Raw genomic sequence first — 56,880 nt, 5'->3', positions numbered from 1 at the left:
GCATATATGGGATGGGGAGGATCTACATTAGATCCAGCTGCACAATTAGAAATTTATGCAGGTGATGGACCAAATAACTATGCAAAATGGTTTAATAAAGACTTCGATAATTTAATTAATCAAGCAAAATTAGAACAAGATGAAAATAAACGCTTTGATTTATTACATCAAGCAGAGGATATTATGTTTACAGAATATCCTTTAATCCCACTTGTATTCCCAACAGATTCTTATTTACAAAAATCATCTGTATCTGGATTAGAATACTACGTAGGATCTCAACCGAGTTTACGATACGCTAAAAAATAAAATAAAGAAGTAGGCAACCGCCTACTTCTTTATTTTATTTCTCTTTTATATTCTTTTTTCGTTCCATCAGAGAAGACAACTTCTAAATCAAACTTCTGGTAGTCTTTATCAAGTTTGAACACATTTACTACTTGATCGATTACTTCTTGGTCAGGCGTATCTTTATCAAATTTTAATTCTTGTAGAAGTGGGCTTAATTTTGTAATAGCCTCGTCTCCTGTTAATTTTACATCTGCTTTATGATCTTCGAGTTTTGCTTCCATTTTCTTATCAGCTGCTACATTTTTATAATCAGCCTCGTAGTCTTTCTTTGTATCTTGGTAGTCTGCCTTTAAATCAAATTCATTAAAGTTTAGTTTTAAATCAGCAGGAGCTTCATTCTTTGCCTCTTCTGTAGTCTTCTTATTAGAAGTCGTGTCTTCTTTTGCAGGAGCTTTACATCCTGTTAATACAGGTACTAGCATAAGCGCTAATAAAGCTGATAATAAAATTCTCATTATAATTTCCTCCTTATGTAAATTCATTCTATACAAGTTTTTCCCAAAATCATGTAATTATGTATGTGTTGCAAATAAATTATTAACTTGTAGCCACAAAGTTTAATCCGCAATTTAAATCAAAACTGATCGGTATGTATATGGTAAATTAAGGTTGTGAGGAGGTACTAAAATGCATGAAGAATATAAAGAGATGATAAAAAAAGCAATTGAATATATAGAGAATTACTTACATGAGGAGCTTACAACAGAAAGCGTGGCATCTCAAAGTGCGGTATCGATGTATCATTTTCATCGTATTTTTCAAAGGTATATTGGGATGAGTGTAACGGATTATATTCGAAAGAGAAGATTAACTCATGCTGCGCAAGCTTTAGTGTCAACGGAGAGGGCTGTCATTGATATTGCAATGCAATACGGCTTTTCCTCACAAGAGGCATTTACGAGAGCGTTTAAAAGAATGTTTCAATTGCCACCGAAAAAATATCGAAAGTACTTCCAGTCATTTTATATAGAAAGAGAGGGTGTTTCAATGCAAAAAGGTATACCGAAAGGATGGATTTTAAGTGGAAGTCATCCTGCTGAATATGAGATGGGTTTAGATTATGAAGTTGCCCATCAAGGAAAAGTATCTGCATACATAAAGGCAAAAGAGAATGTTACGCACGGCGGATTTTCAACATTAATGCAAATGTTTCGAGCGGATAAATATGTAGGTAAAAGATTACGTTTAACAGCATTTGTTAAGAGTGAAAACGTAAGAGATTGGGCAGGATTGTGGATGCGAGTAGACGGAAAAGATATAGAACCACTCGCTATGGATAATATGCAAAATCGCCCAATTAAAAATACGAATAACTGGCAATCGTACTCGGTTGTATTGGATATAAAAGAAGGGGCGCTTGGTATTGCATTTGGTATTTTATTATCAGGAGAAGGTTGTGTGTGGCTAGATAGTATTCGATTTGATGAAGTGGATGAAAAAGTTCCTTCAACAGATTTGGCTGAAAATTTTTATGAAACACTACTAGAAGAGCCAGTAAATCTGCAATTTGAAGAGATAGGGAAGTAAGGAGAAAAGATATGCTCAAATATGCAAAACTAATAAGTATTAGTTTAGTAGTATCGTCTTGTATTATGGGAATTAATTATTTCATTAGCTATCTGTGGTCAGGACATATACCTTCTTTGACGTGGAGAACATATTTGATGTTTGTGTTTATATTTATGATGAGTTTTGGTTCCGTACAAAAAGGGGGAGAAGAGGATTATTGACAATAGTCTTCTTCTCCTTCCTTTCATTAATACAAATGTTCATAACTGTTGTCGGAAATGCAGGTATGATTCTTAATATAATTTCACTATCGCTACAACTTGTAAGTTCGGGTGTCATTGTACCACATGAGATGCTCTCTAAAACATATCAAACAATCGGAGAATTATTTCCCGCAACCTATGCAGCAAATGGTTATTATACAATAATATTTGGAGGAGTTAGTTTGGAGAAAAATATTATTTCATTATTAGTCATTATATTAGTTACACAATTGGTAGCAGTCATTACTGTATCTATAAAAGGAATAGTAAAGAGAAGAAGTCATTTAGTTAAAGAAGTATAAAATAAAAAAGGTATCCTTAATTGGATACCTTTTTATCAGCACTTATTATTTTGCAACTTCTGTCCACTTGTAGTTAAATTCACCACCGAAGTCAGTTGTTACAAGTCCTTTAATGAAAGAGCGTTGTAAGTAAGAACGACCTTGTTGGTATAAAGGAGCGACAGCACCATCTTGTAATAAGATTTTTTCAGCTTGCTTCATTGCTTCAAATCGTGCCTTTTCATCTCCAGCTAAATCTGTTTTCACTTTATGGATTAGCTCATCATACTCTTTGTTAGAGTATTTATCGAAGTTATAAGCACTATCTGTTGTAAATAAATCTAAGAATGTAATTGGGTCAGCGAAGTCAGGGCCCCAGCCATCAATTCCGATTTCATAGTCACCACTTAATAGTAGTTTTAATTGTTGTTTACGTGGTTGTGGTTTTAAATTCACTGTTAATCCATCTAGGTTCTTTTCTAGTTCACCTTTTAAATATTCACCAGTCTTTTTAGCTAAAGCATTATCACTTGTTAATAGTTCGATTGTTACTTTGTCAGTACCAAGTTCTTGTTTCGCTTTTTTCCAGTTTTCTTTCGCTGTCTTCACATCATCTTTGACTAGGTTTCCGTTTTCTTTACGGAAGTCGTTACCTTCTGGACTCTTTGCAAATTTCGCAGGAATCATTCCTTCAGCTGGAACAGCACCGTTATTTAAAATTGTTTCTACGTATGCTTTTTTATTCATTGCTCCGTTAATAGCGAGGCGTGCATGCTGGTTTTTTAATGTTTCATTTTTTTGATTGAGTCGTAAAAATTGAATGCCAACTTCAGCGCGGTCTTTGAAATTTGGATCGCTCTTATATTTATCAACAAACTCCGCATTTAAAGTAACGCGATCAATTTGTCCTGAATCATATAAGTTAACTTCTGTAGACTTATCTTTAATGACATTGAAGTTGATTTCTTCTAATTTTACGGTTTTAGCATCCCAATAGTTAGGGTTCTTCTTCAATTGGAAGCCTTGCTCGTGCTTCCAGTTATCCAATGTGAAAGCGCCGTTGTAAATTAAATGATTTGTTTCTAAACCATATTTATCACCTTGAGATTTTAAGTAATCTTCGTTAATTGGTAAGAACGTTGAGAACGTCGTTAAACTTAAGAAGTAGGGAACAGGACGGTCTAGTTGTACTTCTAACGTTTTATCATCAAGAGCTTTGACTCCTAGTTGATCAATTGGCAATTGTTTTTGGTTTATTTGTTTCGCATTCTGTATATCAAAGAATAAGAATGCGTATTCAGCTGCTGTATCCGGATTTACGGCACGTTGCCAAGCGAAGACGAAGTCTTTTGCTGTAACAGGAGTGCCGTTTGACCATTTTGAATCACGCAGGTGGAATGTATATTTTGTCTTATCGGGACTAACGTCAACTGACTCAGCAACACCAGGAATCGGTTTATTATCTTCTCCCATCGCATATAAACCTTCAAAAACATTTCGCATTACGTTCATGGATTCCCCATCTGTTGCTTTTGCAACATCCATTGTTGGAATTTCTGAAGCGAATGATAAGTTAATTGCCTGTTTATCAGGTGCTTTATCATTTGCTTTCGCTCCGTTTGCGTTATCTTTATTTCCTCCGCAAGCAGTTAGTAATAGACTTGCCCCTAAAACAGATGCAACAACAGGTACAACTTTTTTCTTCATTGTTCGTTCCTCCCTAAATGTGTTGTTCGTAACGTCATAATATCCATGTCTTGAAGCGTAGCTATAGAAGAAGAGAAAACCTATTATATGTATGTGCATATAGGTAATCGGGTGTTCTATATGTATATACATGTAGAACTATAATCTATCGTTATATATTCCAACGTAAAAGACATTATATTTTGATGGTTAAATATTTCGTTTCTTTGATTATTTAGAATATTAACACTGGAAAGAACTATATGTCAATAATAAAAATAGATTGTTAATTTCTTAGAATAATATATTAAAAAAGCAGATTTCCTCATGTTGAGGAATCTGCTTTTCATATGTTTTGCTAAAAAAACAATTGGTGTGGACTCATAATCAGTGGGGATGAAGAAAGCCTCACTAATTAAAGCTTGAACTTATTTTTCAATTTTTGCCCACTTGAAGTTTAATTGACCTGCAAAGTCTACTTGTACAATTCCTTTCACATAAGAACGTTCTAAATAAGATTCACCCTTTTGGTAAAGAGGGGCAATGACAGAGTCTTTAAATAATATTTTCTCGGATGCTAGTAATGCTTCCCAGCGAGCTTTTTCATCACCGGCTAAAGTTGTTTTCACTTTTGCTATTGTTTCATCGAACTCCTTATTAGAGTAATGATCTAAGTTATAAGGGTTATCGGTTGTAAATAGCTCAAGGAATGTAATTGGATCCGCAAAGTCAGGGCTCCAGCCGTCAATTCCAATTTCGTAGTCACCTTTTAATAAAAGTGAAACTTGTTGTTTACGTGGTTGGGGTTTTATCGTCACTGTTAAGCCATCTAAATTCTTTTCTAGTTGTCCTTTTAAGAATTCACCAGTTTTCTTCTCAAGGTCACCGTCACTTGTTAATAGTTCTAACGTTATTTTTTCAGATCCAAGCTCTTGTTTAGCTTTTTTCCATAATTCTTGTGCAGACTTTGTATCAACCTTTGTTAAATCTCCATTTGCAGCACGGAAGTCTGTTCCGTCAGGTCCTTTTGCAAAGTTTTTCGGCACGAGACTAGAGGTTGGTGTAGAGCCATCGTTTAATAACGTATTTACAAAGGATTTTCGATCAATTGTTTGATCGATTGCTTGGCGTGCAGAAACGTTTTGAAGTATTTTGTTTTGTTGATTCATACGTAAAAACTGTACCCCTACGTTTGGACGTTCTTTAAAGTTAGCATCCTTTTTATATTTATCAACGAAGTCAGATGTTAGTTTTATACGGTCTAATTGTTTCGACTCGAATAAATTTACTTCTGTAGACTTTTCTTTTACGATGTTAAAGTTGATTTCTTCTAGTTTGACAGTATCTTTATCCCAATAGGTAGGATTTTTCTTGAATTTAAAGCTTTGTTCGTGCTTCCAATCGCTTAGTGTAAAAGCTCCGTTGTACAAGATTGTATTGTCTTCTAAGGCATACTTATCACCTTGTGCTTTAAAGAATTCCTCGTTAATTGGTAGAAATGTTGGGAACGCTGTTAAGCTAATAAAGTAAGGAACAGGGCGTTCTAATTCTACCTCAAACGTATGGTCATCAATTGCTTTTACACCAAGTTGATCGGCTGGAAGTTCTTTGTTGTTAATTTTTGTTGCATTTTTAATATCAAAGAATAGAAATGCATATTCAGAGGCTGTTGCTGGATCGACAGCTCTTTGCCAAGCGAAGACAAAATCTTTCGCTGTAACAGGAGTGCCATTTGACCATTTTGAATCTCGCAGGTGGAATGTGTATTTTGTTTTATCACCACTTACTTCATGAGATTTTGCAACACCAGGGACAGGTTTGTTACCTTCACCAAGATTATACAAACCTTCAAATACGTTTCTCATTACTTGACCAGAATCAGTATCTGTAGCACGAGCTGTATCCATTGTTCGTATTTCAGTAGGTGAAGATAAGTTTAAAACCTGTTTACTAGGCGCCTCGTCTTTTGCATTTGCTCCACTTGCTTCGTTTTTATAACTACCGCAACCAGTTAATAAAATACTTACTCCTACAACTGATGCAATACCGGGTACAAACTTCTTTTTCATTTGATTTTCCTCCTAAATAATTAAGTTCGGATGATGATGAGGGAAATGAAAAATAAAAAATCCCTCTTTTCATATTGAGAAAGAGGGATTTTTACGTACAAGTTATGCACCCGTATATAAACGAAGTCCCTCATTCTATCTTTCAAGCATAAAGCTTGCAGGAAGTGGCACAGTATTCAAAATGAACCTGTTGCCGAGGTTTCAAAGGGCCAGTCCCTCCACCTCTCTTGATACAATGAGTAAACGAATAAACTTTATTAATTTTTGTGTTTCTTTGATAATTCAAAATCTTACACCTTTGATAATAAAGTGTCAACCGGATGGAATATAGTTTAAATTTTCAGTTTTATTGAACGGAAAAACCACTGCATATGGCAGTGGTTTTTCTATTAGAAGTTAAAGTTATCTGGATCTGGACCAACGCGACGATCTTCATTTAGAGCTTGAATTGCTTTCATGTCATCAGCACTTAATTCAAAATCAAATATATTTGCATTTTCAATAATGCGATGTTCTTTAATAGATTTAGGGATTGTTACAACTTCATTTTGTAAATCCCAGCGTAAAATAATTTGTGCAGTTGATTTATTATGTTTTGTTGCAATGTCTTGTAATGTTGGGTTGTCTAGCAGTTGGCCTTGCATTAATGGTGACCAAGCTTCAAGTTGGATGTTATGTTCTTTACAGAAAGCATGCAGCTCTTCTTGTGCTAAACGTGGATGATATTCCACTTGGTTGACCATTGGCTTAATTTCAGCAATTTCAAATACGTCTTGTAAGTGGTGAATATGGAAATTACTCACACCGATAGCGCGAACACGGCCATCTTTATAAAGTTTTTCTAATGCTTTCCATGATTCGGTATATTTCCCTTTTACAGGCCAATGTACTAAATATAAATCTAAATATTCTAGACCTAATTTCTCTAATGTAGTTTCAAATGCTTGAAGTGTTGTTTCATATCCTTGATCGCTATTCCATACTTTTGATGTAATAAATAATTCTTCACGTGAAACACCTGATTCACGGATCGCTTGTCCAACGCCTTCTTCGTTTTGATAAATTGCTGCAGTATCAATGCTGCGGTAGCCATTTTTAATTGCTGCTTTTACAGATTCAATTACTTCTGAACCATCTTCTACTTTAAAAACACCTAAACCGAACCAAGGCATTTTTACACCGTTATGTAATGTTGTATAGTCTTTTAAACTTGTTAAACTCATATTAGTTCCCCCTAGCTTTTTTGTTTGTTGCTTCTACTGCTTTTTGAATTGCCTCTGAAAAATTATATTCATATAAAGCTTTGAGACCTTCAGCTGTGGAACCACCTGGTGTTGTTACTTGTTCGCGGAGATTAGCTGGGTCTTGTGTTTGTTCAAGCATAGAAGCAGAGCCAGAAATCATTTGAATGACAAGGTGTTTGGCAGTGGCTTCATCGACTCCATAACTTTTTGTTGCTTCAATTAGGCTTTCAGCAAAGTAATAAAGGAAAGCTGGTGCACTTCCAGTAACAGCAGTAAGCTGATGAACTTCTTCCTCAGTGCAAAGTTGTGAAGTACCAATGCCTCTTAAAAGCAGTTGCAAGGTTTCCTGATGCATCTCGGTTACTGATTGTCCCGTTGTATATAAGGAGATAGACTTTCCAATTTCAGCAGCTGTATTTGGCATAATCCAAGCAACTGGTGTCCCCCCGGGAAGTCTCTCTTCTAAATAAGATGGACCAATACCAGCAGCTACCGTTACGACAAGTTGATTGGATAGTAACGGAGATAATTCTGCTAATAATTCTTCATGTGCAGAAGGCGGCATTGCTAAAACAATCGTATCAACAGATGTAACATGCTGCTTCCAATCTGTTGTAGTAGACACATTATATTGCCCTTGTAATTGCTTTAGCTTTTCTACGTTGCTTCGGTTAGAAATAATAATTTCTTCGATGTATTCTTTGCTTGTTTTAAGTAATCCGGAAAATATAGCTTCTGCCATACGACCAGCACCAATAAATAAAATTCGATGTTTAGTTAGCATATCCTCTATTCCTTTCTAGTGGAGATATGTTATAAAAAACGATACCATTTTTAAGAGAATTTTGTAAAAAGAAAAGACTTCCCGTAGGTGGAATGGATAACAAAAATCAGGGAAATCATGGTAAGTGTAAGGGCTATTCCTTATACTGGTGATAGGGAATTTATTATACATCTGGGGAGAGATGATCATGATTAGAAGTCCGCTTTTTTTAGTTGTTTCTAGTATCATTTGCGTATTGGTTGGATTTTATATTCAATCGAGTTATATTGAAATTTTTGCATCGGTTATGGGGATTATTAATGTTTGGTTATTAGCGAGGGAAAAGGTATCTAATTTTTTGTTTGGCATGATTACGGTTGCGGTATTTCTATATATTTTCATTACACAAGGTTTATATGCAATGGCAGTATTAGCAGCCTTTCAATTTATATTTAATGTATATGGTTGGTATCATTGGATTGCATGTAGTGGGGAGGAAGAGGTAAAAGCAACAGTTCGTTTAAATATAAAAGGGTGGACGATTTATATACTCTTCATGTTAGTTGCTTGGATTGGTTGGGGCTATTATCAAATCCGTTATTTAGAATCAACAAGCCCATATTTAGACGCTTTAAATGCTGTACTAGGATTAGTAGCTCAATTTATGTTAAGTCGAAAAATTTTAGAGAACTGGTATTTATGGATTTTGTATAACGTGATTAGTATTGTGATTTATATTTCCACAGGTTTATACGTCATGCTAATATTAGCTGTTATTAATCTCTTTATATGTATAGCTGGTTTACTAGAATGGAAGAGCAATTATAAAAGATAAGGACATGTAAATAATTATATTTAGAAAATAATTAAAATAGAAAACCCCTGAAGCACATATGCTTCAGGGGTTTATTAATAGAATATAAGTTTATGCTTTTGTCATACCTAGTAATACAGCACCGCCGATAATTAAAACACTACCTAGTGCAATAAAGATCAATTGACGTTTTGTTTTCTTTTCACCTAAGAAGACAATCGCACCGAATGTTGAGATAACGATTCCAGTTTGAGATAATGGGAAGCTTGTTGCTACTCCGACACGGGGTAATGAAAGAAGTAAGAATAAGTTTCCAGTTCCCCATAGTAAACCAGATAGAGCATTACGGATTGCATATTTGTTAAATGGTTTATGTTTAGATGTCAGTACAACCGCACCGACAAACATACCAACTGCTTGTGGTAAAATAGCAGACCAACCATCGATATTATACCAACGAATAATAATTACATATACAAGGTAGCCGAAAGTAGAAACAATTAAAGTAAGAAGTCCTTTTTTCAATTGTCCTGGTGGCTGAGCATTTTCTTTATCATCTAATGATGTGAATACAACACCAACTACGATTAATAGGATTGCAATCGTTCCCAGAATGATTGTTGTAGTAGTAGTCCACTCACGGAAAGCGATAACTCCAAAGATAGAAGTTGCAACAAGTTGCATACCAGTAGAAATCGTTACAGTAGTAGAAACACCTAACTTTTCAACTGTTTTTAATTGGTTTACTTGACCTAAAGCCCAGAATAAACCTGAAATAAAACCAACAATCAAGATTGTCATTGTTAGAGCTGGTTGAGTAAATACATACATAATTGTTGCGAAGAATAGAGCACCGATTGTCATACCTACCGTTTGGCTATATGCACCACCGCCCATTTTTACGCTTACTAATAAAATGTTTCCCCATGCAATTGCAGGAAGAAGCGCTAATAAAATGTCCATTACAAGACTCCCTTCGATTTGTTATACCAATATAATTACATATCGTTCTAACGATCGGTAATGCTCCACTGATAGAGTAGAAGATTACCGATCGCTAAAACGGGATGAAGAATTCACGATATAAATGCGTTTTCATTTCTTCATTTTTTCAAACACCTACATATAATAACAGGAAATTGCCTATTTTAGAAAGTAAATTCAAATAGAATGTATATTTAAATAAAAAGTAAAATTCAGTTATTTCCCGATAGTATATTTTATTTCCTGAGAAATAAAGAAGCAGCTTCGAAAAAAAGCTGCTTTAAGAGTTAGTTAGTAATTCTTTTGTTAATAAGCTGAATACATAGTAGAAATAGGAGTGACATACTAATAGTGATAACGACAAGTGTCCAGGCCAGCTGCATATTACTTGCATCAATCGCCATGTAAATTGCAGTTGGGATAGTCTGTGTTTTACCAGGAATGTTCCCCGCAAACATGAGTGTAGCACCGAATTCACCGAGCGCGCGAACAAAACTCAAAATCATTCCGTTTAGTAAAGCAGGAAATGCAAGTGGAAGTGTGACGTGTAGAAAAACTTGATATTCACTTGCGCCAAGGTCACGAGCGCTTTCTTCAATTTGTACATTCGCGATAGAAAACCCTGTTTTTGCTGATTGGTACATGAGCGGAAATGCAACAACTGTAGAAGCGATAATCGCAGCAGTAGATGTGAACATAATAGACTGCTGAAATATTGATTCTATCCACGTTCCAATGGGACTATTATTTCCAAAAATGATAATGAGAAAAAAGCCGATTACAGTTGGCGGAAGTACCATTGGTAATAAGAAAATCGTTTCTAGTATTACTTTATATCTCCATGAGGATCGTGCCAGCGCTCGTCCGATTATCGTTCCTAAAATGGTAACGATAATGGTGGCACATGTGGCTACTCGTAAAGATAGAAAGATTGGTGATAAAATAGTATCAAAGCTCATGGCAATTATGATAGGACTGTAAATCCATATTTCTTAAAGATAGATTGTGCGTCTTTTGACTGCAAATACTCATAAAATGAAGTCGCCTCTTTCTTATGCTTAGATTCTTTTATAACACCTAAAGGATAGTGAATTGGCTCATGAGAAGTAGCAGCTGCTGTCTCACCAATCTTTACTTTGTCTGAAATAAGAGCATCTGTTTTGTATACAATACCAGCATCTACATTACCTGTTTCTACATATGTTAACACTTGCCGAACATCTTTTGTAAATACGATTTTATTTTGAATGTCATTCCATAGATTTTCATTTGTAAGAGAAGCCTTTGCATATTTTCCTGCAGGTACTGATTCAGGTGTACCAAGTGCGATTTTCTTAATTTTTTCATCTTTTAAATCTTGAATTTTTGTAAGAGAACTATCTTTTGGGACGACTAAAACGAGTTCATTTCCAAGAAGATTCTTCCCTTCCTTTTCATTAATGAATCCTTTTTTTACAAGAGTTTGGAATTTATCTTCGGCTGCTGAGAAGAATAAATCAGCAGGTGCGCCCTGTTCGATTTGTTGTTGAAGTGCACCAGAAGCACCGAAATTAAAAGAAAGTTTAATATTAGGTTCTTGTTCTTTATATTTTGTTTCAATTTCTTTTAATGCATCTTGTAAGCTTGCGGCTGCGGATATAGTAAGTTCAACTGTTTTTCCTTCTTTAGCAGCTGATTTCTCTTTCTTATCTCCGTTTGTACATGCAACGCTAAATATAAGAAGAAAAGAAAGTATAAGCGCCCCTATGGATCGTAATATAAACTTGTTCATAAGAAAATCCCCTTTCGTTTTGACATATTCAATTATAACTAATTATAACTAAATATAACTAGTTATAATTGAATATAATTTGAACGATGTAGTTGCTCTTAAAATATAGGAGAAATATTCTTTTCTTTGTTACAATGAAGGAAGAAAGTGAGGAATCGTCTATGGATCATCATTCCTACACAACGGAAGAAGTAGCGAAGCGATTAAAAGTATCAAAATTAACAGTATACGATTTAATTAAAAAAGGAGAACTGCCTTCCTATAGAATTGGTAGACAGATGCGCATCGATGCAACGGATTTAGAACAATATATAAAACAAATGAAAACAGGGAAAATACAAGGTACTTCTGTAAAGAGCGAAGATAGTAGAGGCTTGGATACATGTATTATTAGTGGACAAGAACTAACGTTAGATATGTTGGCAAAACGTATAGAAAATCGCCTGCCAAGTTCAAATATATTAAGAGCATATCAAGGTAGTTTAACGAGCTTAGTAAAAATGTATCAAGGAGAAGGAAGTATCGTTAGCTTGCATTTGTTTGATGGCGAAACGGGTACATATAATGTTCCTTACGTAAAACGTATTTTAGTTGGACAACCATGTACGATGATTAATTTATTAGCAAGGAACGTTGGGTTTTATGTGCAAAAGGGAAATCCAAAAAACATAAAAACATGGGCTGATTTATCTCAGTCATCTATACGATTTGTAAATCGAGAAAAGGGCTCTGGTATTAGGGTGTTAGTCGATGAACAATTGCGCATTCAAAAGTTAAATAAAGAACGTATAAGTGGATATGAATGGGAAGAATCAAACCATCTTGGTGTTGCCACGCAGGTCGCAAATGGAAAAGCTGATGTGGGGGTAGGATCAGAAAAGTTTTCGCAAATTGTAAATGTAGACTTTATTCCAATCATGAAAGAACAGTATGATTTAGTGATTTTGAAGAATAAAGAAAATGAAGAGTTGATTGAAGCCGTGAAAGACATTCTGCAATCGGAAGAATTTCATAATGAATTAACGGCAATTGGCGGATACGATATGACGAAAACAGGTCAAATTATATATGAAATAAAGTGAAACTTTAATCAGTGGGGGTTTTCTTCATCCCCCACTGATTATTAGTTGAACCAATCGGACTTTAATGGGCAGTTGATCCCCCACCAAACTTCTTTGCTTTCGCTGAATTTTGAGGTGGGGGTCTTACTGCCCATTAAAGCGGGATAAACTAAAAAGCTGCTTGTCTATAAGACGAGCAGCTTTTTCTATATATAAAGGGGTTTGGGGAAACAAAGTGTTAAACAAGACCTTGAGCAAGTGTGTAAATGAAAGCTGTAAGAAGAGTCGCTCCACTTGCAAGTCCGAAGAAATCTGATTTGTTAAATGTAATGTTGTTCATTATAATCTCTCCTTATTTGTTTAATGTAGTTGCAACAGCTTTTGCATCGACAAGTGCGGATAGCACCATGCCCATTGTATTTAAAAATTTGTTTGATTTCATTTTGTTCATCATGCGTATCCGCTCCTTTTCGAATTGTTGTTGCCCTGCTTTATATCTTAATTATAGGAAATATGATCGCCTGCAACTATCGAATTAGCTTACGAAAGACTTACACTTTTGTAAGAAAAAAAGACATCCGTGTAAGAATGTCTTTTAAAGCATGTTGATGTGATGATGCTCTTCGATTGTTTTTAAAAAGCTACGCATTGAATTCGTCATATAGCTATCTTTACGGCGTATGAAAACTGTTGAAATACTGCCGTATTTTTCAGGGATTGCATGACAATGTACTTTCCCGGCTTTAGAAAGATGGTGGACAGCAGACTGTGGTACGAGTGTAATTCCAAGGCCAAGTGCCACACTATTTAATATTGTCTCTAATATATTAAACTCCATAATTCTTTTTGGCAGCAAACCCTCGTCTTTCAGCCATCGTTCTAGTTTAGAACGGTATCCACATCCTTGGTTAAAAACGAGTAGAGGCGTTGTTGTAAATTCTTCTATATGAAAAGCTTTATTTTGTGTTACAAGCATTAACTTTTCTGTACTAACATCGTATTGTTCAATTAGTGGATGTTTAATAGGTCCTGATATAAAAGCACCATCTAATTGGTGATCCAGTACTTCTCTAATTAATTCTTCTGTTAGGCCTGCTTGTAATGATAAATCGACATTCGGATAGCTTTTATAGTAAGAAGATAAAATGGTAGGTAATGTACTTACTGTTTCGACAGTACCGATTTTTAATATGCCAGAGGGTGTTTCACTATCTAAAAAAACTTGCTTTAGCTCATCGACATCTTGCAAAATTTTATTAACATAAACAAGCATTTTTCTTCCTTCAGCTGTTAGAGTCATGCCTCGTTTATGACGGTAAAAGAGGGGCGTTTTTAGCTCATTTTCTAGTTGTTTAATGCGTGCTGTTACATTTGATTGTACGTAATTTAATTCCTTTGCTGCGCCGCTTACACTGCCTTGATCGGCAACGCTTTGGAAGATTTGTAAGTCTCTTAATTCCATTTTATGCTCCTCCTTGATGTTAACTATCATTATAAATGATAGTTAACATCATTTTGAATCATTTTACGTGATATATTTTTTCTTTTACAATTCTCTTTGTGCAAATAGAAAGAAGTGGGGGATTGTGGTGAGAAGAGGTCAAATAATCATAGGTGCTTTCGCATGTTTAATAGCAAGTATGTCATGGGGAGCAATGTTTCCAGTTGCTGATCATGCGTTAGAATACATAGATCCATTTTATTTTTCGTTTATTCGCTATGGAGCGGTGGCGATCGTACTGATTGTATTATTGTTAATGAAAGAAGGAAAACAGGCATTTCGTTTAGAGGGAAGAGGAAAGTTACTCGTCTTTTTCGGAACGATGGCGTTTACTGTATATAATGTACTTGTATTTTTAGGTCAAATGTTAATGGGAAAATCAGGCGTCATGGTAGCCTCTATTATGGAAGCACTTATGCCGATGATTTCTATTTGTATTTTATGGGGATATAAGCATGTAAAACCGAAAAAATATATGATAACGAGCATGATTATCGCTTTTGTAGGGGCTGTATTTGTTATTACAAAGGGCGACATGAGTTTCTTTTTAACATTGAAAGATAACATGTTTTCACTAGCATGTATATTTGTTGGAGTTGTAGGTTGGGTTATTTATACGATGGGTGGTCAAACGTGTAGCGATTGGTCGACATTACGTTACTCTACATTGACGTGTGTATTCGGTACGACGGTTACAGGAATTATAACGGTACTTATTACGTCGCTTGGATATGTTTCAGTTCCGAGTATGGGAACGATTTCTGTCGTGAAATATGATTTGTTATTTATGATGACATTACCGGGAATTGTAGCATTACTTGCTTGGAATTACGGTGTGAAGATTTTATCATCTATTAATGGGATTTTGTTTATTAACTTTGTGCCTATTACGACTTTAATAATTATGATGATGCGAGGATACCAAATAACGACGTTTGATATTATAGGAACTTTACTTGTTATTGCAGCACTTATTCGCAATAACGTTTGTCAGAGAAAAGAAGAAAATATAAATAAGGAAATGTTACAAGAAGAGCAATTACGTCAAGCTGTTTAATAGGCAATTGGAGGATTTCACATGTTAGAAAGTTTATTGTTTTTCTTTGCCGTTGGAGTTGCTTGTGAGCTTGCAGCAATTAATCGAAATGGTCGTAAGAAGATAAAACAACAAGCTGAAATGATACAGCTTTTAAAAGAGTTAAAAGAAAGAAACATTTAAAAAGACGACCGGGCATAGACGGTCGTCTTCTTCTATATAAAGGGGAAAGGGGACACAAAGTTATACAAGCGTAGCAGCGTAAATAAAAGCAGTAAGAAGAAGAGAGCCGCTAGCTAATCCTAAAAAATCTAATTTGTTAAAAGTGATGTTATTCATGATGCATTCTCCTTACTTGTTTAATGTAGAAGCAACAGCTTTTGCATCGATAAGAGCGGAAAATACCATGCCCATTGTATTTAAAAGATTGTTCGTTTTCATCTTGTTCATCATATTGATCCGCTCCTTTTCGAATAGTTGTTGTTTCTTTCTGACTTAATTGTATGAAATATCGCAAGAAGTAACTATCGAATTAGCTTACAAGAAAATTACACTTTTGTAAGAATTGAAATTTAACAATTAATACTTATTTTTATTACCAACTCCTAAAACTTAGTGTTATAATTGTGGTAAGAAAATGACTATACTTCGGATGTTTAGAAAGGAACGAAACAAATGTATAAACCAATTACATTTTTGTTGAAATATATATTTAAAACAGCTGGGAAAGTAGAAGTGCAAGGAAGAGAAAAATTACCAGAAGGCGGTCCGTATGTTGTTGCGTGCACACATACAAGCTTTATGGATGTGTTAATGTTAGCGACAGGGATGTATCCGACCGAAATTCATTACATGGCCAAAAAAGAATTATTTGAAGGGAAATTCAAAAATTGGTTCTTTAAAAATGTAAATGCATTCCCTGTAGATCGTGCAAATCCAGGACCGAGTACACTTAAAATTCCATCACGCTTATTAAAAGAAGGAAAAGTCGTAGGGATTTTCCCAAGTGGAACAAGATCAACAGAAGACGTTTCATTAAAAGCTGGTGCTGTGACAATTGCGATGCGTTCTAACGTTCCATTAATACCGGCAGCTTATATTGGCCCATCAAGTGTAAAAGAATTAATAAAAGGGAAAAAGGCGCAATTGATTTTTGGAGACCCAATTCAAATTGATGCTGAAGAACAAATAGATCGAAAAACAGCTATGAAAATGATGACAGATCAATTAAATGAGAAGTTTGAGGAGCTAAAGGAAGCTTTGCAATCAAATCAAAAGTAAGAAAAGACGACCGGGCATAGACGGTCGTCTTTTCTATTACTATTTATAATAAAGGGGAAAGGGGACACAAAAGTTATACAAGCGTAGCGGCGTAAATAAAAGCAGTAAGAAGAACTGATCCGCTAGCTAGTCCTAAAAAATCTAATTTGTTGAAAGTAATGTTATTCATCAGACATTCTCCTTACTTGTTTAATGTAGAAGCAACAGCTTTTGCATCGATAAGAGCGGAAAATACCATGCCCATTGTATGTAAAAAATTGTTTGATTTCATTTTGTTCATCATATAAATCCGCTCCTTTTCGAATAATTGTTGCCCTGTTTCTGACTTAATTGTATGAAAAAAAGCAGAGAGTAACTATCGAATTAGCTTACAGGAAAATTACACTTTTGTAAGAAAAACGAATGGAGGTGTAATGATGAGAAGGTTTGACATACGTTTATAGAATTTATTAATTTAAAAGTAGAGGTGAGTGTATGGCTAATATTAAAGATATTGCAAAGATGGCGGGAGTTTCAGTTACGACTGTTTCGAGAGTATTGAATGATCATCCGTATGTAAGTGAAGAAAAAAGGAAAGCGGTTATGGAGATAGTTGAGAAGTTGAATTACTCACAAAACGCAAATGCTGTTCATTTATCAAAAGGAAAGACGAATATTGTTGGTGTGATTCTCCCTTACATTAATCACCCGAGCTTCGATGCAATGGTAGGGGGAATGATGGAGGGAGCGTTAACTCATAACTACAGGGTACTGCTTTGCCAAACGAATTATAATAAAAAAGAAGAAATGAAAAGTTTACATATGTTAAAAACGAAACAATTGGATGGTCTTATTATTTGTTCACGTGCGAATGATTGGGAAATGATAGAACCGTATGCTTCTTATGGCACAATCATTGCTTGTGAAGATAATGATATTTCAAATATATCAAGTGTATATACAAATCATTCGGCAGCTTTCCAGCTAGGAATGAACCACCTTATTGAAAAAGGTTATAAAAAAATTGGTTATTGTACGGGGAGAAAGCTAGGACCGAGTAGTCAAAAGCGTTTTGATGTGTATAAACATCAATTGCAATCTATAGATGAAGAAGTGAATGAAGAATGGATTTTCACAGAATGTTTTACATTAGAAGATGGTGTGAGAGTGGCTCATAAATTAAAGGAGATGCAGCATCTTCCTGAAGCATTAATAGTAGCAGGAGATGAAGTTGCGATTGGGGTTATGACGGAAGTTGGGAAATTGGGTATTCAAGTTCCTGAGGATTTAGCGATTATTGGTTTAGATAACCAACCTATTTCGCAAGTGTTGCAACTTACAACCATTGATCAAAATTTGAAGGGGATAGGTAAAGCGGCTTTTGAAATGTTTTACCGGCAAATAAGTGACGAGAGTTCTAAACAAGAAAAGGTGGAAATTTCATATGAACTTGTGGAGCGATCTACAGTGTAATTTTAATCCGTTATGTGTATAAGTGCATAACGGATTATTTTTTTGAAATACCTTTGACAGGAAACGCGTTTCATACTTTATAAAGGAGTTAAACCGGTTTGTAACAATCCATGGATTCTTTTCAAAAATAGTATTTGGAGGGATATGCATGAATGAACTTTTATTAAGTATAAAAAAGTATTTGGGGAAAGACGAAAATATTTTAGCCTTTGTGGTGGGGATCTTTGAGAAGGATAATTTCACGTTATGTTATCAACATGGGATTTTTGTTATCACTACTAGACGTCTCCTGTTTTACGGGGAATTTCCTTACTATCCTTCAACGTTTAAAGAGTACTCATATTTGCATATAGATAGCATAGATTTCCGTCCGTATTTTGAATTTACTTGTAATCATGAAACGGTTAGAGCTAAGTATATTCAGCAAGGGAATGTGGAGCGATTTGTCCATACAGTGAGAACAAATATGAATAATTAATCACCCCTTCGTTTAAACATAATATCTCAATTTTCAAGAGGTGAAATGCGCAATAAAAACAACTTCTAAACCTCTAGGAGATAGTGATACAATGTCAAATGGGGGGAGGGTATGAACTATGGTTAATCAACGTATAAAGGAAATAACACTAATTACAATTGGTTCATTATTATTCGCAATTGGTATTAATTACTTTGCAATTCCAAACCGTCTATCAGAGGGTGGAATTATTGGTTTAACGGTTGTTACGTACTATTTATTTGATTGGTCGCCTGGGATTGTGAACTTTGCTATAAATGCAATTTTACTAGCTGTTGGTTATAAATTTTTTGATAAGAAAACGATGGTTTATACAATTTTAGGGATTGTAGAAACATCCTTGTTTTTATATGTTACAGAACATATTGAGTATCATGTAAATAGTGATACGTTATTAGCGGCACTATTTGCTGGTGTATTTGTCGGTATCGGATTAGGCTGTATGTTCAAAGCTGGAGGTACATCAGGGGGATCGGCAATTTTAGCACGGTTAGCAAATCAATATTTAGGTTGGAGCGTCGGTAAAGGTGTACTTATTATTGATATCGTTGTAATTGCTGGTTCCGTATTTATAATAGGGCAGGAAAAAGCGATGTACACACTTGTTGCGGTATTTATCGGAGCGAAAGTGATTGATTTCATTGTAGAAGGAATGGATACAAAAACGGCTGTTACAATTATTTCAAATCAACCAGAGTTAATACGTGAGGCTATTACAAAAAACATGACACGGGGTGTCACTGTATTAGAAGGGCGCGGCGGATATACTGGTAAGAATAAAGAAGTTTTATATGTTGTTATTAATAAACAAGAGCTTGTTAAGTTAAAGCAAGTTATTAGTCGAGTGGATGAAGATGCTTTCGTTGTTATCCATGATGTACGTGATGTACTTGGTGGAGGCTTTAAAGCGAGTTAAAAGGTGAACGAGTAAATTCGTTCACCTTTTTTTAATTCTTACAAAAGTGTAAGTGTAATGTAATGAGATTCAATAGTAGATTGTATTCCTTCTTTTTAAAATGGATGTATATATATCCTGCAGAGGAGGAATGTTTATTATGAAGAAAAAAATGATCACTACTATAATAGCGATGATAGTCATAGTAATAATGTTACTACCTACGAAACTTGGACCGGTTATCGATAAATATAATCCGCTTTATAAGACGAAAGAATACTATACGGTTGTGAATACAATTGGTCAGCATATTGGTGATGAGTGGTATGAATATGAATTTATTGCATTTGACGAACGTGGGAGAGAACAAAAAATAAAGAAGACTGTTAAGCATATGTTAAAGAGAGATGAAACATTAAAGGTGTATGCAAAAGGACGTTACGGCGAGGCAATTGAAGAAATTGAAGCGATAAATATTCCTATTAATGCAAAGAGTAAACTTTTAGCGATGAGATAGCGCAATATACCCCTACCTATTTTTTGTCGAAAATAAAAATACTAGGTAGGGGTATATTGTAGGTTCGTAAAAAAGCCTTAGTCCCTAAGGACTAAGGCTTTTTTATTATATAAAGGGGAAGGGGGTACATTGTAGTAGCATGAGTGAAAAGTATAAGAAGGGTAGCTACTAACAATGTAATTTGGTTATTTAAGTGTTCTTCTTATTTGGCTTACTTGTTAACTTTATTGTACGAGATGTAAGTAAGAGAAACTATCGAATTACATTACACATAGCTTACAAACATGTAAGTCTTCTGTAATGTAATTCGATGGTTAAAAGATAGCGAATTTTATATAGTGTAATTAGAAAGGCTCACTGTATTACTTTCTGTTTATAATGTTAATGAAGAATGAAAAACCAACTACTTTTTAATAAGCCTCATCTGTTATGTAGATGGGGCTGTTCTTTTAAACCTTACAACATTGTAAGGTTTACGTAAGTTAATTCGATAGTAAATTTGTCATATTTTTTGCATAATAGATACAAATAGATAAAAATAATTAGGGATATAGTAAGAAGGGAGAAGAATGGGATGCGTAAAGAAGAAGTAGTGAAGTTTCCAATTAAAGATTTCTGTAGCTACTTTACTGTTGCCGTAGTATGTATTGGATTATTTGATATCATAACAAACTTAATTGTTAAATAATATAGATGAAAAAACAAGAAGGGAGATCCTTTCTTGTTTTTTTTATGGGGGAATAAAAATGAAGTGGATTGATAGTCATATACATGTTGACCAATATAAGGATGAAGAGAAAAGTAAATTACTTAAAGATGTGGAAAATAGTAAAGAGATAGAGGGGCTTATTGCAGTATCTATGAATTATCAATCATGTAAAGAAACTTTATATTTAGCAAAGCGATATCCCTTTGTTCATCCAGCAATAGGTTTTCACCCAGAGCAACTGATTCATAAAGAAGAATGTGAGCAAATTTATAAATTAATTGAAGATCATGTAGAGGACATAGTTGCGATTGGTGAGGTAGGTTTGCCGTATTATGTAAGAAAAGAAGATGAGCGCATTGCTATCAATTCATATATTTCGGTGTTACAACGGTTTGTTGAACTAGCTAGTAAATATGATTTACCAATTATATTGCATGCAGTGTATGAAGACGCTGATATTGTATGTGATTTACTGGAGAAATATAAAGTTTCACGTGCACACTTTCATTGGTTTAAAGGAAGTGAAACAACAATGAAACGGATGATGAGGAATGGTTATTACATTTCTATCACGCCAGATGTTTTACATAAGGAGAAAATTAGAAAAATCGTTTCGTATTATCCACTTGAATATATGATGGTAGAAACGGATGGACCGTGGGAATTTCAAGACGATGTTATGACGCATCCGAGAATGATTAGAGAGGTACTAAAGGAAATTAGTGTTATAAAAAACAAGTCTGTTGATAAGGTTACGAAAACGATATATGAAAATACGATTCAATGTTATCCCGCTATTCGCCGGGCGGTAAGACTCCCACCTCAAAATTCAGTGTAAGTAGAGAAGTTAGGTGAGGATTGATAATCAAATGGTATATTCATAATATGCCACATTTTAATTTAAATTACAAAACCACCAAGCATTCTGCTTGGTGGTTTTGTATTAGGATTCTAATTTTTTCCCGCGTCTTAATAAGAAAAGAAAGACAATGACAAAGAGGCCAAGTATAAGGAAGAATCCATATTGTTTTATATAATCCATTATGTCGTTTGCGCTTGTTGGTTTTTCAACGTGAATGCCGTCTTTATTAGTAGTAATATGAATATCTTTCATTTTCACTTCATTTGTTTCTTTTTGTAAATCAATCCATTCTATATTTGGAATGCTCTCTAGTTCCTTTAATACTTCTTTTAATGGTTTCACACCTAAGTAAGGATGATAGAATGCACCAATAACTCCATCGGATAATTTAGCAACAGATACAGCACGTTCCTTCATCTTTGCAATAGTATGTGGCTTATCTTCTTCAATAAAGCCGACTGTTTCAGGAATTAATTTCATCCCGTGTAAAAATGATGGAGTACTTGTATAAAATGGTGAGTGCATAGATTTCCAAGTTGTGTCACTTAACTGTAGTTGTCCTACATAAGTTGAAAAGTACCTTGATAATATTGCATATCCTTTTTGAGACATCGTGTAATGAGGTGCTTCAAATGCGACAGGATATAGTTTTGCATCTACAAGTTCTTGAATACCTTTTTCAATATAATCAGTCGTATATTTTTCTTCAAATTCTTCCCCTTTTTTTACATATGCATTATATGCTTCTATATTAGGGAAATCATCTTTTGTTTTTGGTTTTTCATGATTTGGTTGACGAATTGGTTGGTCTGTTTTGACATCCCAAAATTCAAAACCTTCACCAGTTTCACTATCATAAAATTGGTGCGTATAACCATGCATAATAATTGCTGCACCATCATTTTGCATAGAGCGTAAAAGATCGACTAGTTCGGGTTTCTCTTTTAAATGTATTGTTTTTCCTGTGTCTGGATCTTTATATACCGGTATGACCGTAATCATGTAAGAAATTTTTTTCTCTTTTAGTAATGTAGCAATTTCTTTTAATTGATTTATATCTGCGGCTGGATGGACGTCCTCAAGACGTAAATAAGCCTCTACTTTATTTGTCGTTGGCTTTTGTCCGAAATAAGAAAATAACATTTCACCTATATAATGGGATATCCAGTCGAAGAGATTTGACGTTGCAACGTAATAAGATGTTTCATGCTGAACGATTAGTGGGTTCTTACTATTTGAGCTTAAAGCGTTAGCAAGAACAGTTCCATTTGTATCAAAAGATTGAATCAATCGTTCTTCTTCTAACGTGTTCTTTAGTTTATTACTTGGATATTCGATTTCATTCACTCGTACATCATTATCCTTTAGAGTAATGAAAGAAAAGCGATTAGATAGTTGTTCAACATTTTGCCCTAGCACTAATACTGGGCCTGAGAAATTTTCTATAAGTTGTTTTGCTTCAGTAGGAAACTCTTCTTTTTGTTCACCGATATAAACAATATGTGTATAAGAAGATGAATTAGTAATTTCATTAGCTTTTTTTAAACTTTTTGTAGTTATATCGTTTGTAAAATGTCCTAATTGAGTATTAAGGATTTGAATATTATTTGTAATTTTATCGTCTTTTGTACTATATAAAACAAGTACTTTTGGTTTTGATGACGTTTGTGCAGAGGTGTGGATAGGGATAAGAAGTAAAATACTGAACAAGAGTATTATGCACTTTTTCATTTGGTCTGCTCCTATTCTATATGTAGAGTTCAATTTACAATTATATACAAGAAATACGTTGTAGTCTATGAAAGTTACATTTTTGCACGTATTTACCAGCTGTTTTTTCACGAAATCGGTCTAAAGCATGATGATAATATGTATAGTTATTTGCTATGATAAAAGGGTAAGAGAATGATAGAATGTGGGTAATTGTAAAGGGAAGAAGGCTGAAAGGGGACAAATTTCAGCGGAGAAAGAGGTAGAGGTAGTGAAGAAATTCTTTGTAGGATTTTTAGTTGTTCTTGGGGTGTACTTATATTTCCAAGGAAAGTCTGAAGGAATGGGCAAATTAGTAAATGAGACAAGCTATGTTGATTCAGAAGAAGCAAAACAGATGAAACAAATTATTATAGAGGAAGCAAAGAAAGTCAATCTTCCAGAATGGATACCTCTTACAATTGCCGAACATGAAAGTCGGTTAAATCCAAGAAGTGTTGGAGATAACGGAACTTCATTCGGATTGTTTCAATTGCATCGCGGTGGTGGACTTGCACCGGATCATTTAACTGATGATGAGCTGAAAGATCCACGTAAAAATGCGCAAATTGCAATGCCGCATTTAATGAAAGGATATAAGCGCGGGGTGCAAAAAGGTTTGACTGATTTTGCATTACTAAAATATATAGCAAATACATCTGGATGGCCAGGTAATTTAGGGCCGGAGTGGACGGATAATAATATGAAGTATAATGTCGGGTTAGAGGATGTGTACTATCGAAATAAAGGTGTAATTAAAGAGTAGGTTTTTGAGACCTACTCTATTTTTTGTGGATAATCGCGTCGTTTTGTGAAATACTCTGCTAGTTGTATTTTCACCTCTTCTAGCTTTGTGGAAACTTGCGGTATTTTATATCCTACATATAACGGTGAAACGACAAACCTGGGAACAACTTTACAAATGATTTTTTCGTTTACGTGATAGAAGAATAAGTTATAACTACTACATCCTTTATGGAAATCTGTCAGTATGTAACGTACAGTTTGCTGAATGTAATTTGCCAGTTCATCGATGAATTCAACATCTTCAATGATGATATTAAATTCGGTAAAACCGATAATAGGGCGATCTGAAATATTGAGTTCAATGCGTGCGTTTTTTTGTACAATGACTCCTTGGAAGTTGTCCTGTTCAATGTTATCAAGATAGTCTACATATTTCATTCCGATAATCTGCATGTGTGCATGATGTAAACTTCCGCCGGAGAATGGACCATGATTTTTGTATAAAATCACAGATGTGAATTCTTCATTCTTCTGCAAATCTAACCAATGTTTAATGGAAAAATAAATTAGCGATTTCATATGTTCTTCTGTGTATGTCGCAATATGGTCTTCACAATTATCTGTTTCGATTAGCACCGTTTGAAATGTATCTTTTAATGTAGGAAATTTGTTTTTTAGCCAAATAATTGATCCTTCAGTTGCTAAAATATCCGTTAAATTTTCTCTGTCACAAAAAGGACATGCCGCGCTTCTATTCCGGATGCTTTCTGGTTTTTGTTTACCGATATCGTTTAAAAAGTATAGTTGTTGTGTATCCATTTGTATATATGCCCCTTTAAAATATATGTAAAAATCCCGCTTAATACATTCGGGAAAAGGAGAAGAAAATCCTTTAAAGGGAATCGGAAAAATAAAAGACAAGATATCCTCATTGAGATAGGGTACCTTGTCTTTTATTTTTTCTTTAATAATGTGTATGGATAATATAAATCGTTTGTATTGTACTTCTTTTTTCTATTTTTTATTGTGTATAAGGCAATTGCTGTACTTGCGATTACAATAATGGCTTTCTTCATATTCGTTTACCCCTTTTTTATTGTTGGTTTAATTCTTGGCTAACTGCTTTTGCATCAACTAGAGCGTGTAAAATCATTTTTACCATGTTCATCATATTCTCTCACTCCTTTTTATAGTTCGTTTAGTTCTTTTACAACTGCTTGTCCGTTCACTAATACCTCAAAGATTGCTTTTACGATTTCTTTCATCATGGTTGTTTCCTCCTTTTGTTGTCTCTCTTGTTTACATCTTTATTGTATAGGGAGGCATCTTTTTGTACTATCGCTTTCCATTACGTGAACATAACAGTTTTGTAAGATTTGATGTCACTTATTGAAATGTTTAGTCTATCTTCATTATTTTCAGAAAAATGACTATTCAAACATGAAATGGGAAAGTATAATAAAGAAGTAAGTATTAAATTCCGTACGAAAGAGGTGAATGAGATGAAACGTTCTTTAGCTGCACGTGCCAAATTTTTAGATTTTATCTATTTTTGTCGTGCGATTTTTCATGATGTAGTTGTTAACGGGATACGTCTGTCCTTTTTTAACAATTGCATAGTAGCTATTGAACGATAGAAATCTCTTCACCCATTTTTAATAAACGTGTGAAAAGGGAGCTATTTGGCTTCCTTTTTCTATGTCGAAAACCATGGGGAATGTTTCTTTCCTATGGTTTTTTATATTGAAAGGAGTACGGAAAATGACAATTTGTAGTGTAAATAATGTAACGAAATCTTTTGGTGGAAACATCATATTTGAAAATATATCGCTTGAAATAAAGAACGGTGAACGTGTTGGATTAGTTGGTCGAAACGGTAGTGGGAAGACTACAATCTTTCAACTTCTAACTGGAATGGAAAGTTTGGATGCAGGAGCCATTCATATGAAGAAAGGTACACGTATTGGTCATGTAGCGCAAATTCCGAAATTTGATGAAGGTATGACTGTATATGATGTATTGAGTTCTGCTTTTAAAATAGAAAAGGAATTAGAAAGGGAAATGCGTGCTTTAGAAAAACATATGACGGAAGAACAGGAACCGTCTGCTTTACAAAGATTAATGGAGAGGTACGGAGTAATCCAAGAAAAGTTTGCATTCCTTGGTGGTTATGAAATAGAAGCGAATATTATGAAGGTAGCAAATGGTCTACAGGTGACAGAACTATTTCCTCGATCATTTCTGGAGTTAAGTGGCGGGGAGCAAACAAAAGTCAGCCTTGCATACATGCTGTTGCAGAAACCAGATTTACTTTTATTAGATGAGCCAACCAATCATTTAGATTTATTTGCGGTAGAATGGTTAGAGCAATTTTTGAAAGAATACAATGGAACGGTTATGGTCATTTCACATGATCGTTATTTCCTTGATGAAGTTGTAAAGAAGATTTTTGATTTAGAAGATGGAGAGATTCACGTGTATCATACAAACTATTCTCAGTTTGTTGAGGAAAAGGAAGAACGATTGCTTCAGGAGTTTCAAGCTTATCAAGAACAGCAAAAGAAAATAAAGAAAATGAAAGAAGCAATTAAGCGACTACGTGAATGGGCAAATCAGGCGAATCCTCCGAATGAAGGATTGCATAAGAGAGCGAGAAGTATGGAACGTGCACTCGAACGTATGGAAAAACTAAAGAAACCTATTTTAGAGCGAAAACAAATGGGACTTCAGTTTGAAGGGCAAGAGAGAAGTGGGAAAGATGTTGTTGTAATGAAAGAAGTGAGTAAAGGATTTGCTGACTACTCCCTATTTAACGAAGTGAATTTACATGTTCGTTTTCAAGAGCGTGCGGCCATCGTTGGTCGTAATGGTACAGGAAAGACAACGCTACTAAAATTATTATTAGAAGAAATAGAACCAGACGCGGGAGAAATTCGAATTGGTAGTAGTGTGAAAATCGGTTATTTATCACAGCATGCGTACGGAAATATGAAGAGTAATGTATTAGAGGCTTTTAGAGAATATGTAGCTGTAACAGAGGGAGAAGCGAGACATATATTAGCTAAGTTTTTATTTTATGGTCCAGCGGTGTTTAAGAAAGTAACGCAACTGAGCGGTGGGGAAAGAATGAGGTTAAGACTTGCGCAACTTATGTATCAAGATATCAATTTTTTGATTTTAGATGAGCCGACAAACCATCTCGACATTGAATCAAGGGAAGTTTTAGAGGAAGCTCTTGAACAATATAATGGAACAATTTTAGCTGTTTCACATGATCGTTATTTTTTAAATAAGTTATTTGAAAAGACGTATTGGATTGATGAGCGTAAATTATTTGAGTTTGCAGGGAACTATGCATGGGCTCGTCAAAAGTGGGAAGAAAGAATTGAGAAACAAATAGTGAAACAGAAGCAGCGAGGAAGCAAAGAGTTAGAAGTGATACCTATAAAAAAGCAGGAATCTAGAAATTTAGAGGACGTTGAAAACGAGCTAATGCATATAGAAGAAGATATATATGCCCTTGAATGTAAAATGGAAAATGCAGTTGATGTTGAAATGCTTGAACAATTGTATGAAGAAAAAATGAAAAAAGAGTTGTTACGCGCAGGTTTATATAATGAGTTAGAGAATATTGTGGAGTGAAAAGTAGAAAGCGAATTCCTTTCAATTGTGCTGAAGGAATTCGCTTTTTTATATCAATATTTTACTGTAAGAGAAAAAGAAAATATGTGTTTCACGTGAAACAGTACATTTTATAAATCTTTGTTCCGCAATTTGTATAAATTTAAAAACATAAATGGTATTAGGAGATTTTTGCATCGATTAATTATTTCCCGAGACATAAGTATGTGAAACAGAGACTCATAATTGGAAATAAAAAAACAGAGTTACAGCTTCACACGCTGAACTCTGTTTTCTTTTTGTGTGGTATCTTCCCTTGTTGAAATGATAATAGCGATCCCGAGCATAATAAAAAAAGCTAAAAAGAGGACGAACTTTGGGAAGAATGGGAATAGTAACAGCGCCCCGACTATCATAATTGTTAATAATACGTAGTGCAGGACGTATTGGAATAGGTTGTCCATGTTTTCGCCCCCTTTTTGGTAATTGGTTATTAGTATTCTATGTTTCATGCTGAACGAATAGAAGTGAATTTTTAATTTTTTAATACGAAATAAAAGAGAATGATTGAAGAGTTTGTTTCAGTAAGTAAACGAAATTATGATGGATACTATAATCAAAAAGTAGATGAATTAGCTAAGCAAGCATTAGAAACGTTGGATATTGAAAAGCGAAAGGAAATCTATACAAAGTTATATCAAGAGTGAAGTGAAGACCCGCCTGTAATCTTCTTAAATAATAGCAAAGTTGTGTCTGCACATAATGCGTGCATTCAAGGATTGCAAGAAGATAACTATAATGGCATTTTATTAAGTTTACCTAAATTAAAGATAGAACAATAATTTTAGAAAAATTCTCAAAATATTTATTTAGAAAGAATTGACAAAATATAACGGACGATATAAGCTAATAACCATAAAGTCTACCGGAAAGGTCGGAATAGGATTGTTACCCCTCAAAAACATCTATTTTTTTATGATTAAAACCGACTTTTCCGATTGGCTATAAAATGTTGCTGTGGGAGGCATACATAAGGCAAGCAGTTCATAAGGTTTAATTATTAAAAAAAGAAAAGTTAGGGTGGGGACAATGAAGAAAAAGACAAAAAAATGGGCTGGTGTATTTTCGGTATTACTGAGTAGTTCGCTTGTGTTATCTGCTTGTGGGGGACAGGAAGATACGGCTTCTACAGAACCGGTTAAACAGCAGGATTTAAAAAATATAAAAATTGAAAAGATCGCTGCGACAGATAAAACGAAAGTGCCAGATAAAGCGAAGAATAGAAAAGATACCTTAGTAGTTGGGATTAACAAACCAGGAGGCGTATTTTTACCATATTTCCAACAAAATGGTTGGGACGGAAACGTAACTTCAGTTATTTTTGCATCTCTCATATCAACCGATAAACAAGGGAAACCAATTCCAGAATTAGCTGAGAAGTGGGACGTTTCTTCTGATCAGTTAACATATACATTCCATTTACGTAAAGATTTGAAATTTAGCGATGGCTCGCCATTAACAGCGGATGATGTAGCGTTCACATTGACGCTTTTACACGATAAGGCATATGAAGGCGAAGTGGACATCTCTCAATATGCAGTTAAAGGTGGTAAAGAATATAAAGAAGGAAAAGCAACTTCAATTGAAGGTATTCAAGTTGTCGATCCACAAACAATAAAAATTACGACTGAAAAGGTTAATTCACAAGCTATATTTGTTTTTGGTAACGCAGTACTATCAAAAGCTTATTACGGAAAAGATTACAAACAAAATACAAGTTTAGATTACTTAAAAGATTTATATGGCAAACCACTAGCTGCGGGTCCATATAAATTTGAAAAGTATATTCCAGGTCAAGAAGTTCGTTTTGTAGCAAATGAAAATTACTATGCGGGTAAACCAAAAATTCAAAACTTCATTTATAAAATTACTTCTGGCGATACGAAGCTTCAGTTATTTCAAACAGGTGAGGTTGACCACACTGGCTTAGGTACTGGTGACGAGGTTCTTGAACAGGCTAAGGCTTTAGAATTCGCAAATATCCAAATCGAAACAGCACCATCATTTAGTTATGTTTATATGAATCATAATAAGCCGTATTTAAAGGATAAAAAGGTTCGCCAAGCGCTTATTTACGGATTAGATCGTAAAAAATATGTTGATACAGCATACAAAGGATACGGTACGGTAGCGAATGTACCAATTCATCCGACTTCTTGGGCTTACACAGAAGAAGGCGTTAATAAATATGAGTATGACAAAGAAAAAGCGAAAAAGTTACTAGATGAAGCAGGGTGGAAAGTTGGTTCGGATGGAATCCGGGAAAAAGATGGTCAAAAATTAAAACTTTCGTATTTCGGTCCAAGTTCAGCTAAAGATAGTGATTTATTAATTCCAATTGCTAAAGAGAATTATAAAGAGATAGGTGTAGAATTTAACCCTGAATTCATGGACTTTAATACAATGCTTTCAAAAGTTAATAAAGGTGATTATGACTTAGCTTCTGTTTCAACACCGATTACAAGTGACCCAAGTGAAACAGCTGGTGAATATTTATCTAGTGCGAATGAGAAGAGTCTTGGTTATAAAAATGCAAAAGTAGATGAGTTAATTCAAAAAGGTATAGAAACGGTAGATATTGAAAAACGTAAACCAATCTATAAAGAACTTTATAAAGAATTAAGTGATGATCCACCAGTAATTCTCTTAAACTATCGCAGAACAATTACTGGTTATAACGGGAATATAAAAGGAATTGATCCTGAAAAATACAATAGTATTAGTGCAAACTTACCAGTATTATCATTTGAAAAATAACGAGAAGAATGTATAAGTAGAAGACATTTTTTCATTCGGTTAGAAATGTGCCGATTTGAAAAAATGTTCTTCTATTTTAAGCATTAGATTGGAGAGAAAAAGGGTGAAAACATATATCGTTCGTAGGTTGCTACAAATGATTCCTACACTGTTTGGAACATCAATTATTATCTTCTTCCTGTTCGCACTTCTTCCGGGTGATTATATTGATTCAAATCCAAAGATTACACCGGAAAGAGCAGCTGAGCTTAGGGAATTGTATGGATTGAACAAACCAATTGTCGAGCGCTATTTTCATTGGTTAGGTAATGCATTGCAAGGAGACTTTGGTTTTTCGCTTCAATATCAAGAACCTGTAACATCACTATTAAATAAGTTTATTTGGAACTCGTTTAGTGTAGCGGTTATTGCATTGTTTTTTATTTGGCTAATTGCACTTATTATCGGTGTATTCTCGGCAACGAAGCAACATTCTTTATTCGATAAACTTGTAACAATTGGTGTCTTTGCAGCGATGTCATTTCCTTCTTTCTTTATCGGTTTGTTTTTAATTAAAGTGTTCGCGGTTGATTTTAAGTTATTACCGATAGGTGGAATGATTGATGTTGGCAGTAATTCTACTGGGTTTGCTTATGTGATAGAAGTTGCCAAACATATGGTTTTACCGGTATTTATTTTGACACTTCTTGGAGTGGGTTCATTAACTCGTTATTTTAGAACAAGTATGTTAGAGGTTGTAAGACAAGATTACATACGAACAGCACGTGCGAAAGGTTTAAAGGAGAAGACGGTTATTTATAAACATGCATTAAAAAATGCTATTTTACCGGCGATTACTTTATTGGCATTTGAATTACCAGGTTTATTTTCAGGAGCGATTATTATTGAGCAAATTTTTAACTGGCCAGGTATCGGTAATATTCAATTAGAGGCACTTAATTTCCGTGATTATACAGTATTAATGGCATTTACGATGTTTCTTTCTTGTTTAACAATCGTTTCAAACTTTTTCGCAGACATTGTATATGCAGTTGTTGATCCACGTATTCGGTTGAAGTAAAGGGGGGGAAACGAGATGGAAACTGTTACAGCAATTACAGAGAAAAAAGAAAAAAAGAGAAGGAGAAATGAATCATCACCATGGCGACAAGCTCTTAAAAAGATAAAGAAAAATAAGATGGCGCTCGTAGGATTGTATGCATTAATTTTTATGTTTTTATTTTGTTTTATCGGTCCATTCTTTTCACCATATGCATCAGGGAAAATACAAGTTGCGTTAATTAACAAACCACCTAGTTTTTCTCATTGGCTCGGTACAGATCAATTAGGAAGAGATATTTTAACAAGACTGATGCAAGCGGGTCGAATTTCATTAACAATTGGTTTAGCTTCGATGGTTTTATCCGTAATATTAGGAGCTGTATTAGGGGCTATTGCAGGATTTTATCGTGGCATTGTTGATAATATTATTATGCGTCTTGCTGATATTTTAATGTCGATGCCAGGCCTACCATTACTTATTATAATGGGGGCAATTTTATCAGAGTGGAAAGTACCATCTGATTATCGTTTGTATGTCATTATGATTATTTTAAGTTTAGTAGGTTGGCCAGGGCTTGCACGCCTTGTAAGGGGGCAAATTTTATCACTTAGAGAGCAGGCATTTATGCAAGCTGCTGATGTGCTAGGGATAAAAGATTACCGAAAAATTATATATCACTTAATTCCTAATGTTTTACCAATATTAATTGTTGTATCGACATTAGGCGTTGCAGGTTCTATTTTAGGAGAGTCCGCGCTAAGCTACTTAGGTCTCGGCGTCGTCCCGCCTACACCATCATGGGGGAATATGATTAGCGCAGCTAACTCATTAATTGATTTCCAAAAGAGTCCGTGGTTATGGATTCCTCCTGGTTTCGCAATCTTTATAACAGTTGTATCCATTAATTTACTTGGTGATGCACTTCGTGATGCGTTAGATCCAAAGATGAGACGGTAGGTGAGGGAATATGAGTAAAGCGGTAGTAGAGCTGAAAGACTTACAAACACACTTTCAAACGGAGGAAGGAACAGTAAAGGCTGTAAATCATGTTAGTTTTGCTGTTCGAGAAGGTGAAACGGTTTGTGTTGTAGGTGAATCAGGTTGTGGGAAAAGTGTAACAGCTTTATCTATTATGGGGCTTATTGCTGAATCAGGCAGTGTAGTAGGTGGAGATATTCTATATGAGGGAAAAAGTCTTTTAGGAATGAAAGAGAAGGAGCTTCGTAGTTTACGAGGGAATGAGATTGCGATGATTTTCCAAGAACCGATGACATCGCTGAATCCGGTCTTCACTGTAGGGGAACAAATTGTAGAGACGTTAAGGGAGCATGAACTGCTTAGTAAAAATGAAGCATATAAGAAGGCTATTGAATTAATTCGTAAAGTTGGTATAGCTCGTGCGGATGAAATCGTCCATTCTTATCCACATGAACTGAGTGGTGGTATGTTACAACGTATTATGATTGCTGTTGCGCTTAGTTGTAATCCTAAGCTATTAATTGCTGATGAACCGACAACGGCTCTTGATGTTACGATTCAAGCTCAAATATTAGACTTATTAAGACAAGTAAAAGAGGAATTTAAAACATCCATTTTATTAATTACACATGATTTAGGCGTTGTAGCAGAAATGGCTGATTACGTTGTCGTTATGTATGGTGGGAAAGTTATTGAAGAAGCACCAGTACTAGAAATATTCCAAAATCCGAAACACCCGTATACGAAAGGTTTGTTGAAATCAAAACCAGTGATGGGAAAACGAATAGATAAACTGTACTCTATTCCAGGGCAAGTTCCTAATTTAGTTGGTTTGGATGAGTTTTGCTACTTTAGTGGTCGTTGTGAGCATTGTATGGAAATATGTAAAGAAGAAGCGCCAAATCTGAATGTACATGATGAGAATCATAAAGTAGCTTGCTGGTTATATGAGGAGCGTGCGGGACAATGAGTGAACCATTATTAGAAGTAAAAAATTTAAAAACATATTTTCCAATTAAAGGCGGCATATTTAGTAGAACGGTTGGACATGTAAAAGCAGTTGATGGAGTAAGTTTTACTATTAATAAAGGTGAAGTGTTCGGCCTTGTTGGTGAATCGGGAAGTGGAAAGACGACGATAGGAAAAACAATTTTACGTCTCGTCCAAAAAACGGAAGGGGAAGTGAAGTTTAAAGGGCAGGATGTTCACTCTTTATCTAAGGAAGAATTGAGAAAACATCGTCCTAATATGCAACTCGTGTTTCAAGATCCATTTAGTTCATTAAATCCGAGAATGAGAATTGGAGAGGCACTTGGTGAGCCGATGTTGGCTCACGGATTAGCTACGAAAGAAAATGTTCGTGAAAAAGTGACGGAAGTATTAGAGTTATGTGGCTTAGCCCCATATCATATTGACCGGTACCCTCATGAATTTTCTGGTGGACAACGTCAACGTATCGTTATCGCAAGAGCTATGGTATTAAACCCAGAATTTATTGTAGCTGACGAACCTGTGGCAGCACTAGATGTATCTATTCAAGCACAGATCATTAATTTATTTAGTGAGTTACAGGAGAAAAAGGGACTATCTTATTTGTTCATTTCACACGATTTAAGTGTAGTCGAACATTTATGTACGAAAATTGGGATTATGTATTTAGGAACGATCGTGGAGACAGCATCGCGTGATGAATTATTTACGAATCCGCTTCATCCATATACAAAAGCATTGTTATCTGCAGTGCCAATACCGGATCCAACAGTGAAGCGAGAGAGAATCATACTAGAGGGTGACATTCCAAGTCCAGCAAATCCACCTTCAGGCTGTCGCTTTCATACACGTTGCCCGTTTGCGACGGATATTTGTAAACAAGCCGTACCGGAATTCCGTAATGTTGGTGGGGAGCATTTTGTTGCTTGTCATCATGTATAAAAAAGGACTCTTTCGAATAGAAAGAGTCCTTTTCTTTTATTTACTAGATGAAGTTTGTTTCAATACAAATTTTTCGATTGCGTGAGCAACACCATGTTCATTGTTTGTTAATGTTACAACATCACATAGCTTTTTTACATCTTCTTCAGCGTTGCCCATTGCAACAGATAAGCCAGCTACTTGTAACATTGGCACATCATTAAAGTTGTCCCCGATTGCAATAGTATCTTCAATTGGTATATTGAAATAAGCAGCCATCTCTTGTAGGCCGTTCCCTTTATGACCATGCTTATCCATAATTTCTACATTAGTAGGAGCTGATGCTGTAACGGAAATATCAGTATCTTCTTTTAACATACTTAATAGCTGTGCACGATGTGCTGCATTAAACGTCAAAATGAAGAATTTAGATATTTCTAATTCTGGATTATTTACAACATCTTCGATTTTTTGGAAATCAGTAATTAAGTTTGATTTCTTTTGTTTTTCTGTAATTCTTTCAAGTTCCTCAAGTGTAACATCTAATGCATGCTTGTTCTCTTCGAACGCTTGCATGACTTGATCTTGCCATGTATATGGAGAATAAACTCCTTTATTCGTATATAGCTTATAAGGAAAACCTTCAGATTCTAGTAATTTTGCAAGCTTGTATACTTTATCGTTTTGTAAACAACGCGAGTTAATTACTTTTCCATCCACATAAACAATTGCCCCATTGCTCGCTCCAACTGGAAGAGATAGTTTATATTCTTCCAATAATTTTAAAGCATCCTCTTTTGCACGACCAGAGCAAATCATAACTTTATGACCAGCCTCTTTTGCAGCTTGGATAGCTTGTAAGTTCTCTTTGGAGATTTCAAGATTAGATGATAGTAGTGTACCATCCATATCTAATGCGATTAATTTCAAAATGACCACCTCTTTGCTTTTATTATACATAGTTATATAGAGGAAACATATAAACTTATCTTGGAAAAATTGTATTTTATCCCGCTTTAATGGGCAGTAAGACCCCCACCTCAAAATTCAGCGAAAGCAAAGAATTTAGGTGGGGGTCGGGCTATCCATAAAAGTCCGACTGGTGAGGGCTAATAAACAGTGGGGACGAAGAAACCCCCACTGATTAAAGTTTCCCTTTATCTCGCATGAATCGTTAGTAAAAATTTGATAGATTCCAACGTATTCATTTGAATATGCACTTTAATTTGTAACAAAAGTAGAGGTGAGTACGGAAATGTTTCGTTATATGACTGTAATATTACAATAGTATTACAAACATAAATTTAGTAGAAAGTGCATTAAAATAGTCTTTTTAAAGATTTTTATAAAAAAACGTAAAAAAAGTGTAATAAATTTTACGTAATTATATTGCAACGTAACAATAGTTATGTTACATTAATGTTACAAACGTTACGTTATTGAATTTAATGTAACGATAACATAAAAACTGTGAAATAAACATTTCTTAGAAATTACATATAGATAACTTATTAAAAAGGAGGATACATAAAATGAGAGAGCAAGTATTACAAGTAACAAAAGGTGACTTCGTAGGATCAGCAAGTGGAGCAGTAGTATTAACAGCGTTAATCGTATTTCTATCAAGTGTATTAGTATAATAGAAGTTTTGTAACAAAGGAAAAAGAGAGGAGAATGAAAAATGAAAGAGCAAGTATTACAAGTAACAAAAGGTGACTTCGTAGGATCAGCAAGTGGAGCAGTAGTATTAACGGCATTAATCGTATTTCTATCAAGCGTATTAGTATAATAGAAGTTTTGTAACAAAAGAAAAAGAGAGGAGAATGAAAAATGAAAGAGCAAGTATTACAAGTAACAAAAGGTGACTTCGTAGGATCAGCAAGTGGAGCAGTAGTATTAACAGCGTTAATCGTATTTCTATCAAGCGTATTAGTATAATAAAAATTTTAAATCATACAAAATGAAAGGAGAATGAGGAATATGAACAGTGAACAAGTGTTACAAGTAACAAAAACAGATTTAGTAGGATCATTAGGTGGAGCGGTAGTATTAACATCATTTATTCTATTCCTTGCAAATGTATTAGTATGAGACATATAAATACAATCATTCAAAAAAAATAAAGACTCTAGCATATTAGTAAGTAGTTAATATGTTGGGGTCTTTTTTGTTTTCTTCTATATATCCCTCCAAGTATGAATAGCCTCCCTTTATTTTAAAGAGAAAAAAGTCGAATTTTATATGTAAGAAAAAAAGAGGAATTTGACAGAAAAGATAGAAAATTTTAAAGGTCAGAATTTGTTAGCTTGCTAACTAATTTCTATTAATTGATGTTGGAAGCGTTTTCGGTTGGTTTTAAGTATGGACCATTTAATCTATTTACAGGGGGATGAGGATTTTATGAAACAAAAATCTATGGATACGCTAGCTGCACAAATGGAGGACTTTTTTCCAGTACGTGATGTAGATCATTTGGAATTTTACGTAGGAAATGCAAAACAATCAAGTTATTACCTTGCGAGAGCATTTGGGTTCAAAATTGTGGCTTACTCTGGATTGGAAACTGGTAACCGTGAAAAGGTATCTTATGTTCTTGTGCAAAAAAATATGCGTTTCGTTGTGTCTGGAGCTTTAAGTAGCGACAATCGTATTGCAGAGTTTGTAAAGACTCATGGTGATGGTGTGAAAGATGTAGCATTACTTGTTGACGATGTTGATAAAGCATACTCAGAAGCTGTGAAACGTGGTGCCGTCGCAATTGCTCCACCTGTAGAGTTAACAGACGAGAACGGTACATTGAAAAAAGCAGTTATTGGTACGTATGGTGATACAATTCATACGCTTGTAGAGCGTAAAAATTATAAAGGAACATTTATGCCAGGATTCCAAAAGGTCGAGTTTAATATTCCATTTGAAGAGTCAGGTTTAATTGCTGTAGACCATGTAGTTGGTAATGTTGAAAAGATGGAAGAGTGGGTTAGTTATTACGAGAACGTTATGGGCTTTAAACAAATGATCCATTTCGATGATGATGATATTAGTACAGAGTATTCAGCATTAATGTCAAAAGTAATGACGAATGGAAGTCGTATTAAGTTCCCTATTAATGAGCCAGCAGATGGAAAGAGAAAATCACAAATTCAAGAATATCTAGAGTTCTATAATGGAGCAGGTGTACAACATCTTGCTTTATTAACGAATGACATTGTTAAAACAGTAGAAGCGCTGCGTGAAAATGGCGTGGAGTTTTTAGATACACCAGATACTTATTATGATGAATTAACTGCGCGAGTTGGGAAAATTGATGAAGAAATTGATAGGTTAAAAGAATTAAAGATTTTAGTAGATCGCGATGATGAAGGTTATTTACTACAAATCTTTACGAAACCAATTGTAGATCGTCCAACTCTATTTATTGAAATCATTCAACGTAAAGGTTCTCGCGGATTTGGAGAAGGAAACTTTAAAGCGTTATTCGAATCGATTGAAAGAGAACAAGAGCGTCGCGGAAATTTATAAAGTTTATATCCACCAGCAAAAACTCCTTTGTTGGTGGAAATTTCATTTTCATAGGGAGGAATCAGGATGAAATTCGTTACATTTCGTCTTCCTTCGAAAGAAATGCGAGCTGGATGGCTTGAAGGTGGCAAGGTAATTGATATGAATCTTGCTAGTGGTGGGAAATTACCTTCTTCTATGTTCGCCTTTTTAGAGAAAGCGGATGAGTATGTAGAGATATTGCGTAATATTAAGAATCCGGAAAAGGGCATATATTCCTTAGAAGAAGTACAATTAGCAGCGGCAATTCCTAATCCGAGTAGTATTCGGGATTTTTACGCGTTTGAACAGCATGTAAAAACAGCTCGCGGCCGAAGAGGGCTAGATGTTGTACCTGAATGGTACGATATCCCGGTTTTTTATTTTACAAACCATCGTGCTGTAATTGGTCCAAATGATTTCGTAATTGGTCCGAAGAAATCTAAAAAACTTGATTATGAGTTAGAGATTGCTTGCGTAATTGGGAAAGAAGGAAGAAATATTTCTCGTGAGCAGGCAGAGGAATACATTTTTGGTTATTGTATTATGAATGACTGGAGTGCAAGGGACTTACAAGCAACAGAAATGAAGGTAGGACTAGGTCCAGCGAAAGGAAAAGATTTTGCAACTTCATTAGGAGCGCACCTTGTTACGAAAGAGGAATTAGATGTTTATCGTAATGGTGACCGTTATGAGTTAGAGATGACCGCTCATGTAAATGGAAAGTTATTATCAAAGGGGAACTTCCAAGATATTTACTATACATTTGCTGAAATGATCGAACGTGCTTCGGAAGACGTTACGTTATATCCAGGCGATGTGATTGGTTCTGGGACAGTAGGAACAGGTTGTATTTTAGAACTGGGTACGGAAGAGTGGCTACAAGATGGAGATGTTGTAGAACTTACGATTACTGGTTTAGGTACATTACGTAATACGGTCAAAAAAGAAATGGAAGCAGGTGATGGGCATGTTTTATCGTCACATGGGGGAGCTACCTCATAAACGACATGTACAATTCCGTAAAAAAGATGGATCGCTTTATCGCGAACAGGTAATGGGAACGAAAGGTTTTTCTGGTACGCAATCTATTTTGTATCATCATTATATGCCAACGGAAGTATCGCATTCGGCGTTATCACATTCTTGTCAGTTGCAGTATGAAGAAGATGTAGCGCTTGCTCATCGCCACTTCCGCACGAAAGAAAATAAAAAAAGTGGTGATGCAATAAGTGGAAGAAACTTCATACTTGGGAATGAAGATTTGTTAATTGGAGTAGTGAGTCCAACAGAAAAAATGGATTATTTCTACCGTAATGGTGATGGAGATGAAATGTTGTTTGTTCATTACGGAACAGGAAAAATTGAAACGATGTTTGGGACGATTCACTATAGAAAAGGTGATTATGTAACGATTCCAATTGGAACGATCTATCGTGTTATTCCAGATGAAGGAGAGACTAAGTTTCTTGTTGTAGAGGCAAATAGCCAAATTACAACGCCGCGTCGCTATCGTAATGAATACGGACAGTTGTTAGAGCATAGTCCGTTTTGTGAGAGAGATATTCGTGGACCCGAGAAATTAGAGACATATGACGACAAAGGTGAGTTTGTTGTAATGACAAAGTCGAGAGGATATATGCATAAGCATGTTTTAGGGCATCATCCGTTAGATGTTGTTGGATGGGATGGTTATTTATATCCATGGGTCTTTAATATAGAGGATTTTGAACCAATCACAGGCCGTATTCATCAGCCACCTCCAGTACATCAAACGTTCGAGGGTCACAATTTCGTTATTTGCTCTTTCGTACCACGTTTATACGATTATCATCCAGAATCTATTCCGGCACCATATTATCATAGTAACGTGAATAGTGATGAAGTACTGTACTATGTAGAAGGCAACTTTATGAGCCGGAAAGGTGTGGAAGAAGGTTCGATTACACTTCATCCGAGTGGAATTCCGCATGGGCCGCATCCTGGGAAAACAGAGGGAAGTATAGGGAAGAAAGAAACGCTTGAACTAGCTGTTATGATAGACACATTCCGTCCACTTCGTATTGTAAAACAAGCACATGAAACAGAAGATGAAAAATATATGTATAGCTGGATTGAAGAAGGTTCATATACTGTGAAATAGGAAAAAGAGGCATGCTCAATAAGGGAGCATGCCTCTTTTATGGAATCGACATGTATAATAATACCAAAAAAAGTTTTAGAAAGATATATGGAAAGAATGATAAGGATATTGCAAATTCATAAGAATTTCTACTTATTTCGACAAAAGTATTGACTGAGAAAAGTACTATGAGTAAAATGAAAAAGCAAATTAAAAATTTTCAGAAAATTTAAAACTTGGAGGAGCATGCTATGAAGCAAATTTTTCAAAAGAAGCCTCTTGCAAAGTTAATGCAAGAGAGTAAACAAAAGACGTTAGCAAGAACATTGGGCGCATTGGATTTAACGATGCTTGGAATCGGGGCGATTGTTGGAACTGGTATTTTTGTTCTAACGGGCGTGGTAGCAGCAAAACATTCTGGACCAGCTATTATATTATCATTTGCGATAGCCGCGTTAGCTTGTGCCTTTGCTGCATTTTGTTATGCTGAATTTGCTTCTTCAGTTCCTGTCTCAGGCAGTGTGTATACGTACACATATGCGACGATGGGAGAAGTATTCGCGTTTTTAATTGGATGGGACTTAATGCTTGAATATTTACTTGCTACATCTGCTGTGGCAAATGGTTGGTCCGCGTATTTCCAATCTTTATTAAAGGGATTTGGAATTCATATCCCTACCATTCTCTCCTCAGCCCCTGGTACAGGAAAGGGTGGAATAATTGATTTACCTGCCGTTCTAATTATTTTAGTGATGACAGTTCTTTTATCTAGAGGTGTTCGTGAAAGTGCACGTGTAAATAATATTATGGTATTTATTAAGTTAGCGGTTGTTCTTATTTTTATCTTTGCTGGTTTTAATTATGTGAAACCTGAAAATTGGACGCCTTTTATGCCATTTGGTTTAGATGGTGTCATGGCTGGAGCTGCTACAGTGTTCTTTGCATTCATAGGGTTTGATGCAGTTTCAACGGCAGCAGAAGAAGTGAAACGTCCACAACGTGATTTACCAATTGGCATTATTGCCTCTTTATTAATTTGTACAGCTCTTTATATTGTTGTTTCGCTTATTTTGACAGGAATTGTTCCATACGGACAGTTAAATATATCAGATCCAGTCGCTTTTGCACTTCAATTTATTGGACAAGATAGTTTAGCAGGAGTCATTTCGGTAGGGGCAATTACAGGGATTACAACAGTAATGTTAGTTATGATGTATGGGCAAGTACGTGTTTCGTATGCAATGAGTAGAGATGGGTTATTGCCGAAGCGTCTTGCTAAAGTTCACCCTAAATTTAAAACACCGTTTTTAAATACATGGACAACGGGAATTATTGCAGCACTTATTTCAGGATTAATAGATTTAAATGTATTAGCGCATCTTGTAAATATGGGGACTTTATCAGCCTTTGCGCTTGTAGCTGTTGCTGTTATTGTAATGAGAAGAACTCATCCTGATTTACCAAGAGCATTTAAGGCGCCGCTTGTACCATTTTTACCAGCGTTAACGGTAATTTTTTGTTTATACTTAATGCTTCAATTATCCGGAACAGCTTGGATTAGTTTTGGTATATGGATGGTTATCGGTATTGCGGTTTACTTCTTATATAGCCGAAAACATAGTGCGTTAAATAATAGTAAAGACGAAGACGATGTAGCAAATTTATAAGTAGAAAAATCCATCCTAATTCTGTTAGGGTGGATTTTTAGTTCTGAAAATTTACATTTTTCTGAATGTGTTATAAGATAATTGGTGGTGAACAAAGGGGTGGAATGATGCAAAATACGTGGCGTGAGTTAAGAGAGATGGACCGTAACGTATGGATACGGTTTATTGGTGAGACGTTAAATGGAATTGCAATGATGATGTTGATGCCTTTTTTTGCATTATATTTAAAAGATAAGGTAGATTCATTATTACAGGTTGGAGTTATTATGGCGCTTTCTCCAATTGCTGCAAGCTTTGGATCAATTATAGGGGGAAGAATTGCTGATATATATGGAAGAAAGCCGATTATGATATTTTCGATGACGAGTAATGCGGTATTCATGCTCGGTTTTTTATTTATAGAAGGATTTATTCCTTATGCGATTTTATCTGTTTTTTTAGGATTAAGTAATTCGTTATTTCATCCAGCTGCATCAGCGATGGTTGCGGATGTAACAGCGCCAGAAAAAAGAACAGAAGCATATGGGTTACTACGAATGGGGCACAATATAGGTGCTGCAATTGGCCCGATAATGGGCGCTTCGGTAGTTATGTTGTCGAAGAACCTCGTGTTTATTATTGCAGCGTCTACGATGTTATTTTATGCATTACTTGTATTCATCCTTATTCAAGAGACAATGCCGAAGGGTATGAATAAAGAAGAGGAGAAAGAAAAGGAATCAGGAGCAGTGTGGAAAATTGTATTGCGAGATAAGGTATTAATGATTTACTTATTAGCAGGTATCATTATTTCGATGGGATTTTCCCAAACAGAAGGCATGTTGCCACTGCACTTTGATAATGAAATGAAGGATATTTTTGAAACTAACAATCCATACCCATATTTAATGGCGCTAAACGGATTATTAGTTGTGTTGTTCCAATTTCAAATTTCAAAATGGGCCACAGATAAACCTGTCGGAAAGACGATGTTATATGGTGCATGTTTGTTTGGGATTGGATTATTTTTTATAGGGTGGTTACCGAAGTGGTTTGGGGAATTTGATGCGAATGTTACAGTTATTTTAATAACACTCATGCTTGTGTATGCCATATATACGTTAGGTGAGATGATTATGTCGCCTGTACAGATGACATTTGTAGCAAATTTGGCTCCTGAGCATTTGAGAGGGACTTATATGGGAGCTGCGAGTTTGCAGTGGATTACAGGAAGCGCATTCGGTCCACTTCTTGGAGGTTTTTTATTAGATCAATTACTTGGCCACTTGCTATTTACAATTTTAGCTGTAGGATGTGTAGTTGCAGGTATTGTATATGTTTCTTTAGATCGTCTTGTTGAACAAAGGCAAAAGAGCACACTGACCAAACAATCTTCTTAATAAGTAGATGACATACACAAAAAGAAGAATTCTACATATTTTAGGTACATAACTAGATTGGGTTGCAATTTTATGAAGAAAGTTAAGTGGAAAAGTGTAGAAAACCAATAAGTGGTGTCATTTAATTATTTGTGGAAGTTACATTTTATTTCAAATAGGAACTACCTATTTTTATAAAAAGTGCTAAAATAGAAAAATGAAAACAATTGGTTAGGGTGATTTCAGTGACGAAAATTAAATTAGGCTTATTATATGGTGGAAAATCAGCTGAGCATCAAGTTTCGCTACAAACGGCTCTTGCTGCTATTAAAGCATTAAATCAAGATAAATTCGAGATTCATCCAATTTATATTACAGAACAAGGTCAATGGGTTCGTGGTGAGCGTATTGAAGGTGAAGTAACAGATGTTGAGGTTCTAAAAATGAGCGGTGCAGAAAATGCGATTTCTCCGTTATCATTAAGTACAGAAATCATTCCATCTGCAGGTTCTGAGGGAAATGCCATCGACGTTATTTTCCCATTACTACATGGACCAAATGGTGAAGATGGAACAGTTCAAGGATTATTAGAATTAATGAACATTCCTTATGTAGGAAATGGTGTTCTAGCATCTGCAGCTGGTATGGATAAAGTTGTTATGAAAAACATCTTTGCAGAAGCTGGATTGAAACAAGCGAAATATGCATCATTCATTCGTAGCGCATGGGAAAAAGATCGTGACACAGCATATGAAAAGGTAGAAGAAGTATTAGGATACCCTTGCTTCGTAAAACCAGCAAACCTTGGTTCAAGTGTTGGTATTAATAAGTGTAAAAATCGTGAAGAACTTGAGAATGCATTTGAAGAGGCATTCCAATTTGACCGTAAAATTATTGTAGAAGAAAATATCGTTGGACGTGAAGTAGAAGTTGGGGTACTAGGTAATGATGAGCCGAAATGTTCAGTTGTAGGTGAAATTGTACCGAAAAAAGACTTTTATGATTATAAGTCGAAATACATCGATGGTGATACAGCGTTAATTATTCCAGCTGAAATGACAGAAGAAGAGTCTAATGTTATTAAGCGAGATGCGATTGTTGCATTCCAATCGTTAGATGGCGCTGGCTTAACAAGAGCTGATTTCTTTTTAACGAAAGATGGAGAAGTATATATTAATGAAGTGAATACGATGCCAGGATTTACGCCGTTTAGTATGTTCCCTCTACTATGGCAACATACTGGATTACCGTATCCGGAATTAATTGAAGAGTTAATTCGTTTAGCAATTGATCGTCACGAAGAAAAACAAAAAATTAAATATACAATCTAACAAAAAAAGGAGGAGGCACTATTCACAGGAATAGTGCTTCCTCTATGTAAGGAGTGTTTTCATGATAAATCGAACGTTAAAACAAGTAGAACAGATGGTAAATGGTATGGGATTAGCAGAGCGATATGAGGGAATTACTATACAGGGAGTGTCTATTGATACAAGAAAAATCGAAAAAGGAAATCTATATGTTCCGATTCAAGGTGAACGTTTCGATGGACATGCTTTTGTAGATAAAGCTGTTGAAAATGGAGCTGTAGCGACATTATGGATGAAAGATGTAGCGAATCCACCTGAGAATCTTCCAGTTATTTTTGTAGAAGACACACTATCAGCACTACAAATGTTAGCGAAAAATTATCGCGATCAATTGGATGTTAAAGTTATTGGTGTAACAGGTAGTAACGGTAAAACATCTACAAAAGATATTGTAACAAGTCTTCTTGCGACTAAATTTAAAGTTCAAAAAACAGAAGGAAACTTCAATAACCATATCGGGCTTCCTCTTACTATTTTAAACTTAGAAGAAAATACAGAAGTAGCTGTATTAGAAATGGGAATGTCAAGCCGTGGGGAAATTGAATTCCTATCTAAGTTAGCTCGTCCAAATGCAGCTATCATTACGAACATTGGTGAGGCGCATTTAATGGATTTAGGATCTCGTGAGGCAATTGCTGAAGCGAAATTAGAAATTGTGACAGGATTACAAGAAGGTGGAGTATTCGTATATAACGGAGATGAACCATTATTAACGAATCGTGTTCCTGAAATGAATTTAATAGCTGAAACAGTTACGTTTGGTGATGCTAGAGCAAATGATTACTATCCAACGACTGTAACGTTACAAGCAACTGGGACACACTTTAAAATGAATAGAGAAGAAAATATTTCATTCTATCTACCGGTATTAGGAAAACACAATGTGTATAATACGCTTGCTTCCATGGCAATTGCGAAACATTTTGGTGTAACGTGGGAAGAGATGAAAGAAGGTTTAGTAACGCTTCAAATGACAGGCATGCGTATGGAAATTGTGAAAACAAATAGCGGATTAACAATTATCAACGACGCTTATAATGCAAGTCCGACAGCTATGGAGGCGGCATTCCACTTAATGAATGGTTTAGATGGATTTGCTAAAAAAATAGTTGTGCTTGGTGATATGTTAGAGCTTGGAGATCAAGAAGTACAATTTCATTATGAAGTAGGTAAATTAATCGATCCAGCAAAAATCGCATATGTGTTCACATATGGTAAATTAGGGGCTCAAATTGCTGAAGGAGCGAAAATTAATTTCCCTAATGAACGTGTAAAGGCGTATGATAATAAAGAAGAGTTAGTAAAAGAGTTGCAAGCAGTAGTTGATGCGAAAGATGTTGTATTAATAAAAGCATCTCGCGGTATGAAGTTAGAAGAAGTAATTACGATGTTGAAATAATTGGTGTATATAAATAGGGATGATAGTTACGAAAATAGAAGAAACTTATAATAAGCGCTTACAGTAAATATAAAAAAATAAAAGTGAAGAAAAAAACTCTGAATATGAAAATAAGGTAACAGTTGGGTTTGCTTTTTACACATACAAAACTTATAATTGATAAAGTGTAATAACGTTTAGAAGTATTTTCGCGAAGAATATACGCCCGTTTATATACGTGAGCATTCAGGAAAAGGGCTTTTCCGCCAATTCGGAAAATGCCTTTTTTTAAATGATAAGTATAGGATAGAAAAGGAGAAGTAACATTGACAACATTTCGAGAATTAGGATTAAGTGATTCTTTACTGCAATCTGTTGAAAGTATGGGCTTTGAGGAAGCTACGCCGATTCAAGCTGAAACAATTCCTCATGCATTGCAAGGTAAAGATATTATTGGGCAAGCACAAACAGGTACAGGGAAAACAGCAGCATTTGGATTACCGCTATTAGATAAAGTAGATACTCGTAAAGAAACAGTTCAAGGTATTGTTATCGCGCCAACGCGTGAATTAGCAATCCAAGTTGGAGAAGAACTATACAAAATTGGTAAACATAAACGCGTTCGTATTTTACCAATTTATGGTGGTCAAGATATTAACCGCCAAATTCGTGCTCTAAAAAAACACCCACACATTATTGTTGGTACGCCGGGTCGTATTTTAGATCATATTAACCGTAAAACACTTCGCCTGCAAAACGTAGAGACAGTTGTTCTTGACGAAGCGGATGAAATGTTAAACATGGGCTTCATCGAAGACATTGAAGCGATTTTAACAGATGTGCCAGAAACACATCAAACATTATTATTCTCAGCGACAATGCCGGACCCAATCCGTCGTATTGCTGAGCGTTTCATGACTGAGCCTCAACACATTAAAGTAAAAGCAAAAGAAGTAACAATGCCAAACATTCAGCAGTTCTATTTAGAAGTGCAAGAAAAGAAAAAGTTTGACGTGTTAACACGCTTACTAGATATTCAATCTCCAGAGCTTGCGATTGTATTCGGTCGTACAAAGCGTCGTGTTGATGAATTATCAGAAGCATTAAACTTACGTGGTTATGCTGCAGAAGGTATCCATGGTGATTTAACTCAGGCGAAACGTATGTCTGTATTACGTAAATTTAAAGAAGGTTCTATTGAAGTTCTTGTTGCAACAGACGTTGCAGCACGTGGTCTTGATATTTCAGGCGTAACACACGTATATAACTTCGATATTCCACAAGATCCAGAATCATACGTTCACCGTATTGGACGTACTGGTCGTGCGGGTAAAAAAGGTATTGCAATGCTATTTGTAACACCACGTGAATCAGGACAATTAAAAAATATCGAGCGTACAACAAAACGTAAAATGGACCGTATGGATGCACCGACACTTGACGAGGCACTAGAAGGTCAACAACGTTTAATCGCTGAAAAACTTCAAAGTACAATTGAAAATGAAAACTTAGCATACTACAAGCGTATTGCAGAAGAAATGTTAGAAGAGAACGACTCTGTAACAGTAGTAGCTGCTGCTTTAAAAATGATGACAAAAGAGCCGGATACAACTCCAATCGCTTTAACATCAGAACCACCAGTTGTTGCAAGAGGTGGCGGTTCTAAAAAACGCGGTGGTAACGGAGGCGGATACCGTGATGGTAACCGTAATCGTAGTCGTGATGGACGCGGTGGCGATGGTCGTAACCGTGATCGTAACCGTGATCGTAATCGTGAAGGTAGCCGTGATGGCAACCGTGGTCGTCGTGGAGAAGGTCAAGGTCGCCCAGGATCTTCAAACGGACGCGGCGAAAGAAAACATCATAGCCGTAAGCCACAAGCTTAATAATAAAAAAAGAGAATGCCCTTTGCCGGCATTCTCTTTTTTTATTTCTGTAATTGTACATACTACATAATAACTTGTGTAGAAATGAGGTGCTACATGCTTGTAAGACTTGGGTATGTTGCAATGAGTGTACATTTGAAAAACGCATCTCCATCTCAAACGATGACGTATGCGCAGTTTCAAAAAATAGATGATCGAGAAGCGGCGATTCGCAAACTTGAAAGAATTGCTAATTCGAATTTGGAAAACTGTTTGCGACTATTAAAACATAATAGAGGACATGATATATCATTCTTTCGTCTTAGTTCCAAACTCATCCCCCTTGCAAATCATGAGGAGTTGTTAGATTGGAACTATATTCGTCCTTTAAAAGAAAAACTGAAAGAGTTAGGTGAATATGCAATTCGTATGAATATGCGTATCGATTTCCATCCAGATCATTTTGTTGTACTCAATTCACCTGAGGAGAGTATTTTTAAACAATCTGTAAAGACATTACAAATGCATAAAAAGTTGTTAAAAGGCATGGGGATTGAACATAAGCAACGATGTGTAATGCACGTTGGTGGCGGATATAAAGATAAAGAGCTCGCATTAGAGCGTTTTATAGAGAATTGGTCTAATGTCCCAAGAAGTATTCAGGAAATGATTATGTTAGAAAATGACGATACAACTTTTACGCTGGAGGAAACATTATATTTAGGAGAAAAACTGGACATTCCCGTTGTATTTGATTTGCATCACCATATGATGAATCATAATCGAGAAGATTGGCATGAAGATTGGGCGCGTGTTGTACATACGTGGGAATCGTCTTTGTTACCAGTGAAAATGCATATTTCTAGTCCTAGAGAGGGGAAAGACCCGAGGGCGCATGCAGATTTTATTGATGTAGATACTTTTTTATCTTTTTTAAAAAAGATAAAGGGAAGTGTTCCGCAAATTGATTGTATGATTGAAGCGAAGAAGAAGGATGAGTCTTTATTTCAACTCATGAGAGATTTAAGTGAACAAACAGATGTGGAAATTGTCGATGGTGCAAGCTTTTATATTAAATAAGCTCTGCACCATCGAGTTTTTTTATCAATAAAGGGGTGCAAATACCACCAATGATCAATCCTATTAAATGGCTGATAGGATTGGCAGAGGGATTGAAGAAAGTGAATAGTAATAGTATACATATCATAATTGAAAAAATAGCGATGTCTTTTGGGTTGGAAGAACGATATCGACTATACAATAGAAACAACTGTGCACCTAGCAATCCGAAAATACCGCCAGATGCCCCGGCATGAATATATTCAAGAGGCATAATAAGATAAGAAAAAATATTTCCAAAGATGCCAGAAAGGAAAAAAATAATAATGAAAGAAAAATGCCCTAGTTGTTTTTCAATAGCAGAGCCAAACACGAATAAACAAATACTATTAGAAAGAAAATGTTGTAAATCTACATGTACAAGCAGAGAAGTTATGAGACGCCACCATTCTCCTTTAGCGATATATTCATTATAAGCTGCCATAGGAAAGAGAAAAAAGTCGCCTAACATAATCATGAATAATTGTATGAGAAGTAAAGCAATGACAATTGGTTGTAAGGAAATGCGGGCGGATGGTATTAGCATGTTGTGAGTATCACTCCTTTTGCATCAGAAAGATTCTCTGTTATTCTTACAATATGAAAAAAGAAAGCTAAATAGAAGAAGGGGATTTTGAAATGATTGTAGGGATTGGAATCGATATTATTGAATTGAATCGAATTGAAAAAATGCTAGATGGAAAGCTTAAATTTATGGAACGTATTTTAACTAAAAGTGAACGTAATGTTGCTAAGGAGCTGAAGGGAAGCCGTCTTACAGAGTTTGTAGCTGGAAGGTTTGCAGCAAAAGAGGCGTATTCAAAGGCGGTAGGCACTGGTATCGGGGAAGAAGTAAGTTTTTTAGATATTGAAGTAAGAAATGATGATAGAGGGAAGCCAATTCTTCTTACAAATACAGAGTATATTGTTCATTTATCAATTAGTCATAGTAAGGAATTTGCTGTTGCTCAAGTGGTTTTAGAAAGCTCGTCAAGCTAGTCTGCATATTTTATATCTTTGTCTCATATATTTGTGGTAGCGATAAGGAAGGCACATCTTCCACTCATTTATAGGGGCAAAGGGGCTGAAGTGATGAAAAGGCGTCTGTTTTTAGTTCTTGTCGGTTTATTAACCGTTTTTGTGTTGGCCGGTTGTATGGAAAAGAAACAAGATGATGTTGTGAGAGATTTAGAGTCAAAAGTAAAAGGGATGAAAAGTTATCAAGCTGAAGCAAAATTATCTATTAAAACAGGGAATGAGCCTCAGGAGTATAAGGTGGAAATATGGCATAAAGAACCTTCTTTTTATCGTGTGAATTTGCAAAATGCGAAAAAAGATCAAAGCCAAATTATTTTAAGAAATGAAGAAGGTGTATTTGTATTAACGCCAGCGCTTAATAAGAGTTTCCGTTTTCAAAGTGATTGGCCGCAAAATAGTAGCCAGGCTTACTTATATGAATCCCTTGTGAGAGATATTTTGCAGGATAAGAAAAACCTTACTTTTGAAAAAACAGATAAATATTATATTTTTAAAACAAAAACAAACTATCAACATCAAAACATGTTGCCGAAACAAGAGATTACATTGAAGAAAAGTGATCTAACACCAGTTTCGGTGAAATTAATGGATAATGATCAAAATGTTCTTGTGAAAGTAGATTTCTCAAAAGTGAAATTTGATGCGAAATTTGATAAAGGTGCATTTGATACGAAACAAAACATGTCTAGAGCGCAAGTAGATGTTCAAACGACAGCGAAAGAAGACAAACCATTTGCTATTTTGTATCCGCGTGATACACCGCAAGGTATGGTTTTGAAAGACGAAAAAGAGTTGAAGACAGACAGTGGCAAGCGTGCGATACTCACATACACTGGAAGTAAGAAATCCTTTACTTTAATACAAGAAAAGGCAAAAGTTGCAGAGGCTTCGTCAGCAATAAGTGTGAGCGGAGAATTGGTTGACCTTGGCTTTACAATTGGAGCATTGACGAAAGACTCTTTAACGTGGTCGCATAATGGAGTAGAATATATGCTCGTGTCTAAAGGTTTAGAGCCGAAGGAGCTATTAATGGTTGCTCGTTCAGTTACAGAGAAGCAAGTGAAGTAAACTTCTTAGACGTGGTGATATATGTGCACCACGTCTTTTCTTAGTTTGAAGGATGGATTTCATAAAAGAAGCATATAAAAGAATAAGCTTCGCATATCGTGTATAAGGAAGTGTATTTATGGAAGAAGCACCGTTTTACCGTGACACTTGGGTGGAAGTCGATTTAGATGCAATCTATAACAATATTACACATATTAAAAATTTCATTCCAAGTGATGTAGAGATTTTTGCTGTAGTTAAAGCCAATGCATATGGACACGATTATGTACCGGTAGCCAAAACGGCATTAGAAGCAGGGGCGACAAGGTTAGCGGTTGCCTTTTTAGATGAAGCTTTAGTGCTTCGGAGGGCTGGTATTACTGTGCCGATTTTAGTGTTAGGTCCTTCCCCGCCCCGTGACGTCAATGTAGCTGCTGAAAATGATGTGGCGTTAACCGTTTTTCAAAAAGAATGGGTGGACGAAGCAATCAAACTTTGGGATGGTTCGTCTACAATGAAGTACCATATTAATTTTGATAGTGGCATGGGGAGAATTGGAATACGCGAACGTAAAGAATTAAAAGGGTTTTTAAAGAGTTTAGAAGGTGCACCATTTTTGCAATTAGAAGGAGTTTATACACATTTTGCAACAGCGGATGAGGTGGAGACTTCTTACTTCGATAAGCAATATAACACATTTTTGGAGCAGTTAAGTTGGTTGAAAGAATTCGGAGTGGATCCTAAGTTTGTTCATACAGCTAATAGTGCTGCAACGCTACGTTTTCAAGGGATTACATTTAATGCAGTACGAATTGGCATAGCGATGTATGGGTTATCCCCGTCTGTAGAAATACGCCCTTTTTTACCGTTTCAATTAGAACCAGCGCTATCACTGCATACGAAGGTTGCTCATATTAAACAGGTGATTAAAGGGGATGGAATTAGTTATAACGTCACTTATCGAACAAAAACGGAAGAATGGATTGCAACCGTTGCAATTGGATATGCAGATGGATGGCTTAGAAGATTACAAGGGTTTGAAGTGCTTGTAAATGGTAAAAGGGTACCGATTGTAGGGCGAGTAACGATGGATCAATTCATGATACACCTTCCTCGTAAAGTGCCTCTTGGTACGAAAGTTACACTCATCGGAAGACAAGGCGATGAGTATATTAGTGCTACTGAGGTTGCTGAATATTCAGGGACTATTAATTATGAAATTATTTCAACGATAAGCTTCCGGGTACCGAGAATATTTATACGGAATGGCAAGGTTGTAGAAGTAATTAATTATTTAAACAATATATAGAAGGTAGTATGATTTGCTTCTTGTCATTTGAGAGGACTGTTCATCGGCTGAGAATAAGTTCATTTTTTGGCGAGAAGCTTTTTACTTATCAGTACTTTTAACATAAGTTACTGCAGAAATTCTTCTGTTTCTTGTTGTAATGAGATAAAAAATAAAAGAATATGAATGTTTTGTTTGTGAATTGGAAAACATAAGCAAGGAATAAGGAAGTCTTTGCAACAGGCTCCATACAATGGTATTATTACAATAGGTGTCATATATATATTTGGGTGTGTAGTTGACGGTGGAGGTGTATTTTTGTGTCCGAATCAAGTGTAACTACTGAAATCGTGGTTCGGTTGCCAAAGCAAATGGTAACGGAATTGGACGGAATTGGAAAACAAGAGAATAAGAATCGCCATGAACTAATTTGCCAGGCAACACAACTGTTATTGCGTCAACATAAGACGAAGAAACGCTACCAACATGAATCAATGCGACGTGGGTACATTGAAATGGGAAAAATTAATCTTGGTATTGCATCTGAAGCTTTCTTAGCAGAGTATGAAGCAGCTCATACAGTAGAACGCTTAGTTAGCGGGGGGTAATATTTTGATTGTAAAACGCGGCGACGTGTATTTTGCAGACCTTTCCCCAGTTGTTGGTTCTGAGCAAGGAGGCGTTCGTCCGGTTCTTGTCATTCAAAATGACATCGGAAATCGTTTTAGTCCAACGGTGATTGTAGCGGCTATTACTGCACAGATTCAAAAAGCGAAATTACCCACTCATGTGGAAATTGATGCGAAAAAGTACGGTTTTGAGAGAGATTCTGTTATTTTACTTGAGCAGATTCGAACAATCGATAAGCAGCGCTTAACGGACAAAATCACTCACTTAGATGAAGTGATGATGATTCGTGTAGATGAAGCGCTACAAATTAGTTTAGGACTAATAGATTTTTAAATCGGCAGTTTAAGTTGCTCTCTTTGCAGGGCAACTTTTTTTATTATAGAGGGGGTTACGGTTGTATATGGAAATGGTAGATAATCGACAAGCGTTAATGAAAATGTTAGTGAAGGAATTAGGCTTTACCGAAAAGCAAGTTCGTCATGTTATTCAATTAACAGAAGAAGGTAACACAGTTCCATTTATTGCTCGTTACCGAAAAGAATGGACAGGCTCTTTAGATGAAGTGCAAATTCGTACGATTTTAGAGAGATGGCAATATATGATGCAACTTGAAGATAGGAAAGAAGAGGTTCTTCGTCTTATTGATGAGAAGGGGAAACTGACAGGAGAATTACGTCAGCAAATTGTGAAAGCTACCAAGTTGCAAGAAGTAGAAGATTTATATCGTCCATATAAAGAGAAAAGAAGAACGAAAGCAACGATTGCAAAAGAAAAAGGGTTAGAGCCATTAGCTGAATGGTTATTGTTATATACGAAAGAAGATCCAAGTCAGAAGGCAATGGAGTTTGTGAATGCTGAGAAAGAAGTGCAATCTGCAGAAGAAGCATTACAAGGTGCTCAAGATATTATTGCAGAAATTGTTTCAGATGAAGCGTCGTATCGTAGTTGGATTCGGAATGTTACTTTTAGAAAAGGTGTTATGTCTTCGGCTGTAAAAGATGAAGAGAAAGATGAAAAGAATATATATGAAATGTATTATAGCTATGAAGAACCTTTGCAGAAAGTGGTGCCGCATCGTGTATTAGCGATGAATCGCGGTGAGAAAGAAGATATATTGAGAGTCTCTGTCGTTCCGCCAGTAGATGAAATAGTAGCTTTCTTATATAAGAAAGTAATTCGTGATAACGATTCAAAAAGTGCACAGTATGTAAAGTTGGCAATTGAGGATGGTTATAAACGTTTAATTCAATCCTCTATTGAAAGAGAGATTCGAAAAGAATTAACAGAAACAGCCGAAGAACAAGCGATACATATTTTCTCTGAGAACTTACGTAATTTGTTATTACAACCTCCAATGAAAGGAAAGGTTGTGTTAGCTGTAGATCCTGCATATAGAACGGGTTGTAAATTAGCTATTGTAGACGATACGGGGAAAGTTCTATATATTGATGTTATTTATCCGCATCCACCAGTACGTAAATATGAAGATGCAAAAACGAAAGTTCTTTCTATTATAAATAAATATCAAGTTGAAATGATTGCGATTGGGAATGGTACAGCTTCTAGAGAATCGGAAGAATTTATAGTTGATGTATTACAAAATGTGAAACGAGAAGTCTTCTATATTATTGTGAACGAGGCTGGTGCGAGTGTGTATTCGGCTTCTGATTTAGCCCGGGAGGAATTCCCGGATTTACAGGTTGAAGAAAGAAGTGCTGTTTCTATCGGAAGACGTCTGCAAGATCCGCTTGCTGAACTTGTAAAGATTGATCCTAAATCAGTTGGGGTTGGACAATACCAACATGATGTATCTCAAAAGAGGTTGAATGAATCATTAACGTTTGTAGTAGAGACGGCAGTTAACCAAGTCGGTGTGAATGTAAATACAGCTTCAGTTGCGTTATTACAATATGTTTCGGGTTTATCAAAAACTGTTGCGAAAAATATTGTAGCAAAGCGTGAAGAAGAAGGGAAATTTACAAAACGAACAGACTTAAAGAAAATACCACGTCTAGGTGCGAAGACATATGAACAATGTATAGGTTTCTTACGTATATTAGAAGGGATAAATCCGTTAGACCGAACGGGTATTCATCCAGAACAATATAAAAATGTTGAATTGTTATTAAAGAATCTAGGGTTATCCAAAGATGATGTAGGACAACCGCAATTACAAAAGAGCTTAGAAGGAGTGGAGATTGCTAAGTTGTCACAAGAAACGGGAGTTGGAGAGCCAACATTAGTTGATATTATAGATGCACTCATTAGTCCAGAGCGAGATATGAGGGATGAGTTACCTAAACCACTTCTGAAAAAAGGAATTTTGAAATTAGAAGATTTAAAACGTGGGATGGAACTAGAAGGAACAGTTCGTAACGTTGTCGATTTTGGTGCTTTTGTTGATGTAGGTGTAAAACAAGATGGTCTAGTACATATTTCTAAACTAAGCAAACAATACGTGAAACATCCGTTAGATATCGTATCTGTGGGACAAATCGTCAAAGTATGGGTAGATGATATTGATACGAAAAAGGGTCGCGTTGCACTATCAATGCTGCCGATTGAATAATAAGAGAAGAGAGCAGATGGAAACTGCTCTTTTTTTATGGGATAAAATGTGTAATGAATTATGAGCTTTGATGTATTTTGCTATAATAAAACCAGCATTCATTTAACAATTTAATTTGATACCGGTTTTTTTCAAAATATGCGCGTTGCATTTGTTTTTTGAGCCATGTAGGCATAGGAATCCCTCCTTGTTTAATCCTACTCTCAAAAATGTAAGGTACTATTGATGAGAGGTTGGTGAGTGGATTTCTACTTCTGCTATGTTTTTAGAAACCACGCTTCTTGAATGAGGATGGGTATATGTACTATTTAATATATGTATAAGAGAGGAGAAAAGTGTAAAAATATTTTTTTGTTTAGGAGGAATGAAAGTGGATAAGCAAGAAATACAGCGGCTAGTGGAAGAAGTATCGCTACAATATTTCGGAATGCCGTTTTTACATAAGGCGATGTTTAATAGTAGATTGCGTACAACTGGTGGACGTTATCTATTGAATACACACAATATTGAACTGAATCATCGATATTACGAAATGTATGGGAAAGAAGAATTAGTTGGAATCGTTAAACATGAACTTTGCCATTATCACTTACATATTACAGGAAGAGGGTATAAGCATAGGGATAAGGATTTTCGTGAACTATTAAAGGCAGTTGGTGCACCACGCTTTTGTAAACGAATGATAAATGAAGAGAAAGAAAAAAAGGTTTATATGTATGAATGTATGGAGTGTTTACTTCAATATGTAAGAAGACGCCAAATAAATACAAAAAAATATGTCTGCGGAAAGTGTAAAGGGAAACTAATTCTCATAAAGAAAACATCTTGACAGTGAAAACGCAATCCAGTATATTATAAACATGTCACGTTTGTACAAGATGTTGTAAAAAACTTCTTGACTTACGATGAGAAATTTTATAAGATACAAATTGTCTTCATTATTCCGCAGTAGCTCAGTGGTAGAGCTATCGGCTGTTAACCGATCGGTCGTAGGTTCGAGTCCTACCTGCGGAGCCATACAGAGAAGTACCCAAGTGGCTCAAGGGGCTCCCCTGCTAAGGGAGTAGATCGCGAACGCGGTGCGAGGGTTCGAATCCCTTCTTCTCTGCCATTCATATTGGCCCGTTGGTCAAGTGGTTAAGACACCGCCCTTTCACGGCGGTAACACGGGTTCGAATCCCGTACGGGTCACCACTTCGGAGGATTAGCTCAGCTGGGAGAGCACCTGCCTTACAAGCAGGGGGTCGGCGGTTCGATCCCGTCATCCTCCACCATAATATTATAATGAAAATTAAAATGACATTAATTTAAAGATTAAATGGTCCCGTGGTGTAGTGGTTAACATGCCTGCCTGTCACGCAGGAGATCGCCGGTTCGACCCCGGTCGGGACCGCCATTTTAACTTCTGCTAATTGGCAGTTGTTTTTTATTGGTCATTATGGTACAATAACATTTGTCTTTGAAAAGAAGATAAGTATTTCG

The 56,880-nt window shown here is 35.6% G+C and carries 61 protein-coding genes, 5 tRNA genes, 1 pseudogene and 1 riboswitch (1 of these 68 only partly in view); of the genes and pseudogenes, 48 read left to right on the top strand and 19 right to left on the bottom strand.

Annotation, left to right across the window (positions count from 1 at the left end; all coding sequences use genetic code 11):
• On the top strand, positions 1-309 hold the final stretch of the coding sequence (locus tag ACZ76X_RS27390) for a peptide ABC transporter substrate-binding protein (RefSeq protein ID WP_479852320.1). It extends 1,281 nt beyond the left edge of the window; only the last 309 of its 1,590 coding nucleotides appear in the window; its start codon lies off the left edge, out of view; its stop codon occupies positions 307-309.
• Positions 310-338: 29 nt separating this feature from the next.
• On the opposite strand, the gene ACZ76X_RS27385 is transcribed toward ACZ76X_RS27390, so the two are convergent.
• Positions 339-806: a YusW family protein gene (locus ACZ76X_RS27385; RefSeq protein WP_098669201.1), complete on the bottom strand. Its 468-nt coding sequence runs from the start codon at positions 804-806 to the stop codon at positions 339-341.
• Positions 807-978: 172 nt separating this feature from the next.
• Between ACZ76X_RS27385 and ACZ76X_RS27380 the strand changes: the two genes are divergently transcribed.
• From ACZ76X_RS27380 to ACZ76X_RS27370, 3 genes are read left to right on the top strand one after another with little or no spacing between them, the layout of a single operon-like run.
• A complete protein-coding gene (locus ACZ76X_RS27380) occupies positions 979-1,878 on the top strand; it encodes a helix-turn-helix transcriptional regulator (protein WP_479852319.1) in 900 nt (299 codons plus the stop codon).
• Between the two features lie 11 nt (positions 1,879-1,889).
• Positions 1,890-2,081 (top strand): hypothetical protein, encoded by a 192-nt coding sequence (locus ACZ76X_RS27375; protein ID WP_479852318.1) that lies wholly within the window; start codon positions 1,890-1,892, stop codon positions 2,079-2,081.
• Positions 2,078-2,425: an ABC-2 transporter permease gene (locus tag ACZ76X_RS27370; RefSeq protein ID WP_479852317.1), complete on the top strand. Its 348-nt coding sequence runs from the start codon at positions 2,078-2,080 to the stop codon at positions 2,423-2,425. Before ACZ76X_RS27375 ends, ACZ76X_RS27370 begins: the two co-directional genes overlap by 4 nt.
• A gap of 45 nt (positions 2,426-2,470) precedes the next feature.
• Here the strand turns inward: ACZ76X_RS27370 and ACZ76X_RS27365 are convergent, their stop codons facing one another.
• The 4 genes from ACZ76X_RS27365 to proC all read right to left on the bottom strand — a co-directional run bounded on the left by ACZ76X_RS27365 (position 2,471) and on the right by proC (position 8,187).
• The gene (locus tag ACZ76X_RS27365; RefSeq protein WP_479852316.1) at positions 2,471-4,111 is read right to left on the bottom strand and encodes a peptide ABC transporter substrate-binding protein; all 1,641 of its coding nucleotides are present in this window, start codon (positions 4,109-4,111) and stop codon (positions 2,471-2,473) included.
• A 407-nt stretch (positions 4,112-4,518) separates the two neighbouring features.
• The gene (locus tag ACZ76X_RS27360; RefSeq protein WP_479852315.1) at positions 4,519-6,159 is read right to left on the bottom strand and encodes a peptide ABC transporter substrate-binding protein; all 1,641 of its coding nucleotides are present in this window, start codon (positions 6,157-6,159) and stop codon (positions 4,519-4,521) included.
• A gap of 132 nt (positions 6,160-6,291) precedes the next feature.
• Positions 6,292-6,396: riboswitch (SAM riboswitch) on the bottom strand.
• Between the two features lie 152 nt (positions 6,397-6,548).
• Complete coding sequence (locus ACZ76X_RS27355) at positions 6,549-7,382, bottom strand: aldo/keto reductase (RefSeq protein ID WP_306188339.1); 834 nt, start codon at positions 7,380-7,382, stop codon at positions 6,549-6,551.
• A 1-nt stretch (position 7,383) separates the two neighbouring features.
• Positions 7,384-8,187, bottom strand: a complete 804-nt coding sequence (gene proC, locus ACZ76X_RS27350; RefSeq protein ID WP_479852314.1) for a pyrroline-5-carboxylate reductase — start codon at positions 8,185-8,187, stop codon at positions 7,384-7,386.
• 187 nt (positions 8,188-8,374) lie between these two features.
• Here proC and pnuC point away from each other — a divergent pair, with 187 nt between their 5' ends.
• On the top strand, positions 8,375-9,001 hold the full coding sequence (pnuC, locus tag ACZ76X_RS27345; RefSeq protein ID WP_479852313.1) for a nicotinamide riboside transporter PnuC: 627 nt from the start codon (positions 8,375-8,377) through the stop codon (positions 8,999-9,001).
• A 90-nt stretch (positions 9,002-9,091) separates the two neighbouring features.
• On the opposite strand, the gene ACZ76X_RS27340 is transcribed toward pnuC, so the two are convergent.
• The 3 genes from ACZ76X_RS27340 to modA form a co-directional block, all read right to left on the bottom strand.
• Positions 9,092-9,943 carry a GRP family sugar transporter gene (locus ACZ76X_RS27340; RefSeq protein ID WP_000353544.1) on the bottom strand — a complete coding sequence of 284 codons (852 nt, stop codon included), beginning with the start codon at positions 9,941-9,943 and terminating at the stop codon, positions 9,092-9,094.
• Positions 9,944-10,251: 308 nt separating this feature from the next.
• Complete coding sequence (gene modB, locus ACZ76X_RS27335) at positions 10,252-10,923, bottom strand: molybdate ABC transporter permease subunit (protein WP_479852312.1); 672 nt, start codon at positions 10,921-10,923, stop codon at positions 10,252-10,254.
• Between the two features lie 5 nt (positions 10,924-10,928).
• The gene (modA, locus tag ACZ76X_RS27330) at positions 10,929-11,735 is read right to left on the bottom strand and encodes a molybdate ABC transporter substrate-binding protein (protein WP_479852311.1); all 807 of its coding nucleotides are present in this window, start codon (positions 11,733-11,735) and stop codon (positions 10,929-10,931) included.
• A 134-nt stretch (positions 11,736-11,869) separates the two neighbouring features.
• Between modA and ACZ76X_RS27325 the strand changes: the two genes are divergently transcribed.
• The gene (locus ACZ76X_RS27325) at positions 11,870-12,817 is read left to right on the top strand and encodes a substrate-binding domain-containing protein (RefSeq protein ID WP_479852310.1); all 948 of its coding nucleotides are present in this window, start codon (positions 11,870-11,872) and stop codon (positions 12,815-12,817) included.
• 217 nt (positions 12,818-13,034) lie between these two features.
• Here the strand turns inward: ACZ76X_RS27325 and ACZ76X_RS27320 are convergent, their stop codons facing one another.
• Positions 13,035-13,136 carry a DUF3948 family protein gene (locus ACZ76X_RS27320; RefSeq protein WP_001060013.1) on the bottom strand — a complete coding sequence of 34 codons (102 nt, stop codon included), beginning with the start codon at positions 13,134-13,136 and terminating at the stop codon, positions 13,035-13,037.
• A gap of 255 nt (positions 13,137-13,391) precedes the next feature.
• Positions 13,392-14,258, bottom strand: coding sequence for a LysR family transcriptional regulator (locus ACZ76X_RS27315; protein WP_000423049.1), 867 nt, complete (start codon positions 14,256-14,258; stop codon positions 13,392-13,394).
• Between the two features lie 127 nt (positions 14,259-14,385).
• On the opposite strand from ACZ76X_RS27315, the gene ACZ76X_RS27310 reads away from it, so the two are divergent.
• Together ACZ76X_RS27310 and ACZ76X_RS27305 are read left to right on the top strand one after the other, a co-directional pair.
• Positions 14,386-15,354 carry a DMT family transporter gene (locus ACZ76X_RS27310; RefSeq protein WP_479852309.1) on the top strand — a complete coding sequence of 323 codons (969 nt, stop codon included), beginning with the start codon at positions 14,386-14,388 and terminating at the stop codon, positions 15,352-15,354.
• Positions 15,355-15,375: 21 nt separating this feature from the next.
• Positions 15,376-15,516, top strand: coding sequence for a YrzO family protein (locus ACZ76X_RS27305; protein WP_000894069.1), 141 nt, complete (start codon positions 15,376-15,378; stop codon positions 15,514-15,516).
• Positions 15,517-15,576: 60 nt separating this feature from the next.
• On the opposite strand, the gene ACZ76X_RS27300 is transcribed toward ACZ76X_RS27305, so the two are convergent.
• Positions 15,577-15,672, bottom strand: a complete 96-nt coding sequence (locus tag ACZ76X_RS27300) for a DUF3948 family protein (protein WP_001060007.1) — start codon at positions 15,670-15,672, stop codon at positions 15,577-15,579.
• 336 nt (positions 15,673-16,008) lie between these two features.
• Here ACZ76X_RS27300 and ACZ76X_RS27295 point away from each other — a divergent pair, with 336 nt between their 5' ends.
• Entirely contained in the window at positions 16,009-16,614 is a 606-nt protein-coding gene (locus ACZ76X_RS27295; protein WP_098669214.1) for a lysophospholipid acyltransferase family protein, read from the top strand.
• 73 nt (positions 16,615-16,687) lie between these two features.
• On the opposite strand, the gene ACZ76X_RS27290 is transcribed toward ACZ76X_RS27295, so the two are convergent.
• Positions 16,688-16,783 (bottom strand): DUF3948 family protein, encoded by a 96-nt coding sequence (locus ACZ76X_RS27290; RefSeq protein ID WP_001060010.1) that lies wholly within the window; start codon positions 16,781-16,783, stop codon positions 16,688-16,690.
• Between the two features lie 305 nt (positions 16,784-17,088).
• On the opposite strand from ACZ76X_RS27290, the gene ACZ76X_RS27285 reads away from it, so the two are divergent.
• From ACZ76X_RS27285 to ACZ76X_RS27265, 5 genes are all read left to right on the top strand, one after another.
• Positions 17,089-18,066 carry a LacI family DNA-binding transcriptional regulator gene (locus tag ACZ76X_RS27285; protein WP_479852308.1) on the top strand — a complete coding sequence of 326 codons (978 nt, stop codon included), beginning with the start codon at positions 17,089-17,091 and terminating at the stop codon, positions 18,064-18,066.
• A gap of 148 nt (positions 18,067-18,214) precedes the next feature.
• Positions 18,215-18,544 (top strand): PH domain-containing protein, encoded by a 330-nt coding sequence (locus tag ACZ76X_RS27280; protein WP_479852307.1) that lies wholly within the window; start codon positions 18,215-18,217, stop codon positions 18,542-18,544.
• Positions 18,545-18,662: 118 nt separating this feature from the next.
• Positions 18,663-19,499 (top strand): YitT family protein, encoded by an 837-nt coding sequence (locus ACZ76X_RS27275; protein WP_044790585.1) that lies wholly within the window; start codon positions 18,663-18,665, stop codon positions 19,497-19,499.
• Between the two features lie 139 nt (positions 19,500-19,638).
• Positions 19,639-19,995 (top strand): YxeA family protein, encoded by a 357-nt coding sequence (locus ACZ76X_RS27270; RefSeq protein WP_098669217.1) that lies wholly within the window; start codon positions 19,639-19,641, stop codon positions 19,993-19,995.
• A 746-nt stretch (positions 19,996-20,741) separates the two neighbouring features.
• Positions 20,742-21,542 carry a TatD family hydrolase gene (locus tag ACZ76X_RS27265; protein ID WP_479852306.1) on the top strand — a complete coding sequence of 267 codons (801 nt, stop codon included), beginning with the start codon at positions 20,742-20,744 and terminating at the stop codon, positions 21,540-21,542.
• Between the two features lie 105 nt (positions 21,543-21,647).
• Here the strand turns inward: ACZ76X_RS27265 and ACZ76X_RS27260 are convergent, their stop codons facing one another.
• On the bottom strand, positions 21,648-23,297 hold the full coding sequence (locus tag ACZ76X_RS27260) for a DUF2334 domain-containing protein (RefSeq protein ID WP_479852305.1): 1,650 nt from the start codon (positions 23,295-23,297) through the stop codon (positions 21,648-21,650).
• A gap of 250 nt (positions 23,298-23,547) precedes the next feature.
• Between ACZ76X_RS27260 and ACZ76X_RS27255 the strand changes: the two genes are divergently transcribed.
• The gene (locus tag ACZ76X_RS27255) at positions 23,548-24,081 is read left to right on the top strand and encodes a transglycosylase SLT domain-containing protein (RefSeq protein ID WP_479852342.1); all 534 of its coding nucleotides are present in this window, start codon (positions 23,548-23,550) and stop codon (positions 24,079-24,081) included.
• 11 nt (positions 24,082-24,092) lie between these two features.
• Here ACZ76X_RS27255 and ACZ76X_RS27250 read toward each other — a convergent pair whose 3' ends face one another.
• Both ACZ76X_RS27250 and ACZ76X_RS27245 read right to left on the bottom strand, forming a co-directional pair.
• Complete coding sequence (locus tag ACZ76X_RS27250) at positions 24,093-24,881, bottom strand: DUF4931 domain-containing protein (RefSeq protein WP_479852304.1); 789 nt, start codon at positions 24,879-24,881, stop codon at positions 24,093-24,095.
• 134 nt (positions 24,882-25,015) lie between these two features.
• Positions 25,016-25,138 (bottom strand): hypothetical protein, encoded by a 123-nt coding sequence (locus ACZ76X_RS27245; RefSeq protein ID WP_001975396.1) that lies wholly within the window; start codon positions 25,136-25,138, stop codon positions 25,016-25,018.
• Between the two features lie 426 nt (positions 25,139-25,564).
• On the opposite strand from ACZ76X_RS27245, the gene ACZ76X_RS27240 reads away from it, so the two are divergent.
• A complete protein-coding gene (locus ACZ76X_RS27240; RefSeq protein ID WP_000830642.1) occupies positions 25,565-25,699 on the top strand; it encodes an RAxF-45 family protein in 135 nt (44 codons plus the stop codon).
• Positions 25,700-25,823: 124 nt separating this feature from the next.
• Positions 25,824-27,704 carry a ribosomal protection-like ABC-F family protein gene (gene abc-f / locus ACZ76X_RS27235; RefSeq protein ID WP_479852303.1) on the top strand — a complete coding sequence of 627 codons (1,881 nt, stop codon included), beginning with the start codon at positions 25,824-25,826 and terminating at the stop codon, positions 27,702-27,704.
• Positions 27,705-27,949: 245 nt separating this feature from the next.
• Here abc-f and ACZ76X_RS27230 read toward each other — a convergent pair whose 3' ends face one another.
• Positions 27,950-28,147: a hypothetical protein gene (locus ACZ76X_RS27230; protein WP_000369258.1), complete on the bottom strand. Its 198-nt coding sequence runs from the start codon at positions 28,145-28,147 to the stop codon at positions 27,950-27,952.
• Positions 28,148-28,249: 102 nt separating this feature from the next.
• Here ACZ76X_RS27230 and ACZ76X_RS27225 point away from each other — a divergent pair.
• The 6 genes and pseudogenes from ACZ76X_RS27225 to ACZ76X_RS27200 all read left to right on the top strand — a co-directional run.
• A pseudogene (locus ACZ76X_RS27225) lies at positions 28,250-28,525 on the top strand (ABC transporter substrate-binding protein); the annotation flags it as partial.
• 247 nt (positions 28,526-28,772) lie between these two features.
• The gene (locus tag ACZ76X_RS27220) at positions 28,773-30,500 is read left to right on the top strand and encodes an ABC transporter substrate-binding protein (RefSeq protein ID WP_479852302.1); all 1,728 of its coding nucleotides are present in this window, start codon (positions 28,773-28,775) and stop codon (positions 30,498-30,500) included.
• 103 nt (positions 30,501-30,603) lie between these two features.
• A complete protein-coding gene (locus tag ACZ76X_RS27215; RefSeq protein ID WP_000860738.1) occupies positions 30,604-31,560 on the top strand; it encodes an ABC transporter permease in 957 nt (318 codons plus the stop codon).
• Positions 31,561-31,575: 15 nt separating this feature from the next.
• A complete protein-coding gene (gene opp4C / locus ACZ76X_RS27210) occupies positions 31,576-32,499 on the top strand; it encodes an oligopeptide ABC transporter permease (protein ID WP_479852301.1) in 924 nt (307 codons plus the stop codon).
• Positions 32,500-32,509: 10 nt separating this feature from the next.
• On the top strand, positions 32,510-33,490 hold the full coding sequence (locus ACZ76X_RS27205; RefSeq protein WP_479852300.1) for an ABC transporter ATP-binding protein: 981 nt from the start codon (positions 32,510-32,512) through the stop codon (positions 33,488-33,490).
• Entirely contained in the window at positions 33,487-34,452 is a 966-nt protein-coding gene (locus ACZ76X_RS27200; RefSeq protein ID WP_479852299.1) for an ABC transporter ATP-binding protein, read from the top strand. The genes ACZ76X_RS27205 and ACZ76X_RS27200 overlap by 4 nt, the downstream gene beginning before the upstream one ends.
• A gap of 36 nt (positions 34,453-34,488) precedes the next feature.
• On the opposite strand, the gene ACZ76X_RS27195 is transcribed toward ACZ76X_RS27200, so the two are convergent.
• Positions 34,489-35,361 carry a Cof-type HAD-IIB family hydrolase gene (locus ACZ76X_RS27195; RefSeq protein WP_479852298.1) on the bottom strand — a complete coding sequence of 291 codons (873 nt, stop codon included), beginning with the start codon at positions 35,359-35,361 and terminating at the stop codon, positions 34,489-34,491.
• 602 nt (positions 35,362-35,963) lie between these two features.
• Between ACZ76X_RS27195 and ACZ76X_RS27190 the strand changes: the two genes are divergently transcribed.
• The 13 genes from ACZ76X_RS27190 (at position 35,964) to uvsE (ending at position 48,808) form a co-directional block, all read left to right on the top strand.
• Positions 35,964-36,071 carry a DUF3948 family protein gene (locus tag ACZ76X_RS27190; protein ID WP_048520051.1) on the top strand — a complete coding sequence of 36 codons (108 nt, stop codon included), beginning with the start codon at positions 35,964-35,966 and terminating at the stop codon, positions 36,069-36,071.
• Between the two features lie 41 nt (positions 36,072-36,112).
• Positions 36,113-36,220 (top strand): DUF3948 family protein, encoded by a 108-nt coding sequence (locus ACZ76X_RS27185; protein ID WP_000664237.1) that lies wholly within the window; start codon positions 36,113-36,115, stop codon positions 36,218-36,220.
• Between the two features lie 41 nt (positions 36,221-36,261).
• Positions 36,262-36,369, top strand: a complete 108-nt coding sequence (locus ACZ76X_RS27180) for a DUF3948 family protein (RefSeq protein WP_000664237.1) — start codon at positions 36,262-36,264, stop codon at positions 36,367-36,369.
• A 42-nt stretch (positions 36,370-36,411) separates the two neighbouring features.
• Complete coding sequence (locus ACZ76X_RS27175; RefSeq protein WP_098669228.1) at positions 36,412-36,522, top strand: DUF3948 family protein; 111 nt, start codon at positions 36,412-36,414, stop codon at positions 36,520-36,522.
• A gap of 309 nt (positions 36,523-36,831) precedes the next feature.
• Positions 36,832-37,950, top strand: coding sequence for a 4-hydroxyphenylpyruvate dioxygenase (gene hppD, locus ACZ76X_RS27170; protein ID WP_062822147.1), 1,119 nt, complete (start codon positions 36,832-36,834; stop codon positions 37,948-37,950).
• 66 nt (positions 37,951-38,016) lie between these two features.
• Complete coding sequence (locus ACZ76X_RS27165) at positions 38,017-38,973, top strand: fumarylacetoacetate hydrolase family protein (RefSeq protein ID WP_479852297.1); 957 nt, start codon at positions 38,017-38,019, stop codon at positions 38,971-38,973.
• Positions 38,939-40,111, top strand: coding sequence for a homogentisate 1,2-dioxygenase (locus ACZ76X_RS27160; protein ID WP_353766222.1), 1,173 nt, complete (start codon positions 38,939-38,941; stop codon positions 40,109-40,111). Before ACZ76X_RS27165 ends, ACZ76X_RS27160 begins: the two co-directional genes overlap by 35 nt.
• A gap of 230 nt (positions 40,112-40,341) precedes the next feature.
• A complete protein-coding gene (gene bcaP, locus ACZ76X_RS27155) occupies positions 40,342-41,757 on the top strand; it encodes a branched-chain amino acid transporter BcaP (RefSeq protein WP_479852296.1) in 1,416 nt (471 codons plus the stop codon).
• Between the two features lie 107 nt (positions 41,758-41,864).
• Positions 41,865-43,136, top strand: a complete 1,272-nt coding sequence (locus ACZ76X_RS27150; RefSeq protein WP_479852295.1) for an MDR family MFS transporter — start codon at positions 41,865-41,867, stop codon at positions 43,134-43,136.
• A gap of 224 nt (positions 43,137-43,360) precedes the next feature.
• Positions 43,361-44,446 (top strand): D-alanine--D-alanine ligase, encoded by a 1,086-nt coding sequence (locus ACZ76X_RS27145; RefSeq protein WP_479852294.1) that lies wholly within the window; start codon positions 43,361-43,363, stop codon positions 44,444-44,446.
• A 61-nt stretch (positions 44,447-44,507) separates the two neighbouring features.
• The gene (gene murF, locus ACZ76X_RS27140; protein WP_479852293.1) at positions 44,508-45,884 is read left to right on the top strand and encodes a UDP-N-acetylmuramoyl-tripeptide--D-alanyl-D-alanine ligase; all 1,377 of its coding nucleotides are present in this window, start codon (positions 44,508-44,510) and stop codon (positions 45,882-45,884) included.
• 305 nt (positions 45,885-46,189) lie between these two features.
• Positions 46,190-47,749 (top strand): degradosome RNA helicase CshA, encoded by a 1,560-nt coding sequence (gene cshA, locus ACZ76X_RS27135; protein ID WP_479852292.1) that lies wholly within the window; start codon positions 46,190-46,192, stop codon positions 47,747-47,749.
• 96 nt (positions 47,750-47,845) lie between these two features.
• Positions 47,846-48,808: a UV DNA damage repair endonuclease UvsE gene (gene uvsE / locus ACZ76X_RS27130; RefSeq protein WP_479852291.1), complete on the top strand. Its 963-nt coding sequence runs from the start codon at positions 47,846-47,848 to the stop codon at positions 48,806-48,808.
• On the opposite strand, the gene ACZ76X_RS27125 is transcribed toward uvsE, so the two are convergent.
• The gene (locus ACZ76X_RS27125) at positions 48,801-49,373 is read right to left on the bottom strand and encodes a rhomboid family intramembrane serine protease (protein ID WP_479852290.1); all 573 of its coding nucleotides are present in this window, start codon (positions 49,371-49,373) and stop codon (positions 48,801-48,803) included. The two genes, uvsE and ACZ76X_RS27125, sit on opposite strands and share 8 nt — an antisense overlap.
• A gap of 92 nt (positions 49,374-49,465) precedes the next feature.
• Between ACZ76X_RS27125 and acpS the strand changes: the two genes are divergently transcribed.
• From acpS to ACZ76X_RS27095, 6 genes are all read left to right on the top strand, one after another.
• Complete coding sequence (acpS, locus tag ACZ76X_RS27120; protein WP_479852289.1) at positions 49,466-49,825, top strand: holo-ACP synthase; 360 nt, start codon at positions 49,466-49,468, stop codon at positions 49,823-49,825.
• Positions 49,826-49,981: 156 nt separating this feature from the next.
• Positions 49,982-50,932 (top strand): LolA family protein, encoded by a 951-nt coding sequence (locus ACZ76X_RS27115; protein WP_479852341.1) that lies wholly within the window; start codon positions 49,982-49,984, stop codon positions 50,930-50,932.
• Positions 50,933-51,050: 118 nt separating this feature from the next.
• Positions 51,051-52,220, top strand: a complete 1,170-nt coding sequence (alr, locus tag ACZ76X_RS27110) for an alanine racemase (protein WP_479852288.1) — start codon at positions 51,051-51,053, stop codon at positions 52,218-52,220.
• Between the two features lie 299 nt (positions 52,221-52,519).
• A complete protein-coding gene (locus ACZ76X_RS27105) occupies positions 52,520-52,807 on the top strand; it encodes an antitoxin EndoAI (protein ID WP_000004570.1) in 288 nt (95 codons plus the stop codon).
• A gap of 4 nt (positions 52,808-52,811) precedes the next feature.
• A complete protein-coding gene (gene ndoA / locus ACZ76X_RS27100; protein WP_000635963.1) occupies positions 52,812-53,162 on the top strand; it encodes a type II toxin-antitoxin system endoribonuclease NdoA in 351 nt (116 codons plus the stop codon).
• Positions 53,163-53,229: 67 nt separating this feature from the next.
• A complete protein-coding gene (locus ACZ76X_RS27095; protein WP_479852287.1) occupies positions 53,230-55,398 on the top strand; it encodes a Tex family protein in 2,169 nt (722 codons plus the stop codon).
• Between the two features lie 58 nt (positions 55,399-55,456).
• Here ACZ76X_RS27095 and cmpA read toward each other — a convergent pair whose 3' ends face one another.
• A complete protein-coding gene (cmpA, locus tag ACZ76X_RS27090) occupies positions 55,457-55,573 on the bottom strand; it encodes a cortex morphogenetic protein CmpA (protein ID WP_001143642.1) in 117 nt (38 codons plus the stop codon).
• Positions 55,574-55,768: 195 nt separating this feature from the next.
• Between cmpA and ACZ76X_RS27085 the strand changes: the two genes are divergently transcribed.
• The 6 genes from ACZ76X_RS27085 (at position 55,769) to ACZ76X_RS27060 (ending at position 56,794) form a co-directional block, all read left to right on the top strand.
• Positions 55,769-56,227, top strand: coding sequence for a SprT family protein (locus ACZ76X_RS27085; RefSeq protein WP_479852286.1), 459 nt, complete (start codon positions 55,769-55,771; stop codon positions 56,225-56,227).
• 113 nt (positions 56,228-56,340) lie between these two features.
• Positions 56,341-56,415, top strand: a tRNA-Asn gene (locus ACZ76X_RS27080).
• Between the two features lie 3 nt (positions 56,416-56,418).
• Positions 56,419-56,509, top strand: a tRNA-Ser gene (locus ACZ76X_RS27075).
• An 8-nt stretch (positions 56,510-56,517) separates the two neighbouring features.
• Positions 56,518-56,592 (top strand) — tRNA-Glu (locus ACZ76X_RS27070).
• Between the two features lie 4 nt (positions 56,593-56,596).
• A tRNA-Val gene (locus tag ACZ76X_RS27065) sits at positions 56,597-56,672 on the top strand.
• 46 nt (positions 56,673-56,718) lie between these two features.
• Positions 56,719-56,794, top strand: a tRNA-Asp gene (locus ACZ76X_RS27060).
• Positions 56,795-56,880 lie beyond the last annotated feature (86 nt).

It is taken from the genome of Bacillus sp. BC05(2025) (assembly GCF_056725905.1).
This window is presented reverse-complemented; position numbering and strand designations above follow the sequence as displayed.

Excerpts from the sequence above, each read along its gene's own strand:
- proC (WP_479852314.1), bottom strand. The coding sequence starts at position 8,187 with ATGCTAACTAAACATCGAATTTTATTTATTGGTGCTGGTCGTATGGCA.
- ACZ76X_RS27160 (WP_353766222.1), top strand. The coding sequence starts at position 38,939 with ATGTTTTATCGTCACATGGGGGAGCTACCTCATAAACGACATGTACAA.
- ACZ76X_RS27245 (WP_001975396.1), bottom strand. The coding sequence starts at position 25,138 with ATGAAGAAAGCCATTATTGTAATCGCAAGTACAGCAATTGCCTTATAC.
- ACZ76X_RS27250 (WP_479852304.1), bottom strand. The coding sequence starts at position 24,881 with ATGGATACACAACAACTATACTTTTTAAACGATATCGGTAAACAAAAA.
- pnuC (WP_479852313.1), top strand. The coding sequence starts at position 8,375 with ATGATTAGAAGTCCGCTTTTTTTAGTTGTTTCTAGTATCATTTGCGTA.
- ACZ76X_RS27285 (WP_479852308.1), top strand. The coding sequence starts at position 17,089 with ATGGCTAATATTAAAGATATTGCAAAGATGGCGGGAGTTTCAGTTACG.
- ACZ76X_RS27185 (WP_000664237.1), top strand. The coding sequence starts at position 36,113 with ATGAAAGAGCAAGTATTACAAGTAACAAAAGGTGACTTCGTAGGATCA.
- ACZ76X_RS27360 (WP_479852315.1), bottom strand. The coding sequence starts at position 6,159 with ATGAAAAAGAAGTTTGTACCCGGTATTGCATCAGTTGTAGGAGTAAGT.
- ACZ76X_RS27305 (WP_000894069.1), top strand. The coding sequence starts at position 15,376 with ATGTTAGAAAGTTTATTGTTTTTCTTTGCCGTTGGAGTTGCTTGTGAG.
- ACZ76X_RS27125 (WP_479852290.1), bottom strand. The coding sequence starts at position 49,373 with ATGCTAATACCATCCGCCCGCATTTCCTTACAACCAATTGTCATTGCT.
- ACZ76X_RS27240 (WP_000830642.1), top strand. The coding sequence starts at position 25,565 with ATGAAACGTTCTTTAGCTGCACGTGCCAAATTTTTAGATTTTATCTAT.
- modB (WP_479852312.1), bottom strand. The coding sequence starts at position 10,923 with ATGAGCTTTGATACTATTTTATCACCAATCTTTCTATCTTTACGAGTA.
- ACZ76X_RS27200 (WP_479852299.1), top strand. The coding sequence starts at position 33,487 with ATGAGTGAACCATTATTAGAAGTAAAAAATTTAAAAACATATTTTCCA.
- ACZ76X_RS27365 (WP_479852316.1), bottom strand. The coding sequence starts at position 4,111 with ATGAAGAAAAAAGTTGTACCTGTTGTTGCATCTGTTTTAGGGGCAAGT.
- ACZ76X_RS27320 (WP_001060013.1), bottom strand. The coding sequence starts at position 13,136 with ATGAACAACATTACATTTAACAAATCAGATTTCTTCGGACTTGCAAGT.
- ACZ76X_RS27340 (WP_000353544.1), bottom strand. The coding sequence starts at position 9,943 with ATGGACATTTTATTAGCGCTTCTTCCTGCAATTGCATGGGGAAACATT.
- ACZ76X_RS27260 (WP_479852305.1), bottom strand. The coding sequence starts at position 23,297 with ATGAAAAAGTGCATAATACTCTTGTTCAGTATTTTACTTCTTATCCCT.
- ACZ76X_RS27165 (WP_479852297.1), top strand. The coding sequence starts at position 38,017 with ATGAAATTCGTTACATTTCGTCTTCCTTCGAAAGAAATGCGAGCTGGA.
- ACZ76X_RS27265 (WP_479852306.1), top strand. The coding sequence starts at position 20,742 with ATGAAGTGGATTGATAGTCATATACATGTTGACCAATATAAGGATGAA.
- ACZ76X_RS27175 (WP_098669228.1), top strand. The coding sequence starts at position 36,412 with ATGAACAGTGAACAAGTGTTACAAGTAACAAAAACAGATTTAGTAGGA.
- ACZ76X_RS27275 (WP_044790585.1), top strand. The coding sequence starts at position 18,663 with ATGGTTAATCAACGTATAAAGGAAATAACACTAATTACAATTGGTTCA.
- cmpA (WP_001143642.1), bottom strand. The coding sequence starts at position 55,573 with ATGCCTACATGGCTCAAAAAACAAATGCAACGCGCATATTTTGAAAAA.
- bcaP (WP_479852296.1), top strand. The coding sequence starts at position 40,342 with ATGAAGCAAATTTTTCAAAAGAAGCCTCTTGCAAAGTTAATGCAAGAG.
- modA (WP_479852311.1), bottom strand. The coding sequence starts at position 11,735 with ATGAACAAGTTTATATTACGATCCATAGGGGCGCTTATACTTTCTTTT.
- ACZ76X_RS27315 (WP_000423049.1), bottom strand. The coding sequence starts at position 14,258 with ATGGAATTAAGAGACTTACAAATCTTCCAAAGCGTTGCCGATCAAGGC.
- ACZ76X_RS27355 (WP_306188339.1), bottom strand. The coding sequence starts at position 7,382 with ATGAGTTTAACAAGTTTAAAAGACTATACAACATTACATAACGGTGTA.
- murF (WP_479852293.1), top strand. The coding sequence starts at position 44,508 with ATGATAAATCGAACGTTAAAACAAGTAGAACAGATGGTAAATGGTATG.
- abc-f (WP_479852303.1), top strand. The coding sequence starts at position 25,824 with ATGACAATTTGTAGTGTAAATAATGTAACGAAATCTTTTGGTGGAAAC.
- ACZ76X_RS27290 (WP_001060010.1), bottom strand. The coding sequence starts at position 16,783 with ATGAATAACATTACTTTCAACAAATTAGATTTTTTAGGACTAGCTAGC.
- ACZ76X_RS27375 (WP_479852318.1), top strand. The coding sequence starts at position 1,890 with ATGCTCAAATATGCAAAACTAATAAGTATTAGTTTAGTAGTATCGTCT.
- ACZ76X_RS27190 (WP_048520051.1), top strand. The coding sequence starts at position 35,964 with ATGAGAGAGCAAGTATTACAAGTAACAAAAGGTGACTTCGTAGGATCA.
- ACZ76X_RS27300 (WP_001060007.1), bottom strand. The coding sequence starts at position 15,672 with ATGAATAACATCACTTTTAACAAATTAGATTTTTTAGGATTAGCTAGC.
- ACZ76X_RS27205 (WP_479852300.1), top strand. The coding sequence starts at position 32,510 with ATGAGTAAAGCGGTAGTAGAGCTGAAAGACTTACAAACACACTTTCAA.
- alr (WP_479852288.1), top strand. The coding sequence starts at position 51,051 with ATGGAAGAAGCACCGTTTTACCGTGACACTTGGGTGGAAGTCGATTTA.
- ACZ76X_RS27295 (WP_098669214.1), top strand. The coding sequence starts at position 16,009 with ATGTATAAACCAATTACATTTTTGTTGAAATATATATTTAAAACAGCT.
- ACZ76X_RS27230 (WP_000369258.1), bottom strand. The coding sequence starts at position 28,147 with ATGGACAACCTATTCCAATACGTCCTGCACTACGTATTATTAACAATT.
- ACZ76X_RS27380 (WP_479852319.1), top strand. The coding sequence starts at position 979 with ATGCATGAAGAATATAAAGAGATGATAAAAAAAGCAATTGAATATATA.
- ACZ76X_RS27115 (WP_479852341.1), top strand. The coding sequence starts at position 49,982 with ATGGAAAAGAAACAAGATGATGTTGTGAGAGATTTAGAGTCAAAAGTA.
- hppD (WP_062822147.1), top strand. The coding sequence starts at position 36,832 with ATGAAACAAAAATCTATGGATACGCTAGCTGCACAAATGGAGGACTTT.
- ACZ76X_RS27270 (WP_098669217.1), top strand. The coding sequence starts at position 19,639 with ATGAAGAAAAAAATGATCACTACTATAATAGCGATGATAGTCATAGTA.
- ACZ76X_RS27095 (WP_479852287.1), top strand. The coding sequence starts at position 53,230 with ATGGAAATGGTAGATAATCGACAAGCGTTAATGAAAATGTTAGTGAAG.
- opp4C (WP_479852301.1), top strand. The coding sequence starts at position 31,576 with ATGGAAACTGTTACAGCAATTACAGAGAAAAAAGAAAAAAAGAGAAGG.
- ACZ76X_RS27150 (WP_479852295.1), top strand. The coding sequence starts at position 41,865 with ATGCAAAATACGTGGCGTGAGTTAAGAGAGATGGACCGTAACGTATGG.
- acpS (WP_479852289.1), top strand. The coding sequence starts at position 49,466 with ATGATTGTAGGGATTGGAATCGATATTATTGAATTGAATCGAATTGAA.
- ACZ76X_RS27280 (WP_479852307.1), top strand. The coding sequence starts at position 18,215 with ATGAATGAACTTTTATTAAGTATAAAAAAGTATTTGGGGAAAGACGAA.
- ACZ76X_RS27180 (WP_000664237.1), top strand. The coding sequence starts at position 36,262 with ATGAAAGAGCAAGTATTACAAGTAACAAAAGGTGACTTCGTAGGATCA.
- ACZ76X_RS27220 (WP_479852302.1), top strand. The coding sequence starts at position 28,773 with ATGAAGAAAAAGACAAAAAAATGGGCTGGTGTATTTTCGGTATTACTG.
- ACZ76X_RS27385 (WP_098669201.1), bottom strand. The coding sequence starts at position 806 with ATGAGAATTTTATTATCAGCTTTATTAGCGCTTATGCTAGTACCTGTA.
- uvsE (WP_479852291.1), top strand. The coding sequence starts at position 47,846 with ATGCTTGTAAGACTTGGGTATGTTGCAATGAGTGTACATTTGAAAAAC.
- ACZ76X_RS27325 (WP_479852310.1), top strand. The coding sequence starts at position 11,870 with ATGAAGGAAGAAAGTGAGGAATCGTCTATGGATCATCATTCCTACACA.